Annotated in this window: 52 protein-coding genes and 1 pseudogene (1 of these 53 only partly in view); 24 read left to right on the forward strand and 29 right to left on the reverse strand. The window is 63.9% G+C overall.

Translation table 11 applies throughout. From position 1 onward, the window contains the following. The 3 genes from uvrB to FJ940_RS15740 form a co-directional block, all read right to left on the reverse strand. On the reverse strand, positions 1 to 2,224 hold the 5' portion of the coding sequence (gene uvrB / locus FJ940_RS15730) for an excinuclease ABC subunit UvrB (RefSeq protein WP_140657091.1). Its footprint begins 938 nt before the window's first position; only the first 2,224 of its 3,162 coding nucleotides appear in the window; its start codon is at positions 2,222 to 2,224; its stop codon lies beyond the left edge, outside the window. Positions 2,225 to 2,351: 127 nt separating this feature from the next. Beyond that, entirely contained in the window at positions 2,352 to 4,010 is a 1,659-nt protein-coding gene (locus FJ940_RS15735; RefSeq protein ID WP_140582118.1) for a DUF2778 domain-containing protein, read from the reverse strand. A gap of 618 nt (positions 4,011 to 4,628) precedes the next feature. Further along, on the reverse strand, positions 4,629 to 5,885 hold the full coding sequence (locus FJ940_RS15740) for a hypothetical protein (protein ID WP_140657093.1): 1,257 nt from the start codon (positions 5,883 to 5,885) through the stop codon (positions 4,629 to 4,631). Positions 5,886 to 6,028: 143 nt separating this feature from the next. Between FJ940_RS15740 and FJ940_RS15745 the strand changes: the two genes are divergently transcribed. Continuing rightward, positions 6,029 to 7,057, forward strand: coding sequence for a CapA family protein (locus FJ940_RS15745; protein WP_140657095.1), 1,029 nt, complete (start codon positions 6,029 to 6,031; stop codon positions 7,055 to 7,057). 182 nt (positions 7,058 to 7,239) lie between these two features. Further along, complete coding sequence (locus FJ940_RS15750) at positions 7,240 to 8,190, forward strand: DUF3137 domain-containing protein (protein ID WP_181168553.1); 951 nt, start codon at positions 7,240 to 7,242, stop codon at positions 8,188 to 8,190. Positions 8,191 to 8,206: 16 nt separating this feature from the next. Here the strand turns inward: FJ940_RS15750 and FJ940_RS15755 are convergent, their stop codons facing one another. The 3 genes from FJ940_RS15755 to FJ940_RS15765 form a co-directional block, all read right to left on the reverse strand. Beyond that, positions 8,207 to 8,701 carry a DUF2314 domain-containing protein gene (locus FJ940_RS15755; protein WP_140495986.1) on the reverse strand — a complete coding sequence of 165 codons (495 nt, stop codon included), beginning with the start codon at positions 8,699 to 8,701 and terminating at the stop codon, positions 8,207 to 8,209. Between the two features lie 151 nt (positions 8,702 to 8,852). Next, positions 8,853 to 9,368, reverse strand: coding sequence for a hypothetical protein (locus FJ940_RS15760; protein WP_140495985.1), 516 nt, complete (start codon positions 9,366 to 9,368; stop codon positions 8,853 to 8,855). Positions 9,369 to 9,576: 208 nt separating this feature from the next. Beyond that, positions 9,577 to 10,689 carry a hypothetical protein gene (locus tag FJ940_RS15765; RefSeq protein ID WP_246671079.1) on the reverse strand — a complete coding sequence of 371 codons (1,113 nt, stop codon included), beginning with the start codon at positions 10,687 to 10,689 and terminating at the stop codon, positions 9,577 to 9,579. 814 nt (positions 10,690 to 11,503) lie between these two features. Here FJ940_RS15765 and FJ940_RS15770 point away from each other — a divergent pair. Then, the gene (locus FJ940_RS15770; RefSeq protein ID WP_140560627.1) at positions 11,504 to 12,442 is read left to right on the forward strand and encodes a diacylglycerol kinase family protein; all 939 of its coding nucleotides are present in this window, start codon (positions 11,504 to 11,506) and stop codon (positions 12,440 to 12,442) included. A 90-nt stretch (positions 12,443 to 12,532) separates the two neighbouring features. Here the strand turns inward: FJ940_RS15770 and FJ940_RS15775 are convergent, their stop codons facing one another. The 3 genes from FJ940_RS15775 to FJ940_RS15785 are packed head-to-tail and all read right to left on the reverse strand — an operon-like array spanning position 12,533 to position 16,274. Further along, entirely contained in the window at positions 12,533 to 13,450 is a 918-nt protein-coding gene (locus tag FJ940_RS15775; RefSeq protein WP_140582108.1) for an NAD(P)-dependent oxidoreductase, read from the reverse strand. Continuing rightward, on the reverse strand, positions 13,447 to 14,661 hold the full coding sequence (locus FJ940_RS15780; RefSeq protein WP_140560629.1) for a mandelate racemase/muconate lactonizing enzyme family protein: 1,215 nt from the start codon (positions 14,659 to 14,661) through the stop codon (positions 13,447 to 13,449). The genes FJ940_RS15775 and FJ940_RS15780 overlap by 4 nt, the downstream gene beginning before the upstream one ends. Then, entirely contained in the window at positions 14,658 to 16,274 is a 1,617-nt protein-coding gene (locus tag FJ940_RS15785; RefSeq protein WP_140560630.1) for a GMC family oxidoreductase N-terminal domain-containing protein, read from the reverse strand. The genes FJ940_RS15780 and FJ940_RS15785 overlap by 4 nt, the downstream gene beginning before the upstream one ends. A 206-nt stretch (positions 16,275 to 16,480) precedes the next feature. On the opposite strand from FJ940_RS15785, the gene FJ940_RS15790 reads away from it, so the two are divergent. Together FJ940_RS15790 and FJ940_RS15795 are read left to right on the forward strand one after the other, a co-directional pair. Continuing rightward, complete coding sequence (locus FJ940_RS15790; protein ID WP_140560631.1) at positions 16,481 to 17,422, forward strand: phosphoribosylaminoimidazolesuccinocarboxamide synthase; 942 nt, start codon at positions 16,481 to 16,483, stop codon at positions 17,420 to 17,422. A 128-nt stretch (positions 17,423 to 17,550) separates the two neighbouring features. Further along, positions 17,551 to 17,946 carry an acyl-CoA thioesterase gene (locus tag FJ940_RS15795; protein ID WP_140560632.1) on the forward strand — a complete coding sequence of 132 codons (396 nt, stop codon included), beginning with the start codon at positions 17,551 to 17,553 and terminating at the stop codon, positions 17,944 to 17,946. A gap of 94 nt (positions 17,947 to 18,040) precedes the next feature. On the opposite strand, the gene FJ940_RS15800 is transcribed toward FJ940_RS15795, so the two are convergent. Then, the gene (locus tag FJ940_RS15800; protein WP_181165214.1) at positions 18,041 to 18,409 is read right to left on the reverse strand and encodes a helix-turn-helix domain-containing protein; all 369 of its coding nucleotides are present in this window, start codon (positions 18,407 to 18,409) and stop codon (positions 18,041 to 18,043) included. A 104-nt stretch (positions 18,410 to 18,513) separates the two neighbouring features. On the opposite strand from FJ940_RS15800, the gene FJ940_RS15805 reads away from it, so the two are divergent. Next, positions 18,514 to 19,119, forward strand: a complete 606-nt coding sequence (locus tag FJ940_RS15805) for an NADPH-dependent FMN reductase (protein ID WP_140495977.1) — start codon at positions 18,514 to 18,516, stop codon at positions 19,117 to 19,119. 53 nt (positions 19,120 to 19,172) lie between these two features. On the opposite strand, the gene FJ940_RS15810 is transcribed toward FJ940_RS15805, so the two are convergent. Further along, complete coding sequence (locus tag FJ940_RS15810) at positions 19,173 to 19,574, reverse strand: helix-turn-helix domain-containing protein (protein ID WP_140560633.1); 402 nt, start codon at positions 19,572 to 19,574, stop codon at positions 19,173 to 19,175. A 97-nt stretch (positions 19,575 to 19,671) separates the two neighbouring features. Between FJ940_RS15810 and FJ940_RS15815 the strand changes: the two genes are divergently transcribed. Then, positions 19,672 to 20,649, forward strand: a complete 978-nt coding sequence (locus FJ940_RS15815) for a zinc-binding dehydrogenase (protein WP_140657099.1) — start codon at positions 19,672 to 19,674, stop codon at positions 20,647 to 20,649. A gap of 61 nt (positions 20,650 to 20,710) precedes the next feature. On the opposite strand, the gene FJ940_RS15820 is transcribed toward FJ940_RS15815, so the two are convergent. After that, complete coding sequence (locus FJ940_RS15820; RefSeq protein WP_181167700.1) at positions 20,711 to 21,232, reverse strand: hypothetical protein; 522 nt, start codon at positions 21,230 to 21,232, stop codon at positions 20,711 to 20,713. Positions 21,233 to 21,387: 155 nt separating this feature from the next. Further along, positions 21,388 to 21,780 carry a gamma-glutamylcyclotransferase family protein gene (locus FJ940_RS15825; protein WP_246671078.1) on the reverse strand — a complete coding sequence of 131 codons (393 nt, stop codon included), beginning with the start codon at positions 21,778 to 21,780 and terminating at the stop codon, positions 21,388 to 21,390. A gap of 295 nt (positions 21,781 to 22,075) precedes the next feature. On the opposite strand from FJ940_RS15825, the gene FJ940_RS15830 reads away from it, so the two are divergent. The 4 genes from FJ940_RS15830 (at position 22,076) to FJ940_RS15845 (ending at position 27,894) form a co-directional block, all read left to right on the forward strand. Then, positions 22,076 to 22,954: a DMT family transporter gene (locus FJ940_RS15830; RefSeq protein ID WP_140516990.1), complete on the forward strand. Its 879-nt coding sequence runs from the start codon at positions 22,076 to 22,078 to the stop codon at positions 22,952 to 22,954. Positions 22,955 to 23,361: 407 nt separating this feature from the next. After that, complete coding sequence (locus tag FJ940_RS15835; protein ID WP_140560635.1) at positions 23,362 to 24,786, forward strand: family 16 glycosylhydrolase; 1,425 nt, start codon at positions 23,362 to 23,364, stop codon at positions 24,784 to 24,786. A gap of 42 nt (positions 24,787 to 24,828) precedes the next feature. Then, entirely contained in the window at positions 24,829 to 26,574 is a 1,746-nt protein-coding gene (locus FJ940_RS15840) for a type I secretion system permease/ATPase (RefSeq protein ID WP_140657101.1), read from the forward strand. Next, the gene (locus FJ940_RS15845; RefSeq protein ID WP_246671077.1) at positions 26,575 to 27,894 is read left to right on the forward strand and encodes an HlyD family type I secretion periplasmic adaptor subunit; all 1,320 of its coding nucleotides are present in this window, start codon (positions 26,575 to 26,577) and stop codon (positions 27,892 to 27,894) included. A gap of 64 nt (positions 27,895 to 27,958) precedes the next feature. Here the strand turns inward: FJ940_RS15845 and FJ940_RS15850 are convergent, their stop codons facing one another. Further along, positions 27,959 to 29,269 (reverse strand): hemolysin family protein, encoded by a 1,311-nt coding sequence (locus FJ940_RS15850; protein WP_140516828.1) that lies wholly within the window; start codon positions 29,267 to 29,269, stop codon positions 27,959 to 27,961. Positions 29,270 to 29,350: 81 nt separating this feature from the next. Continuing rightward, positions 29,351 to 30,265 carry a LysR family transcriptional regulator gene (locus FJ940_RS15855; protein WP_140556038.1) on the reverse strand — a complete coding sequence of 305 codons (915 nt, stop codon included), beginning with the start codon at positions 30,263 to 30,265 and terminating at the stop codon, positions 29,351 to 29,353. A gap of 124 nt (positions 30,266 to 30,389) precedes the next feature. Between FJ940_RS15855 and FJ940_RS15860 the strand changes: the two genes are divergently transcribed. Beyond that, entirely contained in the window at positions 30,390 to 31,412 is a 1,023-nt protein-coding gene (locus FJ940_RS15860; RefSeq protein WP_140657103.1) for an NAD(P)-dependent alcohol dehydrogenase, read from the forward strand. A gap of 9 nt (positions 31,413 to 31,421) precedes the next feature. Here FJ940_RS15860 and FJ940_RS15865 read toward each other — a convergent pair whose 3' ends face one another. From FJ940_RS15865 to FJ940_RS15880, 4 genes are all read right to left on the reverse strand, one after another. Next, a complete protein-coding gene (locus tag FJ940_RS15865) occupies positions 31,422 to 32,129 on the reverse strand; it encodes an LssY C-terminal domain-containing protein (protein WP_140567014.1) in 708 nt (235 codons plus the stop codon). 61 nt (positions 32,130 to 32,190) lie between these two features. After that, the gene (locus FJ940_RS15870; RefSeq protein ID WP_140567011.1) at positions 32,191 to 33,006 is read right to left on the reverse strand and encodes an extensin family protein; all 816 of its coding nucleotides are present in this window, start codon (positions 33,004 to 33,006) and stop codon (positions 32,191 to 32,193) included. A 109-nt stretch (positions 33,007 to 33,115) separates the two neighbouring features. Beyond that, complete coding sequence (locus FJ940_RS15875) at positions 33,116 to 34,096, reverse strand: extensin family protein (protein WP_224646967.1); 981 nt, start codon at positions 34,094 to 34,096, stop codon at positions 33,116 to 33,118. A 199-nt stretch (positions 34,097 to 34,295) separates the two neighbouring features. After that, on the reverse strand, positions 34,296 to 34,721 hold the full coding sequence (locus FJ940_RS15880; protein ID WP_140524880.1) for a DUF3775 domain-containing protein: 426 nt from the start codon (positions 34,719 to 34,721) through the stop codon (positions 34,296 to 34,298). 150 nt (positions 34,722 to 34,871) lie between these two features. Between FJ940_RS15880 and FJ940_RS15885 the strand changes: the two genes are divergently transcribed. Both FJ940_RS15885 and greA read left to right on the forward strand, forming a co-directional pair. After that, on the forward strand, positions 34,872 to 35,405 hold the full coding sequence (locus tag FJ940_RS15885; RefSeq protein WP_140495965.1) for a tetratricopeptide repeat protein: 534 nt from the start codon (positions 34,872 to 34,874) through the stop codon (positions 35,403 to 35,405). 267 nt (positions 35,406 to 35,672) lie between these two features. Beyond that, positions 35,673 to 36,146 carry a transcription elongation factor GreA gene (gene greA / locus FJ940_RS15890; protein ID WP_008877613.1) on the forward strand — a complete coding sequence of 158 codons (474 nt, stop codon included), beginning with the start codon at positions 35,673 to 35,675 and terminating at the stop codon, positions 36,144 to 36,146. A 221-nt stretch (positions 36,147 to 36,367) separates the two neighbouring features. Here greA and waaC read toward each other — a convergent pair whose 3' ends face one another. The 3 genes from waaC to rfaD are packed head-to-tail and all read right to left on the reverse strand — an operon-like array spanning position 36,368 to position 39,284. Then, positions 36,368 to 37,357: a lipopolysaccharide heptosyltransferase I gene (gene waaC, locus FJ940_RS15895; protein ID WP_140516818.1), complete on the reverse strand. Its 990-nt coding sequence runs from the start codon at positions 37,355 to 37,357 to the stop codon at positions 36,368 to 36,370. Then, positions 37,354 to 38,361 carry a lipopolysaccharide heptosyltransferase II gene (gene waaF, locus FJ940_RS15900; RefSeq protein ID WP_140516816.1) on the reverse strand — a complete coding sequence of 336 codons (1,008 nt, stop codon included), beginning with the start codon at positions 38,359 to 38,361 and terminating at the stop codon, positions 37,354 to 37,356. The genes waaC and waaF overlap by 4 nt, the downstream gene beginning before the upstream one ends. Beyond that, positions 38,334 to 39,284, reverse strand: coding sequence for an ADP-glyceromanno-heptose 6-epimerase (gene rfaD / locus FJ940_RS15905; RefSeq protein ID WP_140495962.1), 951 nt, complete (start codon positions 39,282 to 39,284; stop codon positions 38,334 to 38,336). Before rfaD ends, waaF begins: the two co-directional genes overlap by 28 nt. A 215-nt stretch (positions 39,285 to 39,499) precedes the next feature. Here rfaD and FJ940_RS15910 point away from each other — a divergent pair, with 215 nt between their 5' ends. The 4 genes from FJ940_RS15910 to FJ940_RS15925 all read left to right on the forward strand — a co-directional run bounded on the left by FJ940_RS15910 (position 39,500) and on the right by FJ940_RS15925 (position 42,971). Beyond that, positions 39,500 to 40,132 (forward strand): LysE family translocator, encoded by a 633-nt coding sequence (locus FJ940_RS15910; RefSeq protein ID WP_140495961.1) that lies wholly within the window; start codon positions 39,500 to 39,502, stop codon positions 40,130 to 40,132. A 122-nt stretch (positions 40,133 to 40,254) separates the two neighbouring features. Next, complete coding sequence (gene rfaE1, locus FJ940_RS15915) at positions 40,255 to 41,748, forward strand: D-glycero-beta-D-manno-heptose-7-phosphate kinase (protein WP_140657105.1); 1,494 nt, start codon at positions 40,255 to 40,257, stop codon at positions 41,746 to 41,748. A 7-nt stretch (positions 41,749 to 41,755) separates the two neighbouring features. Beyond that, entirely contained in the window at positions 41,756 to 42,328 is a 573-nt protein-coding gene (locus tag FJ940_RS15920; RefSeq protein WP_140556028.1) for an SIS domain-containing protein, read from the forward strand. Next, positions 42,321 to 42,971, forward strand: a complete 651-nt coding sequence (locus FJ940_RS15925) for an HAD family hydrolase (RefSeq protein ID WP_140516809.1) — start codon at positions 42,321 to 42,323, stop codon at positions 42,969 to 42,971. Before FJ940_RS15920 ends, FJ940_RS15925 begins: the two co-directional genes overlap by 8 nt. A 15-nt stretch (positions 42,972 to 42,986) precedes the next feature. On the opposite strand, the gene FJ940_RS15930 is transcribed toward FJ940_RS15925, so the two are convergent. Next, on the reverse strand, positions 42,987 to 43,781 hold the full coding sequence (locus FJ940_RS15930; protein ID WP_140495957.1) for a glycosyltransferase family 2 protein: 795 nt from the start codon (positions 43,779 to 43,781) through the stop codon (positions 42,987 to 42,989). A 173-nt stretch (positions 43,782 to 43,954) separates the two neighbouring features. Next, complete coding sequence (locus FJ940_RS15935) at positions 43,955 to 44,434, reverse strand: Lrp/AsnC family transcriptional regulator (RefSeq protein ID WP_140495956.1); 480 nt, start codon at positions 44,432 to 44,434, stop codon at positions 43,955 to 43,957. A 250-nt stretch (positions 44,435 to 44,684) separates the two neighbouring features. Here FJ940_RS15935 and trxB point away from each other — a divergent pair, with 250 nt between their 5' ends. Both trxB and FJ940_RS15945 read left to right on the forward strand, forming a co-directional pair. After that, on the forward strand, positions 44,685 to 45,659 hold the full coding sequence (gene trxB, locus FJ940_RS15940) for a thioredoxin-disulfide reductase (protein WP_140495955.1): 975 nt from the start codon (positions 44,685 to 44,687) through the stop codon (positions 45,657 to 45,659). An 89-nt stretch (positions 45,660 to 45,748) separates the two neighbouring features. Further along, positions 45,749 to 46,645 (forward strand): LysR family transcriptional regulator, encoded by an 897-nt coding sequence (locus FJ940_RS15945; RefSeq protein ID WP_140495954.1) that lies wholly within the window; start codon positions 45,749 to 45,751, stop codon positions 46,643 to 46,645. Positions 46,646 to 46,666: 21 nt separating this feature from the next. Here the strand turns inward: FJ940_RS15945 and FJ940_RS15950 are convergent, their stop codons facing one another. Together FJ940_RS15950 and FJ940_RS15955 are read right to left on the reverse strand one after the other, a co-directional pair. Continuing rightward, the gene (locus FJ940_RS15950) at positions 46,667 to 47,164 is read right to left on the reverse strand and encodes an isoprenylcysteine carboxylmethyltransferase family protein (protein WP_140560643.1); all 498 of its coding nucleotides are present in this window, start codon (positions 47,162 to 47,164) and stop codon (positions 46,667 to 46,669) included. Positions 47,165 to 48,045: 881 nt separating this feature from the next. After that, a complete protein-coding gene (locus FJ940_RS15955) occupies positions 48,046 to 50,097 on the reverse strand; it encodes an elongation factor G (RefSeq protein ID WP_140657107.1) in 2,052 nt (683 codons plus the stop codon). Between the two features lie 325 nt (positions 50,098 to 50,422). Here FJ940_RS15955 and FJ940_RS15960 point away from each other — a divergent pair, with 325 nt between their 5' ends. Continuing rightward, the gene (locus FJ940_RS15960) at positions 50,423 to 50,818 is read left to right on the forward strand and encodes a cupin domain-containing protein (RefSeq protein ID WP_140495951.1); all 396 of its coding nucleotides are present in this window, start codon (positions 50,423 to 50,425) and stop codon (positions 50,816 to 50,818) included. A gap of 56 nt (positions 50,819 to 50,874) precedes the next feature. Here FJ940_RS15960 and FJ940_RS15965 read toward each other — a convergent pair whose 3' ends face one another. After that, positions 50,875 to 52,077, reverse strand: a complete 1,203-nt coding sequence (locus tag FJ940_RS15965; RefSeq protein WP_140657109.1) for a pyridoxal phosphate-dependent aminotransferase — start codon at positions 52,075 to 52,077, stop codon at positions 50,875 to 50,877. A gap of 215 nt (positions 52,078 to 52,292) precedes the next feature. Between FJ940_RS15965 and FJ940_RS15970 the strand changes: the two genes are divergently transcribed. The 3 genes from FJ940_RS15970 to FJ940_RS15980 all read left to right on the forward strand — a co-directional run bounded on the left by FJ940_RS15970 (position 52,293) and on the right by FJ940_RS15980 (position 54,750). Continuing rightward, positions 52,293 to 53,183 (forward strand): EAL domain-containing protein, encoded by an 891-nt coding sequence (locus FJ940_RS15970; protein ID WP_140624090.1) that lies wholly within the window; start codon positions 52,293 to 52,295, stop codon positions 53,181 to 53,183. Next, a complete protein-coding gene (locus FJ940_RS15975; RefSeq protein ID WP_140624089.1) occupies positions 53,180 to 54,028 on the forward strand; it encodes an EAL domain-containing protein in 849 nt (282 codons plus the stop codon). Before FJ940_RS15970 ends, FJ940_RS15975 begins: the two co-directional genes overlap by 4 nt. 113 nt (positions 54,029 to 54,141) lie before the next feature. Next, complete coding sequence (locus tag FJ940_RS15980; RefSeq protein ID WP_140624087.1) at positions 54,142 to 54,750, forward strand: glutathione S-transferase family protein; 609 nt, start codon at positions 54,142 to 54,144, stop codon at positions 54,748 to 54,750. A gap of 101 nt (positions 54,751 to 54,851) precedes the next feature. On the opposite strand, the pseudogene FJ940_RS28780 reads toward FJ940_RS15980, so the two are convergent. Then, a pseudogene (locus tag FJ940_RS28780) lies at positions 54,852 to 55,105 on the reverse strand (hypothetical protein). Beyond that, positions 55,102 to 55,302, reverse strand: coding sequence for an iron-containing alcohol dehydrogenase (locus FJ940_RS15990; RefSeq protein WP_140556015.1), 201 nt, complete (start codon positions 55,300 to 55,302; stop codon positions 55,102 to 55,104). Before FJ940_RS15990 ends, FJ940_RS28780 begins: the two are co-directional and overlap by 4 nt. Positions 55,303 to 55,567 lie beyond the last annotated feature (265 nt).

The raw sequence follows: 55,567 nt of genomic DNA on the forward strand, positions 1-55,567 counted from the left end.
TGGCGCGTTCCATCGATCCGGTGACCTGGTCGGCATAGAGGATGACCTTGCCGTCGACATTGCGAGCGGCGCGGCCGATGGTCTGGATCAGCGACGTCTCCGAGCGCAAAAAGCCTTCCTTGTCAGCGTCGAGAATGGCGACGAAGCCGCATTCGGGAATGTCGAGGCCTTCGCGCAAAAGGTTGATGCCAACCAGCACGTCGAAGGCGCCGAGGCGCAAATCGCGCAGGATTTCGATACGCTCCAGCGTGTCGATATCGGAGTGCATATAACGCACCCGCACGCCTTGCTCGTGCAGATATTCGGTCAGGTCCTCGGCCATGCGCTTGGTCAGCACGGTGACCAGCGTGCGGTAGCCGGCCTTGGTCGTCTCGCGGATCTCGCCGACGACGTCGTCGACCTGGGTCTTGGCCGGGCGCACCTCGACCGGCGGGTCGATGAGGCCGGTCGGTCGGATGACCTGCTCGGCGAACACGCCGCCGGACTGCTCCATCTCCCAGCCGCCGGGGGTTGCCGAGACAGCGACCGAGAGCGGGCGCATGGCGTCCCATTCCTCGAAGCGCAGGGGCCGGTTGTCCATGCAGGAAGGCAGGCGGAAGCCGTATTCGGCAAGCGTCGCCTTGCGCCTGAAGTCGCCGCGATACATGCCGCCGATCTGCGGCACGGTGACGTGGCTTTCGTCGATGAAGACCAGTGCGTTGTCGGGGATATATTCGAACAGTGTCGGCGGCGGATCGCCCGGCTGACGTCCGGTGAGATAGCGCGAATAGTTCTCGATGCCGGCGCAGGAGCCGGTGGCTTCCAGCATTTCCAGGTCGAAGCGGGTGCGCTGCTCCAGCCGCTGCGCCTCCAGCAGGCGGCCGGCGCGCTCGAGCTCGACCAGACGGTGCTTGAGCTCTTCCTTGATCGACTTGATGGCCTGGTTCAGCGTCGGGCGCGGCGTCACATAGTGCGAATTGGCGTAGATCTTGACGCTTTTCAGCTCGCCCGTCTTCTGGCCGGTCAGCGGGTCGAATTCGGTGATCGCCTCGATCTCGTCGCCGAACATGGAGATGCGCCAGGCGCGATCCTCAAGGTGGGCCGGGAAGATCTCGATCGTGTCGCCGCGCACGCGGAACGAGCCGCGCACGAAATTGATGTCCTGGCGCTTGTATTGCTGGGCGACGAGGTCGGCGAGCAGAGCGCGCTGGTCGAGCCGGTCGCCGATCTGCATCTGGAAGGTCATAGCCGTATAGGTCTCGACCGAGCCGATACCGTAGATGCAGGAGACCGAAGCGACGATGATGACGTCGTCGCGTTCGAGCAGCGAGCGCGTCGCCGAGTGGCGCATGCGGTCGATCTGCTCGTTGATGGAGGATTCCTTCTCGATGAAGGTGTCGGTGCGCGGAACGTAGGCTTCCGGCTGGTAATAGTCGTAGTAGGAGACGAAATACTCCACCGCATTGTCCGGGAAGAATTTCTTGAACTCGGAATAAAGCTGCGCCGCCAGCGTCTTGTTCGGCGCCAGGATCAAGGCGGGACGCTGCGTCTCCTCGATCACCTTGGCCATGGTGAAGGTCTTGCCCGAGCCGGTGACGCCGAGCAGCACCTGCGTGCGATCGTTGTTTTGGACGCCCTCGACCAAGTCCTTGATGGCGGTCGGCTGGTCGCCGGCCGGCTCGAAATCCGACACCATCTTGATGGTGATCCCGCCCTCGGACTTTTCCGGCCGGGCCGGCCGGTGCGGCGTCCACAGCACGCCGTCCTTGTGCAGCGGATTGCCGGATTCGATCAATGCCGAGAGAGCCGCCACCGTCGCGGTGACGCCGCTCGACGTCATCGTCTCGGCTTCCTCGAGCGAGACGTCGAGGCCGGCGACGGGATTGAGGCCGGCCGCCGCGCGCTCGCGGGCTGTCGCCGCGCCGCCCATCGAGGTGCCACGCGCCGTGCGCCCGGGCGCCGCGGAGCGCTCGGGGATCTTCTTCGACGGCTTCGGCGACTTGCCGCCGTCCTTGCCGGCCTGGCGCCCTTCGCGTTCGGCTTCCTGCTCGATCTGCTCGGCCCAGTCCGCGACCGAACCGGTGAGCGGTGTGCCGGACAGTTCGGGCTGCGGCATCTCGGCGAAGCCGCCTTTGTGCAGCGGTTCCGAGGCGTCGAGGAAATCGGTCAGCGGGCTGCGCCGCTTAGGCGCGGCGCGGTCGTCATTCGCCGTCGACGGCGTTCTCTTTTCGGTGGATTTGGCCATGGCCGGAATATGGGAGGTCTTGGCGAAAATGGAAAGAGCGCGATCAACCGAGGCGCACCGCCACATGCAGCTCCTGACAGAAGGCTGTCAGGAGGAGGCAAGTGCCGGTGATGTCTGCCTATTGCGGTCAGGCGCCGCGTGCGTTGTCCGCCACGCGTGTCGGCGATCCGTTCAGGCGCGGCACCACGACGAGGCGCTTGATTTTGCCCTTCTTGAAGGCGGCGAGGAAGCGCGCATAGTCCTTGAAGGCGACGCAGCCACTGGACTGTGCGTAGCGGCCCCGAAGCAGGTAGGTGTGGGCCAGCAGGCCGTCACGATTGTATTTATTGCGGCCGTCGACGGGTGTCAGACGCAAAGCCTCGACACCATGAAAGCGCGACTCGCGCAACGACAGATTGTAGGTGTTGGGCGGTGTCGGTCCGCGGTTCTTCTGATCGGCATAGCGCGGCTGGTCCGCCATGGCGCCGATGCCCGAATGCGCTTCGAGCCTCGAACCGTCGGGCATGTAGACGGTCTTGGCGCTGATGTCATAGATGGCGACACCGCTGCCGGCTCCGCTCCTGGAGCCGCCCGGCGCGTTGAACAGGTTCCTGAACGCCTGACCGAGGCCGCCCGAAGGCGTGTCTGGCTTTGCATAGGCCAACGCGTCGCCGCCATCCGCCGGCCGGCCCTGCCGGGCCGGCTTTGCCGGCTGGGCTTGCTGGATCGGCTTTGCCGGCTGGGCTTGCTGGACCGGCTTTGTCTGAGGTGCCGGCTTCTGCTGCACGACCTTGGGCTGTTGAGTCGGCTTTTCCTGCTCCACGGACTTCAACGGCTCCGGCGCGTCGAATTGCGGCCGACGGGTCGGCAGCGGCACGTCATCGGTGAGCGCGTCGGGCAAGGCCGCGGCGTCGCCCGGCTGTTCCTGCTGGGTTTCAACAGGCGAAACCGCGACATCGGCCGAAGACTCCGTCATCGGCAATGGCGAGGCGAATGCCTCGTCCTCGACCGGCAGCGAGCGGGCGAGCGCGAGGGCCAGTTGCGAATTGTCCGGCGTGCCGGTATCCGGCTGGGCAAAATGCATCGGCTGCGGCGCTGTCTGAACAACCACCGAGCCGGTGTCGATCCGGGCGAAGCGCTCCGCCGCGGGTGCCGGCAAGTCTTCAGACAGGCTGGCGATGAGCTTGGCGCCCGGCACCAGCGATGCTTTGGCGACCTGTGGAGCGGAGGTCGAGATGATAGGACGGGCGGGTGCGCCGGCCGTGGCCACGGGCTTGGCCGCGTTGGCGAAGGCGGCGGCGAGCTTGCTTGGCGAGAGAGATGCTTCCATGCGCTCGAAGCGCTCCTGCGAGGTCGTCTTGGCGACCGGGACAGGGTGTGCCGTGGACGCGGCCACGAGGCGCGCCGACTTTTCCGCCCGAGGAGCGAGCGCGGCCAGCCTGAAGCATCCGGAGCCGCATTGCACGGCGTGGTTCTGCAGCGCCTGCGTGCCGCCATCGGCGTTGGCCAGTGCGAATGGCGCAGCGGGCATCAGGAAATGCTGTTTCAGCGGATCGGCAAGAGCGAGCGAGCCCGGCATGGCCAGCCTCTGCGGCAGGACACTCGACGTCGACGACAGCGAAGCGCCGACTGAGCTCAGACCAGCCATTGTCCCGACCAGCCACAGGCCAACGGCAGCGCTGACGCCGGGCACGGCGACCCAGCGGACGATCCGCTTAGAGTTGAAGGATGAGGCACGTGACGCGTTGTCGGCAGCTTCGCCGTCCCAACGCCTGTCCCCGACAATTTTCTTACTCAAGAACGCCATTCAACCAATCTTGCTCCAATCGGCTCCCACGTCCGCGGCTGTGATAGCCGCGACGACCATTCTGTGAGTGATCCCAGGTGGTCCCCGACGCGTTTGCCGCGCCTGTCTTTGGTTGCCGATTGCTTCAAAATATGGACAAAGTTGGTTAACCAATCCCTCTCAAAACCAACCGAGAGACGTGGACTTTGTGCCAAAAAAGGCTCGTCCACGACCATGAACGCGGTATTGCAGCCCTTCCAAGAGTATTTTGCTGCCTGCTTTTAACGGCCGAGTCAAGCAAAACAGCTCTTGCTAATTGAAGCGAATGGCCGCTTCAGCGGGGCCGCGACGGTGGCGCGTGTCATTCCGTACTCCCGAGAAGGCCCAGCGCGTCGCCCCAAAACTGCTATCCGCCCGCAGCAGATAACCGGCCCGTACCGCGGTTTCGCGGCGACCATTGATCGGCCACCGTGTTGGCGCGGCGGTTCGCGCCGGAGGAGGCGGAAGCGGTGCTGTACCAGGGCGCGATTTTCTAGGGTTTGCAATGGAGCTTCTACCTCCCCCTTGTGGGGAGGTCGGAGCGCAGGTCCGGGTGGGGGGCTGGCGCCGACCGCCCAGGAACGCAGCCCTGTTAGGCCGTTAATTGAACCACAGCGCAAACGTCAGGAAACCACCGCCGCCGAATTCGCTCTGGATCTGGTCGAAATCGTCGCTGGTCAGGATTGTGCCGCTTTCGAGATACGGCGCGATGGCCGGGCCGGTGATCGACAGCACCAGGTCGAACGGTTTCGGCTCGTCGAAGAAGCGCTTCATATTAATGCCCTTGCCGGTGATGCGGAAATGCGGCAGCAGCACGCGGCCTTGGAGCAGGTCCTCGGCCATGGTCAAGGTGGCGAGCCAGGCCGCGACCTGCTGCTCTCCGACTTCGAGGCCGGTGAGCGGGTTTTCGCCCTTCTGTTGCGGTCCCGGCAGCCATTCGCGGTCATTGTCGGTCTCGGCGCGGATCGCCTTCCAGTCCTCGCGCGACAGCCGGATCATCTCCAGCAGGTGACGGCGCGCCGCCTGCCGCCGCTCGGGCTCGACCACCGGCCAGTTGACGAGATGCACCAGCGAGATGAAATCGGCGATGCGCCCTTCCGAGGAGAAGATGCTGCTGCCCATGTCGCCAGCCGGCGGAACGAGGATGTCCTGCAACGGCAGTTTTGCGCGCGGGAAGAGCATGTGGAAGGAACCGTCGAACGTGCTCCTGAAATCATGCGCCAGCCAGAAATCGGCCTGCGCCATCAGGAACTCGGCATAGCCCTGCAGCCAATAACCGTCGGCGCGGTCGAAGCGGAAGGTGAGCGCAGGCGCGGCATCGTCGGGAGCCACGCCGCCGCGCGACAGCGAGGCCATTATGGCGGCCATGCTTTCGTCCGGCGCGATCGTGCCGTCCTCGTCGAGGTCGATACCGACCTGGGTGAGGTCGATGACAATGCCGATATCGGCATCGGCAGGCACCGAGCCCAGCGTGGCTGCGGATTTCTCGAGCCGGTTGCGGAAGGCGACCAATATGGCGCGGAACTGTTCGTAGGTCAGCGGTTCGGGGTTCGGGTTTTCCGGCACAGGCAGCCGCATCAGCGGCAGCATGAAGGATCGCGGGCTCTCGAAGCCGTGGCGGTGCAGGCCGCTGGCCAGCAATTCCAGCGCGGTGAAGAATTCGCCGGCGCCGGCGGCATAGGCGGATGCCGGGTCGGTGGATGCGGCTGCCTCCAGCGTCGAGAGCGCCGTGTCGCGCGCGACCACGGTTTTGGCCTCGAACAGAGCGGCCGCGGTTTCGGGCATGGCGGCCTGCGCCGAAGACATCGGCAGAACCAGAGCAAGTGCCAATGCCAGCAGACTTGCCAGTGGTGTCATTTTCCCCCTCCCATGCGCGTCGTGCCGGCAATCATACACGCATTTGCAATGCCGCGTCTGCCGGGCGCTGATGCATGATTGCCATTGGCTGGCTTCAACGCGCCCGGCAGACGGTCTACACAGGGCAAACGATTGGACATCGCGTGTCGAACTATCCGCTCTCCTACAAACTGTCGTGGCTGCCGCGATTCCTGAAACCGTCGCTGTCCGGTGGTGTGCAAGGCTTCGCGCCCGTGGCCGGAACGATGGTGGATCGGGCGCCGAAACGGACGGTGCGGCTCGCCTTCGTCGGCGACATTTCGGCGGTGGCCAACCGCAGCGCGCCCGACTGTGATCCGGTGATCAAAACGCTGCTTGGCGCGGCCGACCTGGTGATCGGCAATTGCGAAAGCCCGATCGTGGACAAGCCAAGCGCCGTGCTCGGCACCAGGCTCGGCACCCATCACGCGATGAGCGAGCGCTTTCTCGGCGACGCGTTGGCGGCAGTCGGCATCTCGCGTGAAAGACTGGTGCTGTCGCTGGCCAACAACCATGTGCTCGACCAGGGCGTCGCCGGTTTCGATGAGACCGTGGCGGCGCTGAAGCGGCTCGGTATCGGCACTATTGGCCTCGCCGGCAACAGCCCGGTGCAGCCTGTCGAAGTCGGGCCGCTGACTGTCGGGTTCGCCGCCTTCACGCTGTGGCGCAATGCGGGCGAGGACCTGTTCGCCGGCCGCGTTTCGATGGCCGGCGATATTGCCTACCTGCGAGGTGACGGGTTCGATCTCCTCTGCGCCGTGCCGCATTGGGATTGGGAGTTCCGCCACTTTCCGCGCGCCGAAACGCGGAGACTGGCGAGGCGCCTGGCAGGGCAGGGCGTCGGGCTGATCGCCGGCCACCACGCCCATGTCGTGCAGCCGGTGGAGTGGATCGGCGATACGATTGTCGCCTATGGACTTGGCGATTTCCTCGGAACCGCCCTTATCCGCCAGCCTTGGCCGGGACGCATTGGCGGGATTCTTGTCGCCGACGTCAGCGCCGATGCGGGAACGCGGGGGTCAGTCATTTCCTACCGGATGCATCCCTTTGTGCGGCTGCGCGCCGGGGATCATGAGCGGCTGGCGCCGGTGGAAGGATTGGAGGGCCGCATGCGTGACAAGGTGGAGAGGCGGTTGAGCGCGGTCTTTCCGTAACTACAGGTGGTGGACATTGGCCAAGATCGCCATGTCGGCGCTTTTCCAAGCGCTGATGATTGGCGAATGGAGAGGCGGCGCAAGCATCTGTTGAAGAGGCGCTACAGTCGATACTTCAGACAAAACCGGCTATCATGAACCGGTCCAGGCAAGCGGGGGTGGCGGTGGAAACAGCGGATTTCATGCCTGGCGACGCCGTGGTTGCCGGCATCCGGAAAAACATCGAGGCTTATGAAGCGGCGCGGGCCTCCGTGGTGCGGCAGGTACGCTGGCGGGTGCCGCTGTTCGTCGGTTTGGTGCTGGCGACGGTGGTGCTGATCGCCTGGCTGTTCAACAAGGTCGCCGATCCCAACGAGCAATGGTTCTCGACGCCGCATGTGTTCCTCTATGTCGTCGGTTTCGCAGCTTCGATCCTGCTTTATTTCCAGGCGATGAAGCCGGCGACGCGGCTGCAGCAATCATTTCGCCAAACACTGCTGCCCATCATCTTCGGCTTCATCCGCGACGTGCGCTACGCGCATGGCGGGCGGCCAAATTCCTTCGACCGGCTGCCGCGCGAGGCGGTCGGGCCGTTCAACCGGCAGTCGTTCGACGATGTCGTTTCCGGCCGCTACGAAGAGTTTCCGTTCGAGTTCTACGAAGCGGAACTGCGGGAAGGGACAGGCAAGGGCTCATCGACGGCCTTCAAAGGCGTGATCGTCGCCTTCGAAGCCATCGAACCGTTTCCGGGAATCCTGGTGGCGACGCGGCGGACCAATGCCGTCGTCGGCTTCTTCCGTGGCATGTTCGCCAGCAAGATGCAGGAACTGTCGTCCGGCGTGCCGGAACTGGATGCCGCCTATGAGTTCCGCACCGACAATGCCGAGGCGGCTCAGCCATTGGTGAGCGGCCGGCTCGCGCAGGCGCTGAAATGGCTGGGCGAAACCTGGCCGGAGGAACCGGCGCGCGTGGCCCTCAACGGCAGCGACGGTTTTCTGCTCCTGCCGCAGGCGAAGAATTTCTTCGAGCTGCCCGCCATTTCGGTGCCACTGGACCACCAAGCCCATGTCGCGCCGATGATATCGGATATGGGCGCGATGCTGGCGACGGCAGCGCTGGTGCGCAAGATCGGGGTGAGGGACGAAGCGGCTTGACCAGCCGGCGTTCCCGTCAGCAGTCGAAGCCGTACTTTTCGCGCATATTGTCCGCCTCTTCTTTCGACATTCGCTTGAACATCACGCAGATCGTGAAGCTGCCGACCTGATGGCCGTCCCGCGTATATCCCCAGTCGGAAATGTCGTCCCTGGTGAATTCTATGTTCTGGCCGAGCACGACGTTGTGCACCGCCTCCGGCTCATTGGCCAATATGCCGACAAACCCTGTCCCGGCACGGCGGAACGGTATCACCCAGAAGTGCTCGGTGACATGCCCATCCCGCACCTTGACCTTCAACTTGAACCTACCTGTGCCGGAGGGAGGCATTTCGGACAGTGCCAGGAATTCATCGAGGCCGGCGAGCGCCTGCGCGGTCGCCGCCGCCATGTCGGGATCGCCCGGAGCGAAGATGATCCCCTTGTCGTCACCCGGATCCACGCCTTGCGCGCCGACCGATCCCGGAGCAAGCGCCAGCATCAAGGCTGCCGCAGTTCGAACCGCTGGTTTCATGGAAGGCCCCCCTTCATCGTTGCGGTCGACACAATGCTGCATCCCCATCCGGTTTGCAACCTTTGCGCGAGTCTTGTCTCTTCAGGTCCAAGGTGGCGGCGACCGTTGATGACAGACCGGGATGGTGACGCCGGTGAAGAAAGTTTCGTCCCTACAGCTTGCTCGGCACCAGGCCAGCCAGCCAGTTGGCTGACCGCTTGGCCATGTCGGCGGTCGCCGATACAGCGCGGCCAAGATCGGTCTTGACGACGGCATAGCCGTTTTTCGTACGATAGAGCACGCCGGTGCCGCCATCGACCACCTGTTCATAGGCGACCGGCCGCGCGGCGGCCGCTTCCATCGCCGTCGTCGGCGAGCCGACCGGGACCGTCGGCCTGTGGCTCAGCTCGGGCGGCAGCGTCGGTTCAACGGCGCGGCTGGCGGGCCTCAGCTCCGGGCGCGAAGCGGTCGCGGCCAGTTGCGAGGAGGACGCGGAACCTTTCGCGCGGCAGATGCCAGAGACGAGCGGATAGTTGAAATTGCGCTCGTGCAGCATCTGGCTCTTCATCGCCGCTTCGCACTCGGCGATGGTCGACCACTTGGCCGGTGTCTCGCCGATATATTCGCAAAGCTTGGCGTCGCAGTCGCAGCCGACGATGGTCATGGCGACAAGGGCGGTCTTGATCACGGTCTCGTCCCCTCGATGTGCCCCTCGGCAGCCCATTCAGGTGCATGTCGCTGTCCAAACCGGTCCCTGAGCGGAGCCCGCGGGCACGCTTTGGGCGACATGCGACAGTCCATCGCGCGCGAACAAGGCGGGATTTGGCCGCGATTGTGAAATGAGCGTGGCGTGGCGCTCGACACGGCCGTTCTCCGCGCAGCGTGGCCGAAAGGCCTCAGTAGTCGTAGACGTGCTCCAGCCTGGCGCCTGACTTGATCAGCGCCGGCAATACCAGATGCAGCCTGGGTACGGCTACGACCATGCCGGTGCGGCGTGTCGATGGATCGGCCGGCAGCGGATAGCTGAACAGGATGCGCATGCCTTCGGGGACGGCGATCGAATCCGTGGAAAGCACGGTGATCATGATCTCGTCGTTGCCGCCGATCTCGACGAATGAGACGCCCTTGTCGATCAGGCGCGGAATCATGTCGGTGAACATCTGGTAGCGCTTGGTGACGAAAACGGTGCCGTCGGGGCCGTAGTCGCGTTCGAGCAAGGTGTCGGCTTCGTTGCGCGTCGCTTCGCCGACCGGTCCCTTGGCCCAGACGTGGATGTCGAGCAAGGCCGGATCGGACGTTGCCGCGAGTGCCTGCCTGATCAGGCTGGCATAGAACTGCTTGATCGTGTCGGCGAGGCCGAAGGCAAGCTTTCGTTCGCTGGAGCGCACGGCGCTGTCGCCCGGCGCCGGCTGGACCGCGAAAAGCCCGGCGCGCTTCTCGGCATAGGGAAACTGGTACCACGGCCCCTGGTCGAGGAAGGCGGCGTATTCGGCCGCCACCTTGCCCTGGTAGATGTCAGTCGCCGTGCGCCTGCCCGCAATCGCCTCGGTGATGCGGCCGATCGTGTTTTCATAAGCCCATTGCAGGGCATGCTCGATCGTGTGGCTGGTGCCGATGACGACCGGCATCTGGTGGTTGGCGTAGTTGAACTTGTAGGCGGAGCTGGCGCGGATCACCATGGCGTAGTCCTGCCAGAAGCGGCCGACATAGGCGAAATAGGGAAAGCCGCTCGGCTGGTCCTTGGCGACGAAGCCGGCATATTCGCGCGCAGCATAGACGATGGCCCATTCCGGGTAGGTGAGGAAGGTCGATTCCTCAGGTCGCTGGTAGCCGGGGATTTCGGCGCGCACCCTGGCGGCGAGCGCCGGCGGCGGTGCACCTTCGGCGATACCCGGCAACGGTGTCTTGTCCAGCGACGGCGTCGTCAGGAAACCGTAGGCCAGCCCGGCGATCGGGATCAGGACAATGATGACGATCAGCCAGAGGATCGTCCTGATGATACACTTCATGAAGCGAAACAGGACCATGGCCGGTCAGGCCAGGGCGGCGGCAAGCTTCTGGATCAATGTCATGAAGTATCCCCCTTCAGCGAACCCGCCTGCGAACGCAAACGGACTCTGACAGGGCGATACTAACCGATTTTGGCGCGCGGTGAAGCGGAGCCCGCAACTTCGCCGGGAAGGCGCTCGAGCGGGAGGGAAAAAGACAGTCGGCGCCGGGATTTCTCCCAGCGCCTCCCTGTCAGACCAGGACACGGTCACGGCAGCAACTCCCCTAAAGTCGTCGCACCAAGCCGGCCTTGATTTTGACGGTCCTGCCAGTCGCCGCCCGAAGGCCGCGCCCGTTCCAGACCACGCCGGTCTCCACCCTTGCGGGCTTTGCCCTGCGGCCATCGAAGGTTTTTGCCGTCCTTCATGGCAGCATCGGTCCGCCGTCGGCGTTGGCACGCTTTCCGCGGCCCCGTAGGTCTCGGCTTCCGTCCCTCGAAGCAGGCGAGCCTGCTCTCGCTTCGGGCCGTACGGGCCTCAGGAAATCCGCCTTTCAGCTTCGCCTTTCGGCTGGGCGATCGGTAGCCGCCTGAGATGGGTTAAACTTACGCCGGCCAAGGATGTTGGGGAATGCCCGCGGGCCTGTGGATAGCGGGATTATCGGGGACCATTGCCAGCAGCCTCGGAATTTCAGGCACCAAGGCCTTAGACAGCCTGCCCTGCTTTTTCGGCACGCGAACCGAGAGCGCCTATTGCTCCGCCAACGGGCGCGGGCTTCAATGCCGGCAAAGGATCGGGCAGTGCGTGCCCGGCGCCTTGCGGGGAGGGATGCGCATTGAAGGTCGGGGTGGTGCTCAATCCGATTGCCGGCGGCGGCTGGCTGAAACGGCACTGGTCCGAGGTCGCCGCCTCGTTGAACAATCACTTCGGCGATTTCGAACTGCGCGAAACGCAGGCCGAAGGCGATGCCGAAAGGCTGGCGCTCGACCTCGCGGCAAACGGGTTCGACCTGGTGATCGCGGCCGGTGGCGACGGCACGGCCAGCGAGGTGGCCGACGGCCTGTTGCAGGCGTCCAAGGAAAACGGCCGCGCGTCCGAACTCGGTCTGCTGCCGTGCGGCACGGGTATCGATTTCGCGCGCGGGCTCGGCCTGCCGAAGGAGGTGGACGCGACGCTGAAGCGGATCGCCGGGGCCAAGGGCAGGGCGGTCGATGCAGGGCGCATCTGCTATATCGACGACCATGGCGCGCTGGCCAGCCGGCACTTCGTCAACATTGCGAGCCTGGGGCTCTCGGGCGCTACCGATCGCGCCGTCAACGCCGACAAGCGCAAGGGCAAGGTTGCGGCCAAGACGTTGTTCCTGTGTCGCACCGTGGTCGAATTCGCCCGCTACCGGTTCCAGGATGTAACGATTTCAGTCGATGACGGCGCGCCGGTCGAGGCGCGCATGGCACTGGTCGCGGTGGCCAATGGCAAATTCTTCGGCGGCGGCATGATGATCGCGCCGGACGCCGAACTGACCGACGGCCAATTCGACATCGTCATCCTGCGCGCGGCCAGCAAGCTGAAGCTGATCTGGGATATCCGCCTGCTCTATGGCGGCAGGCATCGCAACCATCCGGCCATCACCATCCTGCGCGGCAAGAAAGTGGTTGTCGAACCGCTCGGCGACGTGGAAAGGAACGGCGCGCTGGTCGACATCGACGGCGAGTCGCCCGGGCGCATACCAGCGACCTTCGAGATCCTGCCCGGCGCTCTGACGCTCAGATATTGAATCAAGACGTTGCGGCTTTGATTCAGGTCGCTCCGGTCCTGATTCCAGATGAACGCTCAACCTTTTGAAACCGCTTGAAGTTTCCCGGATTCAGATTTCCAGTTTGGACGGAAAACCGGGCGCGCGCAGGTCGGCGCCGACAGCGTCCTCGAGCAATTTGACGATCTGGGTCGACCAGGCGCCGCCGCCGTAAGCCGCCTTGCCCTGCTCGAAAATCGCATTGACGCGCGATGCCAGTTCCACCGGCACACCGAAATCCCGACCCATGCCCAGCGCGAAGCCGAGGTCCTTCAGCGCCAGGTCCATGGTGAAGCCGATGTCGTAGGAGCCGTTCAGGATGAGTTGGCTTTCGGTTTCGTGGACGAAGCTGTTGCCGGAGGAGGCAACGATGGCGTGATAGGCTTGGGCGAGGTCGAGCCCGCCTTGCCTAGCCAGCATCAGCGCCTCACCGGCGGCGACGAGATGGATGAAGGCCAGCATGTTGGTGATGACCTTGATCACCGCCGCCGAGCCGATCGGGCCCATCAGGAACGACTTCGCGCACATCGCATCGATGGCAGGGCGATGACGCCCGTAAAGATCGGCATCGCCACCGACCAGCGCGGTGATTTTCCCAGCCGCCGCCAGATGCACGCCACCGGTGACCGGGCATTCCAAGGTCTCGATTCCCCTGGCCGAGGCGAGGCCCGCGAGGCGCACGATCTCGTCGCGGCCATTGGTCGACATCTCAATCCAGGTGCCGCCGGCGGGGAGGCCGTTGAGCAGTCCATCAGGACCGGCGAGTACCGCCTCACTGACCCTCGGTGACGGCAGGCAAGTTATGGCATTGCCCGCCCGCTCAGCCGCCTCGGCGGGGCTGCCGGCAGCGATAGCGCCGAGCGCCACGAGGCGCTCGATAGCGGCCGGGTCGCGGTCGAACACGGTGACGGCAAAACCATTTCGGACCAGGCTGGCGGCTAGCTTGCCGCCGAGATGACCAAGGCCGATGAAGGCGTAGCCTTCGCTCACGGAATCAACGGCGTTTGCATCATCTGCAAATGCAGGTCCTTGCCGGTGTAGGGATAGGCGTCGCAGACGTCTTCATTCAGTTCGACGCCGAGGCCGGGCTCCTTTGACGGGATGACATTGCCGTCCTGCCACTCGATCTTCTTCTTGAGCAACGTGGCGTGGAAACCGTCCCACTGCTTCAGCGATTCCAGGATCAGGAAGTTGGGCAGCGTCACCGCCAGCTGGATGTTGGCGGCGCCGACGATCGGTCCGCAATAACAATGCGGTGCGATCTGGATGTGGTAGGCCTCGGCCATGGCGGCGATCTTCTTGGTTTCGAGAATGCCGCCGGAGCGGCCGAGGTCCGGCTGCAATATGGTCGCGGCGCGGTTCTCGATGACGCGGGCGAATTCGAACTTGGTCGTCAGCCGTTCGCCGGTGGCGATCGGGATGGAAGTCGCGCGGGCGACCTGCGCCATGACTTCGGGCATATCGGGCGGCACCGGCTCCTCGAACCACAAGGGGTCATAGGGCTCGATGGCACGGGCAAGGCGCAGGGCGCCGGAGGCGGTGAACTGGCCGTGCGTGCCGAACAATATGTCGGCACGCGTGCCGACCGCCTCGCGGATCGCCTTGATCATGCGGGTCGAGACGTCGATGTCGAGCAGGCGCGGCTGGTGGCCGTCAAAGGCGGTGTAGGGACCGGCCGGGTCGAGCTTGACGGCATTGAAGCCCTGCTCGACATATTCGAGCGCGCAGGCCGCCGCCATTTCGGGGTCGTTGTAGACATTCCTGCCGTCCGGGGCGTCCTCGGAATGGACGCTGCCGGTATGCGGATAGAGGTAAGTGTAGGAGCGCAGCGTCTCGTGCACCTGGCCCCCGAGCAGCTTGTAGACGGGTTTGTCCGCTTCCTTGCCAATAATGTCCCAGCAGGCCATTTCCAGCGCCGAGAAGCAGCCCATGCCGGACACGTCTGGCCGCTGCGTGAAGCCGGAGGAATAGGCGCGGCGAAAGAAATTCTCGATGTCGTGCGGATCGCGGCCGACGAGATAGCGCTCGGCCATGTCCTCGACCATTCTGGCCGTGACATGGGCGGAGAAGGTGGCGTTGTAGGCTTCGCCATATCCGACCACGCCGCCATCGGTGACGAGCTTGACGAAGATGAAATACTTGCCGCCGATGCCGGGCGGCGGATTGCCGACAACCCAGGTCTTGACGTCGGTGATCTTCATTCTTGGTCCTCCAGAACCAGTTCGGCGCCTTTCCATCCGGTCAGGATCGAGGCGGCGTTGGTGTTGCCGGTTATGTTGTCGGGAAAGATCGAGGCGTCGATCACGCGCAAGCCTTCTAGCCCATGTACCTTGAGCCGCGGATCGACCACGGCGCGCGCGGGATCGGGTCCCATGCGGCAGGTCGAAACCGGATGATAGACGGTGCCGGAGCGTTTCCTGAAATCCGTGATCAGGTCGGCGTCCGAAGTGATTGATGGGCCTGGCAAAACCTCCTCCGCGATGATCTCGGCCATAGCCGGCATCGAGGCGATCTTGCGCACGAATTTCACCGCCGCCAGCATCTCCTCGACATCGGCATTGGTCGAATAGGCGTTGGCGGCGATCTTGGGATGGTCCAACGGATTGCTGGAGCGGATCATGATCTCGCCGCGGCTCGACGGGCGGCAGTTGGACAAGCCGATGGAGAAGCCAGGCCAAGGGTCCGGCGTCAGGATCGGGCGCTCGCCACTCTTCGGGATGACGGTCGAAAACGCCTGGAAATAGAGCTGCATGTTGGGGCGCGAAAAGGCCGGGTCGGTGCGGAAGAAGCCACCGCCGTGGTTCATCGACAGCGACAGCGGGCCGGAACGCGTCAGGATGTACTGCATGCCGACCATGAGCTTGCCCCACCAGGGACGCAGGATCTGGTTCAGCGTCGGCAACCTGCCCTTGAAGGTGTAGTTGATGCCGACATGGTCCTGCAGATTGGCGCCGACATTCTCGTTGGCGTGAATGACCGGGATGCCCAGCCCGTGGAGCAGCGCCGCCGGACCGACGCCGGAGAGTTGCAGAAGCTGTGGCGAGTTGATCGAGCCGGCGGACAGGATGATTTCGCGGCCCGCGCGGGCCGTTTTCGTCTGGCCGTTCTGTAAATATTCGACCCCGACGGCACGCTTGCCTTCGAACAGGATGCGGCTTGCCAGCGCGTTGGTCTCGACACGGACGTTTGCGCGCTTCATCGCCGGGCGCAGGAAGGCGCGCGCGGCCGACATGCGGCGGCCGTTGCGGGTCGAGATCTGGTAGACGCCGACGCCTTCCTGTGCAGCGCCGTTGAAATCGGGATTGAACGGCAGGCCGGCCTGCTGGCCGGCGGCGAGGTAGCGCCTCGTCAGCGGGTGGACGGCATCAGACGTATCGCTGATGTGCAGCGGGCCACCTCTGCCACGCCATCTGTCGGCCCCGGCTTCATTGTCCTCCAGCGCCTTGAAGGCCGGCAGCAGGTCGTCATAGCCCCAGCCGGGATTGCCCGCGTCGCGCCAGTCGTCGAAATCCTCGCGCGCGCCGCGGATCCACACCATGGCGTTGATCGAGCTGGACCCGCCAAGCAACTTGCCGCGCGGCCAGTGGTCGACATCGCCGCCAAGACCGGTATCCGGCTCGGTCTTGTAGTTCCAGTTGACCGTGGGATCGAAGAAGGTCTTGCCGTAGCCGAGCGGCATCTGCACGTAGAAGCGGCGGTCGCTGCCGCCGGCTTCGAGCACAAGCACCGAAAAGCGGCCCGAGGCCGACAATTTATCGGCGAGCACCGAACCGGCCGAGCCGGAGCCGACGATGATGAAGTCGTAGGTCTGCATGATGGGTATGGCCGGCTCCGGAAATCTGGCCGCAGCCTAGACGGGGCGGGCTTGCCGCGTCGCTGGGCCTTCCGGCATGCGTTGTGAAAAAAGCGACCGCGATGCCGGATCCAGTTGCGGGGAACCCTTAACAATCCCGCTTGATACGCATGGGGTCGACAGCTTATGCGAGGACATCGGCCAATCTGCGCAAGGCAGGAGATCCCATGCGCGTCCTGTCGGATGCTTTCATTCCCGAACTGCCGGGTCACTACAAGGGCAAGGTCCGCGAGAATTACGACCTCCCGGACGGGAGGCGCATCATCATCGCCACAGACCGCCTCAGCGCCTTCGACACCATCCTGACCTCGATCCCGTTCAAGGGCGAGGTCCTGACGCAGACGGCGCGGTACTGGTTCGAGGAAACCGCCGATATCTGCCCGAACCATGTTCTCGAATATCCCGACCCGAATGTCGTCGTCGGCACCAGGCTCGACATCCTGCCGGTCGAGATCGTCGTGCGCGGCTATCTGGCGGGCACCACCAGCACCTCGATCCTGACCCGCTATCGTCGCGGCGAACGGGACATGTATGGCATGCGGCTGCCGGACGGCCTGCGCGACAATGAGAAGCTGGCCGAACCGATCATCACGCCGACCAGCAAGGCCGCGCATGGCGGCCATGACGAGCCGCTGTCCAGGACCGAGATCATCGAACAGGGCCTGCTCACCCAGGCGCAGTGGGACACCGTCTCGGATTACGCCTTGAACCTGTTCGCCCGCGGCCAGGCGCGTGCCGCCGAACGCGGCCTGATCCTCGCCGACACGAAATACGAATTCGGCATCGACCAAAACAGGACGATCATCCTGGCCGACGAAATCCACACGCCCGACAGCAGCCGGTACTGGATCGCCGGGAGTTACGAACAGGCCCTGGCGAACGGCACTCGGCCGGAGAGTTTCGACAAGGATTTCATCCGGTCGTGGGTAACGGCGCGCTGCGATCCCTACAGGGAGCCTATTCCGGAAATCCCGGATGAGATCGTCGAACAGGCCTCCAAAGTCTATGCGCAGGCTTACGAGGCCATCACCGGCAAGACGTTCGTCCCCGACGTTTCCGGGCATACTGTTCTCGATCGCATTCGAGCGAACCTCGAGCGCTATTTATAGAAGGCCGCGAGCCCTTGCGGGGGGACTCGAAATGAAGGTCCGAGCCGTGGATCGCGATCGTCTCGCGTTGACGCGTTGGCGCCTTGACGATACGGGATCAGGGCAGTCAATCTCTGGGGATAACTCGCATGGTGCATTACGCGGACGGGCGGCCGATCGGCGATCTGACGCTGCGCACGCTGGCCATGCCTTCGGACGCCAATGCCGCCGGCGACATTTTCGGCGGCTGGGTGATGGCGCAGATGGACCTGGCCTGCGGCATCCGCGCCGCCGAGCGCGCCAAGGGCCGCGTGGTGACGGCGGCGGTCAAGGAGATGTCCTTCGCCAAGCCGATGAAGATCGGCGACACGCTGTGCATCTACACCCATGTCGAGCGCGTCGGACGCACCTCGATCACGCTCAAGGTCGAGGCCTGGGCGCAGCGCTATCTCTCCGACCTGATGGAAAAGGTCACGCACGCCGATTTCGTCATGGTGGCGCTGGACGGCGAGGGCAAGCCGAAGGCCGTTCCAGCCGAAAACTAAAGCCTGGGACCGCTGTGAAACTGTCTTTCAGCCCTGCGGCGGCGGTGCAGGCACGAAGACAATCAGTCAATGATTGCTGAACGACTGTAGAATTTCAGCCATGCAGGCCATCGAATTTCGCACGCGCGGCCCGCACGCGCGTGGTGTTCCTGCGCGCCCATTCGCCGAGCGCGCTGACGGGGACCAGCAGTTCATGGCCGAGTTCGGTCAGCTCGTAGTCGACGCGCGGCGGAATGGTCGGGAACACGGTGCGGGTGACGAAACCGTCGCGTTCCAGCCCTCGCAAGGTGGTGGTCAGCATCTTCTGCGAGATGCCGCCGACAGCCGCGCGCAGCTCATTGAAGCGCAGCGGTCCGTCGCCGAGCTTGCCGACGACGAGCACGGTCCACTTGTCGCCGACGCGCTGCAGGATTTCCGAAACGGCACGGCAGTCTTCGGTGTTGTGCGGGTTCCTCAGTAACAAAAAGGTGCCTCCTTGCGCATGAAGTTGACAGGAACTCATATAGCCCCGGTATCCAAACGATACCAGTCTTACCTGCCCAGGAATTGCTTACCAGGAGAGCCCCTATGTCCAAACCCAAGATCGCCATCATCGTCGGTTCGACACGCGCCGCGCGCTTCGCCGACGTGCCCACCCAATGGATCGCCAAGATCGCCAAATCGCATGCCGATATCGAGGTCGATGTCGTTGACCTGCGCGATTTCCCGATGCCCTTCTTCGACGAGGTCGCATCCTCCGCCTGGGTGCCATCGACCAACGAGGTGGCGCAGCGCTGGCAGAAGAAGGTCGCCGAATATGACGGCTTCATCTTCACCGCCGCCGAGTACAATCACGGCCCGACGGCCGTGCTGAAGAACGCCATCGACTACGCCGCCAATGAATGGAACAAGAAGCCGGCCGGCTTCGTCGGCTATGGCAGCGTCGGCGGTGCCCGCGCTGTCGAGCAGCTGCGCCTCCACGCGGTCGAATTGCAGATGGCGCCGGTCAAGTCGGCCGTCCATATCGCCTGGGGCGATTTCCTCGCGGTGCGCCAGGGCGAGAAGAAGCTCGAGGAGATCGAGCACCTGAACCAGGCCGCGACCGCGCTCGTCAACGACGTCGCCTGGTGGGCCAAGGCGCTCAAGACCGCGCGCCAGGCCGACGCCATAGACGAGGAAATCAAGGCGGCCTGACCGCCTCGAAATCATCCTCCCAAGGATGTGGGGCGGCGCTTGCGCCGCCCTTTTCAATTGCGGAAGGCTGCTTGCTCGTCCCGCCCTGGCCGTGGCCGGATGACGCAGTCAGCAAGGCGATGCTTTTCGTTCAGTTCGTCGGCGTGGTGCTGGCCCCACTGGCACAGCGCCAGCAGGATGGGCTCGAGGCTGAGGCCGAGCGGCGTGGCGGAATATTCGACGCGCGACGGCACTTCGGCGAAGATTTCGCGGCTGACGAGACCGTGCTCCTCCATTTCGCGGAGCTGCTGGATCAGCACTTTCTGGGTGATGCCCGGCATCAGCGCCTTGAGTGCGGTCAGCCGCCTTGGGCCGTCGAAGAGATGGTAGAGGATGACCGCCTTCCAGCGCCCTGCGATCACTTTCAGGGCACGCTCCGCCGGCAGCAACGGCAGTCTCTTGGTTATTCCGGCCATGGTCACCACCTGGTCAGCAGGGGACAAATAAGTGTGTAGTCGAGGTCTCGCAGATAGTGGCAAACCGCGGCCGATGCCATAGCGATCGGAGTTTGCCATGAAAGCCGCACAATTCAGCCGTTTCGGCGGCCCCCAGGTGCTGGAGATTGTCGACTTGCCGACGCCGGAGCCGCAGGCCGGCGAGGTGCTGATCCGCGTTCATGCCGCCGGCATCAACTTTTTCGAGGTGCTGATGCGCGCGGATGGCTATGCGGTGACGCCGCAATTGCCGATGGTTCCCGGCGTCGAGGCGGCGGGCGTCGTCGAGGCCGTCGGGCAAGGGGTGGACGGTGCGCTGATCGGGACCCGGATCGCCGCGCCCTTGTTTGCCTCGACACGCTCTTTTGGCGGCTATGCCGAGCATGTGACGATCGACGCACGCTTGGCCGTTCCCTTGCCGGATCCGCTTTCGTTCGAGGAGGCGACGGCGTTGATGGTGCAGGGGCTGACCGCCTTTCATCTGTTGCGGCAAAGTCCGCCGGCGAACAGGACGGTTTTGGTTCCCGCCGCCGCGGGCGGGGTCGGTTCGCTGCTCGTCCAGTTGGCGAAGCGCCAAGGCGCGCGCCGGGTCATTGGGCTCGCCGGCGGCAAGGCCAAGCTCGACGTCGCCATGTCGCACGGTGCCGACATCGCCATCGATCGTCATTCCGGAGACTGGGAGGCCGAAACCAGAGACGCCGCGCAGGGTGGTCTCGATACGATCTATGACACCGTCGGCGGAGCGATGACCGGGGACTTCCTCGATATCCTGGCGCCCGGTGGCGAGCTCGTGTTTGCAGCACTTGGCCGCTATGCGCTTGGCGTTGCCCGGCTTGAGGCGATGATCGGCAGGAATCAGTCGTTGAAGGGCTTCGCGCTGCTCCCGCTGTTGTCCCCTGGGGTGCTGAGAGCGAGCCTTTCGGAGCTTTTCGATCTGGCTGCCAGCGGCGACATTGTCGTCACGACTGGCGGGCGCTTTCCGCTCGACCAAGCCGGCGAGGCGCATCGCCTGCTCGAAGAGCACCGCTCGATCGGCAAGGTCGTGCTGATGCCTTAGTGTCGGGCTGCCGGGCAATCCGCTGGGGATGGAAATAGCCTTCGGCCCAAAATCGTGCGTGTCAAACGCCCGCGATCGCGAACAGCCAGGCGAGGATATCGAACAACAAAAGAACCAGCGCGATCTGCAATGCTACCCGAAGCCGCTGGATGATGCGCCAGTTGCTGGCCATGTCGGCCTTGATGCGAAGGGCAAGCGCGCGCTGCATGGCCGATATCTTCAGCGGCCTGTCGCCATCGACATATTGATGGAGCAGCTCTTCCGGATCGAAGCGGAACGTGTATTTGTGATAGGGCCAAAGCAGGAAGACGATCAGTCCGCCGATGCCGAACAGCAGGGCCACTGCGATCCAATCCCAGAGCCCGAGCCCGTCGGAAAGCGCCCTTGCGCCAAGCAACGAGTTTACAAACGCGGTGGCGAAGATGAGGCTGCCCGCGCGCGTGTTCATGTTCTCGACGAGATTCTGCTGATGATTGAGGCCTCGCACCGCCTCCTGATAGATAAATGCCAGGCGAGGATCGTCGTCGGCAGGATCGCTTGCGACTGCCGTGTTGCTGCCTCCGGCGCCGGTACGTTCAGTCATGAGAATGCTCTATGCCGCATCGGTGATGCGTCACCTTAGCTCAAAATCCCTTGGCGCTAAAACGTGCCGGAGCATCAGTGGCGAGGTGAAACCACTTGGCGTCGCAGAAAAGCCGAACCAGGCGGGAAACGCCATGCACGTTTCCTGGAGTTGTTCTAGCCACCCCATGAAAGCGCGAAGCGCCGATCATTGTAGTCTTTGAGATATCGGGAGTGGATCGGCGCGGCGAGATGCCGGCATTTCATGTAGACATATGCCGAGACAGGCGGCCCGCCATCGACAGGCTCTGCTTCGATCAGCACGCGCAAATTTCCGGGCTTGCTAACGGATTCGATCCTGTCGAGGTTTGCCAAGGCGCGATCGTCCACGACGTAGAGTTCGCCGCCGACCTGGAAGCCGACGCCTGGTTCATTGAACATCATCGGAGCGAAGCGAGGTCCAGCGATCAGCATCGGGAAGCGCTCTCGCGTCCTGTAGGCGCCCAGAAATGCGGCTTCGGACAAACCCTCGCCGTGAAGGGGAAAGCCTTTCTTCAAGGTACCAAACACGAAGAGTTTCCGCATCATGCGCGGGGAACGCCGGCCAAGCTTGGGAGTTCATCTGTTTTCATCGGCGTTCGGGGCAGCGGAAATGAGCAAGACAGCGGATTCAGCATCGTATCCGGGCTGAGGCGTGGAGCTGTGAAGGTTGCTTTCGCGCGATGCCGGACCGATACGGGTTGGCCCTCCATATGGGCGGAGCTGCCATCTGGCTCGGCCGTTCTGCCCTGATATATCCGGCCGCGATCCATCACATGAGCAAAGCCCCGTGAAGTCATCCAGCCTGGCAGGCGTCGTTTCCCCCATGATCCCGGTGCTGGTGTGCGCGCTCGGCATCTTCCTTCTGTCGGGGATGGATGCGGCGATGAAGGTTCTGGTCATTGCCGTGGGCGTCTACAACACGGTGCTATGGCGCAGCATGCTGGCAACCGTGGTCGCGGGCGCCGGCTGGTCGGCAGGGTCGCGTTCATTTCCCGCCCTTTCCGTGTTGAGGCTGCATGCGCTGCGTGCCGTTGTTGTCGGCATTGTCTTGCTGTCGTTCTTCTGGGGGCTTGCCAGGCTGCCGCTGGCGGAGGCGATCGGCCTCAGTTTCGTGGCGCCGCTGTTTGCGCTCCTGCTGGCCGCACTGTTGCTGGGCGAACGGATACAGCGACAGGCGATCTGGGCATCGCTGGCCGGCATTGCCGGCGTCGCAATCATAATAGCCGGACAGTTCGGGCATGCGACCTATGCCGAGGATGCCCTGCTCGGCACGGCCGCCGTGCTGGTATCGACGGTGTTCTACGCCTACAATCTGATCCTCGCGCGGCAACAGGCGCTGCTGGCCAAGCCGATCGAAATCATGCTGTTCCAGAACCTTTGCGTTGCCGTCATCCTCGGTCTCGCGGCACCCTGGCTTGCCATTGCGCTGCCAAGCGAGCTCTGGCTTCCTCTCGCCGGGGTGACGGCGCTTTCGCTCGCCGGCCAATTCCTGATGAGCTGGGCCTACGCGCGCGCCGAAGCGCAATATCTGATCCCGACCGAATACTCCGCCTTCATCTGGGCGATTGCGCTTGGGTGGTTCTTCTTCGACGAGGCGGTGACCTGGACCACGCTGGCGGGAGCGGGCCTCATCGTGGCCAGTTGCCTGATCGCCTCGCGCTCGAACCCGAAGCTTTCCGAACCGATCGAAGCCGCGGTTTGACGGTGTTCCCCTGCGACAAATAGCAGGCACTGCGCCGCCGGCCCGAGGCCTGTTCCCTCGCTCGATGCGCCAGCCCTCGAATTCGCCCATCGCTCCAGAGCGGCAATGTTACGGCCCGCCAGAAAGCCGGAATCGCTTTTTTGTGACCTACGCCAGGCGTGGCAGCAAGTATATCGCCGTTTTCTCGGTATAAGCGAAAATTTTATTAAAAGTTTTACTGACTTCATTACGATTTATAGACCATTTCTTGGCCTCTAGTGCTTTCGTTTCGAAAAATGTCACCCAACAGTCGATGTAATGCTGAACTGTGTGGCAAGCTCCTGGAACGACATCGTGCATGGCAACGTTGCTCCGTAAGCGGTTGCCGTTTCGAATGACCTGAACAGGCGCGAGGAAAGGATTTCCTGATGAGCACCGTCGTGAACGCCAAAGGCATCCCTCTCCCCTACACGGGCACGTCCACCCATTGGTTCTCGGCGACCGGATCCGGGCCGGAATTGCACGGCACCTCCGGCAACGACTCCTTCTGGGGGGACGCCAGCGTCAACGTCACCATCTATGGCGGCGCGGGCGACGACTACTATCACCTCTATTCCACCAACAACAAGGTGGTTGAGGATCCCGGGACTGGCATCGACACGATCGACACATGGATGAGCTACAAGCTCCCCGACAATTTCGAGAATCTCGTCGTCACCGGCAACAATCGCTATGCGTTCGGAAATGCGTTGGACAACATCATCAAGGGTGGCTCGGGCCATCAGACGCTGGATGGCGGTCAGGGCAACGACGTGCTGATCGGCGGCAGCGGCGCCGACACTTTCATCATCACCAAGGGCAATGGAAGCGACCTGATCACCGATTTCGGCGCGGACGACACGGTCCGCCTCAATGGCTACGACTTCATGTCTTTCGACGACGTCAAGGCACATATGACCCAGGCAGGATCGAACCTTCTGCTGAACCTCGGATCCGACGAGGTGCTGGTCTTCAACAACACGACGGTGGACAAGCTGGCGCCCAGCCAGTTCGAACTGCCGATCGACAAGTCCGGAATGACGCTGTCCTTTTCCGACGACTTCAACACGCTCAGCCTTTGGAACGGCCATGATGGCACCTGGAATTCCAACTTCTGGTGGGGAGCGCCGAACGGAAGCACGTTGAGCAGCAATGGGGAGCTGCAATGGTACATCGACGCCAATTACGGCCCGACCAGCTCAGTCCACCCGTTCAGCGTGGAAAACGGGGTGCTCACCATCACTGCGGCGCAAGCGCCCGAAGACATCAAGCCACTGATCAACAATTACGAATACACCTCGGGCATCCTGACGACCCACGAAAGCTTCTCGCAGACCTACGGCTATTTCGAAATGCGGGCGGACCTGCCCGAAACGGCCGGAGCCTGGCCGGCCTTCTGGCTGCTGCCGGAAGACGGCTCGTGGCCGCCGGAACTGGACGTCCTGGAAGCGCGCGGGCAGGATCCGAACACGCTCATCATGACGGCGCACACGAACGAGACGGGACAGCACACCAAGGTCTCTTCCTCGGTGAATGTTTCGGACACCGACGGCTTCCATACCTATGGCCTGCTGTGGACACCGGATACGCTCGTCTGGACCTATGACGGCGTAAAGGTCGCCGAAGCCGCGACGCCGTCCGACATGCACACGCCCATGTACATGCTGGCCGATCTAGCCGTCGGCGGTTTTGCCGGCGCGCCTCCCGACCATCTCGCCACGCCGGCGGAGATGAAGATCGACTATATCCGCGCCTATACGCTGGATGACCTGCAGCACCACCCCCTGGACGTCGCGGGCGACCACTCGGTCTGAGCGCCGATGTCTCGGGACATGAACCGCCAAGGGAGCGCGGGAATGATGGGACAGTCAGGTCTGCGGGCGGTGTTGTGGCGCGCCATCGCCGATGTCGGCGTTTTCTCGTTGCTGATCAACGTCCTGCTGCTGGTGATCCCGCTCTATCTGTTGCAGGTTTATGATCGGGTCCTGCCTTCCTCCAACGTCGAGACGCTTGTCTACCTGTCGGTCATCGCGGTTCTCGCGCTGGTCTTTCTGGGCTTTCTGGACGCGGTGCGCTCCATTTACACGCAGCGCGTCGCGGCCAGCATCGACAGCAAGCTCGGGACGGAGACGTTCGCCGCTTCGCTCGCGGCCAACCATGCCTCCGCAGGCCTGTCGCCATTGCGCGATCTCGCCTCGGTATGCGCCTTCATCAGGTCGCGCGGCGTGGCGGTCCTGTTCGACCTGCCGTTTGCTCCGTTCTTCCTCGGACTGCTCTACCTGATCCATCCCGTCCTGTTCTGGCTCACCTTGGCTGGCGTGGCGATGCTGCTTGCACTGGTCATGGCAACCCAGCTTGCCATCGGCAGGAACGACGCCTTGTTTTCACGACGTTCGGCGGTCGCCAGCCAGTCGGAGCAGGCCTTTGCCCGCGACGCCGAGACGCTGCGCGCCATGGGCATGGTCCAGAACGCCGCGCGGGCGTGGGGAAAGCACGTCGCCGAAGCGCTGATCGTTCACGACCGCGCGTCGACGGCTAATGCGATCTTCAGCGGAACGTCGCGGGCGGTGCGGATGATGCTGCAGCTGGCGATACTGGGCGTGGGTGCGTGGCTGGTCCTGCAAGGCAAGATGACGGCCGGGATGATATTCGCGTCTTCCCTGGTATCGTCGCGCGCGCTGCAGCCGCTCGACCAACTGATCGGCTCGTGGCGGCAGATCGTCGACGCCAGACGATCGTGGAAACGGCTGGAGGCAACCCTTTCGGCACGTCCGTCCGCGGTGCAAAAACTGGCCTTGCCTGATCCGTCAGGCGCGATTTCGGCGCAGGATCTGATCTACGTCGCGCCGAATACGCCCGGCGGTCCGCCCATCGTCAAGAGGCTGAATTTCCACATCGGGGCCTGCGAGGCGGTGGCGATCGTCGGCCCGAGCGGAGCCGGCAAATCGACGCTCGCCAGATTGCTTGTCGGTGCGCTCCAACCGGTCAGCGGCTCGGTCAGGATCGACGGTGCCGATCTCAGGACCTGGGACGAAAAGCAGCTTGGAAGGCATATCGGCTATCTCGCGCAGGAGGTGGAACTGTTCCCGGGATCGATCGCGGAGAACGTCGGCCGCTTCGACCCCGACGCGGATGACGCCTCGATCGTCGAGGCGGCAAAGCGTGCCCAGGCCCATGAACTGATTTTGACGCAGCGCGACGGCTACCAGACGATGATCGGTCTCTCTGACAGGGCGCTGTCGGGCGGCGAGCGCCAAAGGATCGGGCTGGCGCGCGCCCTGTACGGCAACCCCAGAATTCTCGTCCTGGACGAGCCCAACGCTCATCTCGACGGCGCCGGCGAGGCGGCGCTCGAAGCGGTGCTCTCGGCTGCGCGCGCGGCAGGGACTACCTTGATCGTGATCACGCACCGCCCTTCGATCGCAGCGGCCTGCGACCGCGTGATGCTGCTGCGCGACGGCGTGATCGAAGCCTTCGGCCCGAGCGGCGATTTGCTGCGACAGCCGCTCGCCGGCAATTCTCCCCAGCAGAATACGGTGGTGACGGGGTCGTTCGCCACGACGATCCGCAGTGCCCCGCAAAAAACCCGCTTTGGATCGTAGATGATGGCAGTGCACAGCCTCGCCGGGGAACGCAGCCCGCGCACCGACACAGGGCGCGTGGCATTGGCCGGCTATGCGGCGATAGCGATATTTGCAGGTTGCTTCGGTTATTGGGCGGCCTATGCCCCCTTGTCCGGTGCGGTGATCACGCAAGGCACGATCTCGGCGATGGGCGGGAACATCCTCATCCAGCACCCCGAGGGCGGCATCGTCCAAGAGTTGCTGGTCCACGAAGGCGATCGCGTGCGGCAGGCGCAGGATCTGATCGTGCTGGATCCAACCGCCGCGCAGGCCGAGCTCAACCGGCTGACGAGGCAGTCGATCGCGCTCAGGGCAAGTGCGGCGCGGCTAGAGGCGGAGCGGGACGGGCTGGACAGGCTGGCGCCGATCACAACAGCGGCGCCGGCGCCGCTTCAGCACGATTTCGAAATGCTGGTTCGCGAACAGCAGAAGGAGTTCGACGCCAGGCTCGCCCGGTTCCGGTCGGAACGATCGATCCTCCAGCAGCGGGTCGTCATGCATCGGCAGTCCGTCGTGGGATTGGACGCCCAGAAACAAGCCATCCAGCAGCAGGTCGAGGTGGTGAAGAAGGAGCTCGGCATCAAGACCAGCCTTTTGGACAAAGGCCTGACCAACCGCACCGAATACTCCCAGCTTCTGCGCAGCGAAGCCGACCTCGTCGGCCAGGCGGGAGCGCTGGAGGCCAGTCTTGCATCGGCCAGCACCCAGATCGTCGAGGCGCAGGAGCAGACCGAGCGCTTGACCACGCAACGGGTGGAGGAGGCGCTGACGAAGCTGGACGAGGTTCGCTCCAACCTGGCCGACGTCGAGGAACAGATCAGGGCGGCCGCGGCGGTGCTGCGGCGCACGACAATCAAGGCGCCGGCAGCGGGCATCGTGGTGTCGTCGACCTACAATTCCAAGGGCAGCGTAATTGCCCCGGGCGAAAAGATCATGGAAATCCTGCCGACGGCATCGGGGTTGGTCGTGGACACGAAGCTGCGGCCGAAGGACATCGATCAGGTACGCGTCGGCCAGCCGGCGAAACTGCGATTGTCCGCCTTGAACGCGCGGCTCACGCCCGAGGTTCCAGCCACCGTGACACAGGTTTCCGCGGATCGGCTGATCGACGAGGCTACGCGTGAACCCTATTTCCGGGCGAAGCTGAAGATCGACGCCCTGCCATCCCGCGTGAAGCCCGAGCAGCTCTATCCCGGGACGCCGGTCGAGGCGTTCATCAGCACCGGCGACCGGACTTTCCTGGAATATCTCGCGCGGCCGATGCTCGATTCGTTCGCCCGCGCCTTCACGGAGCAGTAGGCGCGGACCGGTAGATCGATCGGCCGACGCCCATGGCTCTTGGCCCGAGGCAACGTTGGAACAGTCAGCGCACCACTTCGCGGTGGCCGCTGGGCAGGCGCGTGGCGATCAGCTTGTCGATGCGGCGGCCGTCGAGATCGACCACCTCGAAGCGCCAGCCTTGCGCGTCGACGCATTCGCCGGTCGCCGGCAGATGGTGCATGTGCGACAGCACATAGCCGGCGACGGTCTCGTAGTCGCGGTTTTCCGGCAAGTCGATGCCCAGCACCTCGGCCATCTCGTCGGCCTGCATATAGCCGGCAAGCAGCCATGAGCCGTCGTCACGCTTGACGGCATTCTCTTCCTCGCCGGCTTCGAGGTCCGAACGGAAGACGCCGGTGATGGCCTCCAGAATGTCGGCGGGTGTGACGATGCCTTCGAAATGGCCGTATTCGTCATGCACCAGCGCCATCGGCACGTCGGATTCCTTCAGCGTCTGCAGCACGTCGAGCGCGTCGGCCTGATCGTGCACGATGGGCGCGGTGCGCACGTGCCGACGCGGGTCGAGCGCGCGGCCGCCCAGCAATGCCGCGAGCACGTCGCGCGTCTGGACGACGCCGATCATGGCGTCGACGCCGCCGTCGCCGGCGGGCAGGCGCGAATGCTGCGTGTCCATCAGGAGCTTGCGGATGGTCGCATCGTCGGACTGGAGGTTGATCCAGTCGACCTCGGTGCGCGGCGTCATGACGGCGCGCACGGCGCGGTCGCCAAGCCGCATGACGCCGGCGATCATGCGGCGCTCGTCGGATTCGATGGTGCCGTGATGCTCGGCCTCGGCGACCAGCATCTTGATCTCCTCGTCGGTAACCTTCTCCTCGCTCTCGCCGCGCTGGCCGAGCAGCCAAAGCACGGCGCGGCCCGAAATATCGAGCAGGAAGACCAGCGGCGCCGAGACGGTGGCGAGGACGGTCATGGCCGGGGCGGCGCGCACGGCGACCCGCTCGGGGTCGCGCAGCGCGATCTGCTTGGGCACGAGCTCACCGATGATCAGCGAGGCATAGGTGATGATGGCCACGACGATGCCGACGCCGAGCGGATCGGCGATGTTTTCGCGGATGCCGTTCGAGGCCAGGAACTGCGCCAGCCTTTCGCCGAGCGTGGCGCCGGAAAAGGCGCCGGACAGCACGCCGACCAGGGTGATGCCGATCTGTACCGAGGACAGGAACTTGCCGGGGTTGGAGCCAAGCGCAAGCGCCCGGCCGGCGCCCTTAACCTCGCGATCGATCATTGCCTTGAGGCGGGCCGGCCGCGACGAGACGATGGCAAGCTCGGACATTGCCAGAAGGCCGTTCACGCAGATGAGGACGACCACGGTGGCGATTTCAACATATAGCATCAGGGGTCAATAGCATTGCCGTGCTGGATTGGAAAATAGTCAGCAGCCGTTTTCAGGAAGATGACAGCGCATGCGGCCCCGTCAGGCGGCATCCCAGGGCGGCGCCGAAAAATGCTCGACCAGCGCATCGACTACGACGCGGACCTTCGGCGTCACTGCTCGCGTCACCGGCCAAACGGCGTGGACGGCAATGTTTTCGACGAGGCGGTCCGACAGCACCATTTCGAGCGCACCGCTCCTGAGGCTGTCCGCCGCCAACCATGTCGGCAGGAAGGTGATGCCGCAGCCGGCAAGGGCGGCGTCGAGCATCGGCTCGCCATTGTCGAGGACCAGCCTTGCCCGCGGTGTGAACTTTCCGATTTGGCCGTCGGCGTGCCTTATGGTCCAGGGATGGGCGACGCCGTTACGGGTGTAGCCGATCAGCTTATGAGCGGCGAGCTCCTCGATCGTTCGCGGCCTGCCGTGCTCCTCGAGGTAGGCGGGGGCGGCCAATACGCACGAGCGTTGGACATAGAGCCGCCGCGCCGCGAGCGACAGGCTGTCGTCGAGCTCGCCCATGCGAACTGCCAGGTCGATGCCTTCTTCGATGAGATCGACGCGACGGTCGTTGAAGGAGATCTCCATCGCCAGATCGGGGAAGCGCTTGGAAATGTCGAACAAAACTGGGGCAACGCAGCGCTGGCCGAAGGCCGACGGCAAATCGACCCGAAGCCGGCCCGAGGGCACTTGCCGGTGCGAGGCAAGCAGCGACTGGGCGGCTTCGATTTCGGACAGCGCCCTGACGCAGGCTTCGTAATAGCTGAGGCCTTCGCTTGTCGGGCTCAGGCTGCGGGTGGTGCGATTGAGCAGACGCACGCCAAGCCGATGCTCCAGCTGTGCGATCGATTTGCCGACCGCCGATTTCGTCACGCGCAGCCGTTCTCCCGCACTGGTGAAGCTGCCGGCTTCGATCGTTTGAACGAAGGCGACAATGCCCTGCAGATCGGCGGATTCCATGGCTGTGCCCCTATTGTAGAATAATGATCTTCAATTCGTTTCCAATTATGCCACATAGAAGCACTTTTTTCCATAGTGGAATGACGTAAAGATCTCGCCAGCAACTCAATCCGGAGCAGACGAGATGAACAGAGACATCAACAGATCCTGGCAAATGACCGGTTTTGGCCTGTCCAAGCTGCAAGCGGCGCAGGGAAAGATACCCGCACCCGGGCCTAATGAGCTGCTGGTGCGGATCAAGGCCATATCGCTGAATTACAAGGATCGAATGATCCTAGACGGGGTGCTGATCCCGGACCTCGTCTTTCCCTTCGTGCCGACATCGGATGCGGTGGGCGAGGTCGTGGCGGTCGGCGGCGGCGTCAGCCGCTTCCAGGCCGGGCAACGCGTGCTGGGCCAAGTGATCGCCGACTGGCCTGACGGCGATGCGCCGCCGGTGCTTCACCAGCACACGCTGGGATTGTCACTGCCCGGCACCTTGTCCGACTACGTGCTGCTTCACGAGGATGCCGTCGTGCTGGCGCCGCCTTCGCTCAGCGACGCCGAGGCCTCGACGCTGCCGATCGCGGCGCTGACGGCGTGGTTTGCGTTGGCGGAGGCGACGAAGCCGGTGCCCGGCCAGACCGTTCTCATCCAGGGCACCGGCGGCGTGTCGCTGTTTGCACTGCAATTCGCGGCTGCTTTCGGCCTGCGCGCCATCGTCACCTCGAGCAGCGACGACAAGCTCGAACGGGCCAGGAAACTCGGCGCCTGGCAAGTGATCAACTACCGCACCCAGCCGGCATGGGACGAAGCCGCGCGTGACCTGACGGGTGGAACCGGCGTCAACCATATCCTGGAGATGGTCGGCGGCGACAATGCGCGGCGATCGCTCGATGCCCTGGCCGCCGACGGCCGCCTGTCGGTCATCGGCCTGCTGGGCTCGATGGAACTCAGCTTTCCGGTCGTGCCGTTCCTGCGCAATCGCATCGTCGTGCAAGGGATATCGATCGGTCATCGCCGCGCCTTCGAGCGGATGAACCAGGCGATCGAGGTGCTCGGCATCCGGCCGGTGGTCGACAAGGTCTTCGGCTTCGAGGAGGTGGAGCAGGCCTTCCAGCATCTGGAGAAGGGACCGTTCGGCAAGGTCGTGGTCGCCACGAGCTGACTTCAGGCATCACGGCAGTTGCTTCAGCACGCCGAGCACGGCCTTGCCGTCGGTGAAATAGGGGTCGCCGCCGCCATTGCGCCCGTGCGTGGTGGCGCCGATGCCTTCCAGGTCGCTGGTTGAGATCAGCATTCCGGCGGCGGTCAAATCCTGGATAAGAAAGTCGCGTTCGGCGTCGATGTCGGGGCCGATATGATGGGTGATGGCGCCGGTGTCGTGGCTCAGGCCCACGCCACGGTCGAAACTGGCCGAGCCCAGCCATAGCGGACGGCCGTCGTCGCCGGTGGCATCAGTCTGCCAGAAGCGCACATGGTGACGGCGGTCGGCGCTGCCACCTACCGGCTTCTCGAAGGCAAGATCCTGAGCGCGGCCTTCGAACAGCAGCCGGCTCACCGGCGCGTCCGGATAGGGGCGCGAAAACAAGACGCTTTCGCCAATATCGATCGCGGTTCTCAGCGTCACGGCGTCGGCCGTGTCCCAGCCAGCGACGGCGAAGGCATGGACAACCTCCTTTTGCGTGCCGATCAGGCCGACATTGATCGGGTCGCCCGGAATGCCTTGCGGGGTGTGCGTCACCATCTCGAAGCTTTGGCTGCGAAAGCCGCGATCGCGAAACGTCCAGAATTCCGGCGCGGCGACATAGGCGAGCCCCAGATAGGTCGCCATGAGCAACACCAGCCAGGTCGCAGCGCGTCGTCGGAAGCTTCGTTGGCTCATCGATGCCGCTCGAGTTCTACGACGTCACTGTACGCGGCGAAGCCGCCGCCAGGCAAAGGGATCAGCGGCAGGCGCGATAGCCGCTCTTGCGGTTCTTGATGTCGAAGTGGAAATGGTTGCGGTGGTCGTAGTTGTAGCCGGGGCCGAGCACGGTGGTGAAATACTGGCAGCCGTCGGCGCGCACATTGTTGAGGAAGCCGCGGGTGCGGAAGGCGAACAGGCCGGGCTTGCGCACGTCGATGTCGTCGCCATTGTTGAGTTCGATGCTCATCACGTCGAGCGCGTTGCCCTTGCCGTGTTCCGACAGCACGCCTTCGCCGGCGATATTGCGGCAGGAATAGCTGGAACCCTGGTGGATGGTCCTGACGCCGGAAAAGTAGCGCCAGCGGGCGGAAGGAACGAGCTCGTTCTTCGTCCACGCGGCGAAGCTGGCGGCCATGTCGCAGGTCAGCGTCGCTGCGGGCTTCATCTCGACGCTGCCGATGGCAGTGACCTTGACCGGATAGTCAATGCCGCACTGGCCTTCATGGATCGGCGCCAGGTCGGTGAAGGTGACGCCGAGGCGCCTCAGCTGCTGACGGCAGTCGGTCTCGCTGGCCGGCATCTGCTCGACCGGCGACATCGGCTCGTCCATGCGTGGATAGGCGGCCTGCGTCATGTAGGGATTGGAAGGAACCAGCCGCTGCATGCCTGAATATTGCGGCACGGCCGCGGTCTGCGCGCCGACATCGACGGCTGGCTCCAGTGCCAGCACGTTGCCGGTGTTGCAGGCCGACACCGCGGCCAGCGCAAGCAGGGCGGCCAGCCCGCCGGCCGCGGCGCGCGCGCGTTTCGATTGCCGCGCAAGCGCCAGCGCGGCACGAAATATCCCGTCCATCGGCAGTCCCTTTCCCGATAGGCGGGATTTTAACGATCAACGGTAAAGGAAAAATCAGCGCCGGCGTTCATGCCTGCGGCCGAATTGCGGCATCGCTTCTGAGCCGGCCCTACTGGCAGAAGGTACCGCCGTGGCGGCGCGGCTCGAGGTCGAGGTGCAAATGCAGCGAATGATCGGCATCGCTGCCCGGGCCCAGCACGGTCTTGAACGGCCCGCAGGCGGCCTTGCGCACCGCGTCGAGGAATTTGGCGTCCTTGTCCGGTGGCGCCGGGCCGACCTCGATCGTCCTGCCGTCCGCAAGTGTGAAGCTGGCAATATCGAGCGCATTGCCGAAGGCATGTTCGGACAGTTTGCGCGTGCCGTTGCGTGGCCGGCACACAAAGGCCGATGCCTGGCCGATCGATTTCAGGTCGGTGCCGAATTCGGCTTTCGCCGCCGGCTGGATGACGTTGCCGGCAAAGCGTGCCGCCGCCTCGGCCATTGCGCAATTGAGCTCGGCGCCCGGGGCAATGGCGATCGACTTGCCAAGGCTCTTCAGCACCAGGGGATAGGGGATCGAACAGCCGATATCGCGATCGCTTTCAGCCTTGTGCTCCTCGAATTCGACACCGAGACCCCTCAGCCGCTCGCGGCAGGCGACTTCCTCGGCAGGCATTTTCGCGTCTGGCAGGTCAGCCGAACGCGGATCGGGAAGCATCTCCTTTTTGTCCGCGTCCGCCGGCTTTGGCGGCGGTGGCGGGGCGAGGGCCGGCGGCTCAACCTCCGGTTCCGCAGTCTCAGGCCTTTGTGTCGGCGTCGGCGCCACGGCTGGCGGCTCCGGTTCGCCTTTCGCATCGGCTGGCGGCTCGGGCCGGGCTTGTTGCTTCCGAGGGGATCCTTCCTCCTGAAACCGGTCGGATGTTGCGGCTGGATTTTGCGTGTTCGGTTCTGTCGCCTCTGGCGCGTCAGCGGGGCGCGGTTCAGGCACTGGGACATCCGCACGTACCGGCTTCGGATTTTGCGTCCTCTGCCGTGCCGGCTTCGGCTTGCGATGCCTTTCGCCGCGCGGCTTCAGCGGCCGGTCAACCCGCGGCGTCAGTGGCTGTTCCACCCGTGGTGAAAGCGGCTCGTGATGCCTGTGACGATGCCTGGCATCGGCCGGCGTCACCAGCAGTGCTGTCACGACCATGACCAATGCAATCCTGTATTTTCGGGAAAAGCTCAGTGTTGCCATCGCCTCGAAACGGTGCCGGGATGCTCGAAGTTGCCTGGAAGGCGCTTAGGCCCGATCACAATCGATTACCGGCGCGTTACGCACCGATCGCTTCCAGCCCTTCCTCCAGCCAATCGGCGAGCAACGGCAAGCCGAGCAGGTATTTGGCCGTGTGCTTGTTGGCGCGCTCGCGCGCGGCGGCGACGGCGTCGGCCCATTCCGAAGCATCGTAGTCGCCACGGCCGACCCAAGCGAGCGCGACGAGCTCGGCCGCCTCGTCGACATTGAGGTCGTTGATCAGCTCGCGCAGTTCCTCTTCGGTCAGGTTTTCCGAGCTTTCCTCGGCGAGTCCGTCATGATGATGATTGTCACGGGTGTTTCCATCGAACTCGATTTCGTGTTCGGCGCCGTCGGCATAGTCTTCATTGATCGCGGCGCTCAACGCCTTGCATTTGAGGATGAACAGCCGCACGGTGTCGGGCCCGATCGTCAAATCCCAGTTCTTTTCAAGCCGTCGCTGCACTGGCGGTCTCCGCTGGCTCAGCTTTCATCGCCGCCGATGATAGCGGATTTCGAGCATCCGTCACCTCATGTTAGCCCCTTGCTTTTTTCCGGGATGAAACCGCCGACACGCTGCGTTAGTGTTGCATTCTCACCCCTCCAGGAGGCTCCGATGCATAAAAGAGTGCTGATCCAGGCGGCGAGCGCGCTTCTCGCTCTGCAGTTCCTTGCCGTTCCGGTGTTTGCCGCAGGCAGCGGTGACGACACCAGTACGACCACCAAATGCAAGAAAGGCATGGTCTGGGACAAGAAGAAGAACAAGTGCGTCGCACCCCAGGAAGGCATGCTGGACGACGACAGCATCTATGATGCCGGGCATGACCTGGCGATGGCCGGCCGCTATGACGAGGCGATCGCCGTGCTCAGCCTCGCCGCCAACAAGCAGGACCCGCGCATCCTCAACTATCTCGGCTATTCGCACCGCCATTCCGGCCGCGTCGCCGTTGGCCTCGGCTATTACGAGGAAGCGCTGCGCATCGATCCCAACTACACGCTGGTGCGCGAATATCTCGGCGAAGCCCATCTCCAGATCGGCGACCTGGCCGGCGCCCAGCAACAGCTGATGGAGATCGAAAAGCGAACCGGCAAGGGTTCACGCGAATACGGCATGCTGGCCGAACAGATCGACCATTTCATGAGGAGCTGACCCCCTCAATGCCTTTTCGAACCGGCCGCGAGCAATCACGGCCGGTTTTTTGTTGCCATGCCGGCTCCTGCGACGGCGCGCGCGAAAACGGTGATGATTTCTTCAGAAACCGATTTTTGGGCGTGAAAAGCCCGCAAAGATTGCTATATTCAGGGAAATTGCGGTGAACGGTTCCGTTAGCCCGAGGCTGCCGGACCGTTTTCTTTTTGCACCATCGATAAGGCTTTCCCCGAAATGCGGGGGTGGCGGCAGGAAAGGTCAGGTATCATGAACAAGGTCCCGATGACAGGCGAGGGGTTCGCGTCATTGAAGGAAGAACTGCGCTGGCGCCAGCAGGAGGAGCGGCCGCGCATCATCGAGGCGATCTCCGAAGCGCGCTCGCACGGCGACCTATCCGAAAATGCCGAATACCATGCCGCCAAAGAGGCGCAGAGCCTCAATGAGGGCCGTGTCAACGAGCTCGAGGATCTCATCGCCCGGGCCGAAGTCATCGATGTCACCAAGCTCAGCGGCGACAAGGTCAAGTTCGGCGCCACCGTGGTGCTGGTCGACGAGGACACCGAGGAGAAGAAGACCTACCAGATCGTCGGCGATCAGGAGGCGGACGTGAAGTCCGGCCGCATCTCGATCTCCTCGCCGATCGCGCGGGCGCTCATCGGCAAGGAAGTCGGCGACGCCATCGAGGTCAACGCGCCGGGTGGTGCAAGGGGATACGAGATCGTCCAGGTGCAGTTTATCTAAGGGGTTCGAGGGGCGCTGATCTGCGCGTTTTTAGCCAAGGTTGGCGCCGCCCCTCATCCGCCTGCCGGCACCTTCTCCCCGTATAGTGACGGGGAGAAGACGGCTGAACGCGAAGTCGGCGTCTATTCTGCAAACGCTTAAAATTGGCGCAGTCATCGGTGAAGGTGTCCTTCTCCCCGGCAGGGCGATGAGGGGCAGCGCCAGCTTTCCGATTGAATAGATCAGTTCTTGCCAGCGCCGGCCTGACCATGCGTCTGGTGCTCCAGCAGCCTCTCAGCCTCAGCCACCACCCTCGCGGGCGACACTCGCTCACCGGGCGCGGCCTGCAGCGTCGATGCATAGGGGCCGCGCGGACCGGTCAAACCCGGCTCCGTGGCCAAAAACACCGCGACCGTCGGCAGGCCGAAGGCGCTGGCGAGATGCGTGAGCCCCGTATCGGCGCCGATTACCAGCCTCGAGCTGCCCAGGATCGCCGCGATGTCGGCCAATGGTGATTTTGGCACGATGCTCGTCGATGGAACTGCCCGGGCGATCGCTTCAGCCACCGCCTGTTCGCGCTCGTCCGACCAGGTCGTGACCGGCGTCATGCCGCGCTCAACCAGCAGGCGGCCGGTTTCGATCCAGTCTTCAACAGGCCACTTCTTGTCCTCGCGGCTGGTGCCGTGCAGCAGGAAGGCCGTGTTGCCGGCTATGCCGGTCAGATTGCCGGGCGGCGGCACAATGCCCGAATCCAGCATCGAAAGATCGGGCCGGTAGCCCAATGCCAGCCCGAAAAGCCGCCGCGTCCGTTCGATGGCGTGGAGGTTGCGAGGGACGGCGTGGCCGACGTCGTAAAGCAGCGTTGCCGAAGGCTCGCGCGCGCTTGAGCGGTCGAAGCCGGCGATCGGCGCTTTCGCCTGCCTGGCCACCAGCGCCGACTTCAACAGGCCTTGCGCATCGATGACCAGATCATAGCGGCACGCACGCAAGGCGCGTCGCAAGGCGGTCGCCTCGCGCCAGGTGGCCTTGTCGAAGAGATGTTTTCGCCAACGCCGGATGGCGACCGTGTGGATGGTTCCGACTGCGGGGTGCAGCGCGACGATGCCGGCGAAAGCCTCCTCGACGCACCAGTCGAAAGCAATATCGGGCCGTGCGCGGCGCGCATCCTGGAGCGCCGGAAAGGTGTGGACGACGTCGCCCATCGACGATGTCTTGACGATCAGCACCCTCATGCGCCGGCCGGGATGTCCAGCAGCCGGTCCGCCGCCGCCATGACCCGTGCGACCTCGAGCGTCTTCAGGCAATTGAGGTGGCCGAGCGGACAGATCTTGCGGTGGCAGGGCGAGCAGGACAGGCCGAGCCAGACCAGTTCGCGCCGTTCGGCCAGCGGCGGCGTGTTCTGTGGCGAGGTCGAACCATAGACGGCGACAACCGGCGTGCCGACCGCCGCCGCAACATGCATCAGCCCGCTGTCGTTGGAGACCGCCAGCCGCGCGGCCGCGATCAGGTCGATGGCGTCCTCCAGCCGCGTCTGGCCGGCCAAGTCGACCACGCCAGGAGCGAGGGCTGCGATCTCCGCTGTCACCTCGCGGTCGTTCTTCGACCCGAACAGCGCGACCTTGAACCTTCTGGCCATGAACTCCCGGGCAAGGCCGGCATAGTGTTCGCTCGGCCAGCGCTTGGCCGGGCCGAACTCAGCACCCGGCATCAGCGCCACGAATTTCTGCGGCCCCAGGCCGAAACGGTCGAGCAGGGTGGCCTGGTTTTTGGCGTCCACCGTCAGATGAGGCGCCCGAAAATCGCCACCCCGTGCAAGGCCGAAATAGGCCTGCGCGGTGCGCCGTTTCACGGCCTCCGGCAGCGGAACGATATCGGTCAACAGGCCGTAGCGCATTTCCCTGAGATGGCCGAAACGGCGTGGAATGCGGGCAAAGAACGGGATCAGCGCCGACTTCCAACTGCCCGGCAGGATATAGGCGCTGTCGTAACGGCCGCGCAGCAGGCGGCCGAAGCGGCGGCGGTGTGCAAATTCGAGCGCGCCGGGTTTCAGCGGGAAATCGATCTGCTGGCGGACCTCAGGCATACGCTTGACCAAAGGGGCCGCCCAGGCTGGCGCCAGCACGTCGATCGCCGCATTTGGATGAAGCTCCTTCAGCGCCGAGAACAGGCACTGCGCCATCACCATATCGCCCACCCAGCGTGGGCCGATCACGAGGATCGCTGGGCTTTCAGCCATTCGACATAGTCTCTGACGCCGGTTTCGACGCTGCGGAATTGCCCGTTGTAACCGGCCGCGCGCAGACGCGACATATCAGCTTGCGTGAAGCTCTGGTAGCTGCCCTTGAGGTGGTCGGGAAAGGGGATGTACTCGATCTCGCCCTTGCCCAGCGTGTCGATGACGGTTTCGGCAATGGCGCGGAAGGGTTGCGCCCGGCCGGTGCCGCAGTTGAAGATGCCGCTCGCGCCGCGCTTCCACAGCCACAGATTGACATCGGCGACATCGCCGACATGAATGAAGTCGCGGCTTTGCTCGCCGGGGCCAAAGCCGTCATGGGCGCCGAACAGCTTTGGATTCTCGCCACGCCCGACCTGGTTGAACAGATGAAAGGCGACCGAGGCCATGGCGTCCTTGTGCGCCTCGCGCGGCCCATAGACGTTGAAGTAGCGCAGGCCCGCGACCTGCGAATGATCGGTATCGAAGACATTGCGCCTGACATAGTCATCGAACAGCTTTTTTGAATAGGCGTAGACGTTGAGCGGCCGCTCAAGCTCCGCGTCCTCGCGGAACTCGGAGCCGCCGCCATAGACCGATGCCGAGGAGGCGTAGAGGAAGGGCACGCGCAGCGCCAGGCAGGCATGCAGCAGCCGCTTCGAATAGGCGTAGTTCACCTCCATCATGAACTTGCCGTTCCATTCGGTGGTGGTCGAGCAGGCGCCCTGATGGAAGACGGCCTCGATGCGGCCGAGCCCGCCGTCCTCGAGGCGGGCCAGGAAATCGTCCTTGTCGAGATAATCGGCGATCCGCAAGTCAGCAAGGTTGGCGATCTTGTGGCCATCGCTCAGGTCGTCGACGACCAAAATGTCGTCGTGGCCCTCCGAATTGAGCGCGGCGACGATGTTGGAGCCGATCATGCCGGCGCCGCCCGTGACGATGATCATGAACGCCTCTGGTTGCTTGCGATTCCGGCCCTTATAAGGGAGGCTTGCGAAGCTGTCGACAAAGCAGCGTTGCCGGGCGGCACTGGGATCCGCAAGAACAATCGAGGGGTGGACCCGCCCGCGATTGTCCTGCACGGCACAGCGCGCCACAGTGGCGCCGCAAAGCTGACGCTTCAGTCGGCTCGCGCCGCCGGACGCGATCATGAGGGCCAGGAATGCCATCGACAGAGCTGCTCGTCGCGTTTTTCGCCACCACCGCGATCTTCGCCTATATTCCAGGCCCGGCCATGCTCTATGCCGCCGCGCAGACGATGGCGCGCGGCCGCTGGTCCGGCCTGACGGCGGCGCTCGGCATTCATCTGGGCGGCTATGTTCACGTCTTTGCCGCCGCCGCCGGCCTGTCCGTGCTTTTCCACGCCGTGCCGCCGCTCTACATGGCGGTCAAGCTCGTCGGCGCGCTCTACCTGATCTGGCTCGGTGTGGCGCTGTTCCGCAAGCGCGCGGAAGGCGACATGGCACTGCCGGCGATCGAGCGGAAATCGGCTTACCGCGCCTTTTTCGAGAGCATCGCCGTCGAGGTGCTCAATCCGAAGACCGCGATCTTCTTCATGGCCTTCCTGCCCCAGTTCATCGATGCCTCTGCCGCATTCCCGGTCTGGCTGCAATTCGTCGTGCTGGGCACGACAGTCAACCTGATGTTCTCCTCGGCCGATATCGTCTGCGTGTTCCTGGCTGGTGCCGTGATCGGCAGGCTGCGCCGCTCCAGCAGCGCCCAGCGCATGATGCAGCGAGCCGGCGGCGCGGTGCTGGTCGGGCTTGGCGTCCATGTCGCCTTGCAGAAGAGTTGACGAGGCCAGCCGGCGTTGCGCTGGCTCGAATTGCGGTATATCGGCATCGCCATGAACGACCGATCCCGGCCAATTTGTCCTCCATGCATCTTCAAAACCGGTTTTTGCGCGTTGCCAGTGACATGACCAAGCACGACCCACTTTCCCCCGAGCCCTTGCACCGCGCCATCGCGCACTTCGGCCAGGCCACCGTGCTGGTGGTCGGCGATCTCATCCTTGACCGGTTCGTCAACGGCATCATCGAGCGGATTTCGCCTGAAGCGCCGATCCCGGTGCTCCATGGGCGCGGCGAGAGCCTGGCGATGGGCGGCGCCGGCAATGTCGTGGCCAACATCATCTCGCTCGGCTCCGCCGCCATTCCGGTCTCGGTGATCGGCTCTGATACGGCAGGCGACAGCCTGGTGCGCATGCTCGGCGAGCTTGGCGCCGACACGACAGGCCTGGCGCGGGAGCGCGGCCGCATGACGTCGTCCAAGAGCCGCTTCAGCGCGCTCAACCAGCAGGTGCTGCGCTTCGACGAGGAAGAGATCAAGCCGCTCGGCGCGGCGGAGCGCGCGGCGCTGGTCCGGCATTTCCGCGCCGCGCTGGCGCACGCCGACATCGTCATCCTGTCGGATTACGGCAAGGGCATCCTGCTCGACGGCGTCGCCGGCGAATTGATCGCGATCTGCCGCGAGGCGGGAAAGCCGGTGCTGGTCGATCCGAAGGGCCGGGATTATGCACGCTATGCCGGCGCGACCGCCATCACGCCCAACCGCAAGGAACTCGGCGAAGCGGTCGAACGGCCGGTGTTCAGCGATGACGAGATCGTGGCCGCGGCGCGCGAGCTGCTTGCGGCGCATGGCTTCGACTTCGTCGTCGCCACGCGCAGCGAAAAGGGCATGAGCGTCGTCGGTCCGACGGAGGCGCGCCACATCGCCACGCAGGCGCGCGAAGTGTTCGATGTGTCGGGCGCCGGCGATACGGTGATCGCGACCTTCGCGCTGGCGCTTGCCGCCGGCGCCGATCCGGCCGCGGCCGCCTCGATCGCCAATGCAGCCGGCGGCGTTGTGGTGGGCAAGCGAGGCACGGCGCGGCTGACGGTCGAGGAACTCAACGGCGCGCTGTTTCGATCGCACGGTCCGAGCGTCCACAGGGATGCCATCCTCGACGCCAAATCGGCCGCACGGCTGGTGTCGGCGTGGAAGGAGGAGGGCCTCAGCGTCGGCTTCACCAATGGCTGTTTCGACATCCTGCATGCCGGCCATGTCAGCCTGCTGCACGCGGCGCGCAGCCAGTGCGACCGGCTGGTGCTCGGCCTCAACAGCGACGCTTCGGTGCGCCGGCTGAAGGGGCCGGAACGGCCTGTCAACGACCAGCATGACCGCGCCTGCGTGTTGGCGGCACTCGCGTCTGTCGACGCGGTGGTGGTCTTCGACGAGGACACGCCGCTGGCGCTGATCGAGGCGCTTCTGCCCGACATACTGGTCAAGGGCGCCGACTACACTGTCGACACCGTGGTCGGCGCGGACGTGGTGCAGAAAGCCGGCGGGCGCGTGGTCCTGGTCGATCTCGTCGCCGGCAAGAGCACGACCGGCACCATCGGCAGGCTGCGCTCGGCCGGTAATAAGAATTGAGGGTTTCATGTCCGAACTGAACGATTACCTGGTCCGCTCGGCGGCCGCGATCACGGCGCTGGTCGAGCGCGATCTCACAGGCGCGATGGAACGTGCGGCGAGCGCGATCGTCGCCGCCCTTTCGTCGGGCAAGGCGCTGCTGATCTGCGGCAATGGGGGTTCGGCCAGCGACGCCATTCACATCGCCGGCGAACTGGTCGGCCGCTTTCTCAAGGAGCGCAAGGGCTACAATGTCATCGCGCTGCCGGCCAATGCCGCGGTGCTGACCGCCTGGGGTAATGATTACGGCTTCGACACCGTTTTTTCGCGCCAGGTCGAGGCGCATGGCGCGGCCGGCGGCGTGCTTCTGGCGATCTCGACCAGCGGCAATTCGCCGAGCATCCTGGCGGCCGCCGAACAGGCACGGACCATGGGCATGACGGTGATCAGCCTGACAGGCGACACAGGCGGCAAGCTCGCGCCGCTCACCGACATCCTGCTCAACGTGCCCTCGACCTCGACGCCGATCATCCAGCAAGGGCATCTGTGCCTCTACCATCACCTGTGCGAGGTGGTGGAAGCGCGCCTCAGCAATGGCTGACAAGGCGCCGCACCCGTTGGCCGAGCCGGGCCTGTGGGTGGAGCGGATCGGCGGCAGGGTTTTTCCCGCCGGCCAGCCGGCGCTGTTCCTCGATCGCGACGGCACCATCAATGTCGATACCGACTATCCCAGCGATCCGGCCGAGATCGAGCTCCGGCCGCAGATGTTGCCGGCGATCGCCGCCGCCAACAATGCCGGCATCCCGGTCGTGGTGGTGACCAACCAGTCCGGCATCGCGCGCGGCTATTTCGGTTGGAGTGCCTTCGCCGATGTGAACCGCCGCGTGCTCGACCTGTTGCGCGATCAGGGCGTTGTCGTGGACATGGTGCTGGCCTGCGCCTACCACGAGGCTGGCGTGGGGCCGCTGGGCATATCGGATCACCCGATGCGCAAACCCAATCCCGGCATGCTCTTCGAGGCGGCGAGACGCCTCGATCTCGATCTCCGGCGGTCCGTGATCGTCGGCGACAAGCTGGCCGACATGGAGGCAGGCCTGGGCGCCGGCCTGCCGCAGGGCTGGCTCGTCGGCGGCGAGGCGCAGCTTCGCTCCGGCTTCGTCATCAGGCCCTTGCGGGACAGCAGCGACCTCGACGGTCTCATCGCCGCCATAGGGCGGCTCGATGGCCGGGATAAGCGGTCTTGATCCGGACCTGACCGCTCACGCCGGTTCGCTGCCTTGCGAGGCCTCATACAGTTTGGCCTCGGTGGCGAAGGAATAGATCATCACCGACATCGAATAGACGAAGCCGTGCCGGCCGCACAGGAAGTAGCGCTTGGCCAGATAGAATTTCAGGAAGTTGCCGAGCGGCGAAAGCACCAGCCGCACCAGGCCCGGCTTCTTGCCTTTCTCGACCAGGGTGGCCGCCTTGAGGCTGGAATAGGCATTTGCCCGGGCCAGATCCTCCTCGACCGATATTTCGCGGCGATGCAGCAGCACGCCGTTTTCGATCGTGCTGGTCTCGCCGGAAACGCCGAAGGATTCATGGACCCGCGCGGTCACGTCCATGGTCGCACCTTCCCGGCGGAAAAGCCGCAACAGCCTGTTGTGCAGCACCCAGCGATGGGCATAGCCGTAGCCCTTCAGCCAGTCGCGGCGGCGGATGTACCATCCGCTGATGCCGGCATTCGCCGTCTCGACCGCCGCCACGATCGACTGCCGCAGCCGGTCGTCGACGCGTTCGTCCGGGTCGATCGAAAGACACCAGGGCTGCGTGGCGTGGTCGAGCGCGAATTGCCGCTGATGCGGAAAACCCGGCCAGCCATTGTGCAGCAGCTTTATCGGATAGCCCTCAGCGACAAACTGCCGAACGATGTCCAACGTGGCGTCGGTGGAGCCTGAATCGACGATGACGATCTCGGCGCAAAAATCGATGCTTTCGAGGCACGGGCCGATCATATCGGCCTCGTTCATGCAGATGATGAGCGCCGAAATCGGGCTTGCAAACCTGGTCATGGTCCCTTCCACGGCGGATTGTCCTTGGAACTTACGCTGCTTGGGCAAGGAAACCAATCAGGCGCCAAATCGCACAGGACGATCCGGCTGCCTGCGCCTGTCCGTTATCAACGCGGCGGCGATGTGGCGAAATTCCGGAATTCGCTTTGGCCGGGCGCCGCAATCGATCGGCGTCACGGCCGCTCGAACGAGACCAACCCTTCATCCTTGACCCGGCGGATGGTGAGGGCTGTGCGCACCGTGTCGACGTTCGGCGTGGAGGTCAGTTCCTCGATGACAAAGGTCTGGAAGGCGCCGAGGTCGCTTGCCACGCAGTGCAGGAGGAAATCGGATTCGCCCGACACCATCCAGGCATCGCGTACGACCGGCCAGCCGCGCGTGCGCTCAGCGAAGATGCGAAGCTCGGCATCGGCCTGATGGTGCAGGCCGACCAGGCAGAAGGCGACCACGTCGAGACCGAGCGCCGGCGCGTTGAGCAGCGCCCGATAGCCGCGAATGATGCCGGCTTCCTCCAGTCGCTTGACGCGGCGCAGGCAAGGCGGTGCCGAAATGCCGACGCGGTTCGACAGTTCGACATTGGTCATGCGCCCATCTGCCTGCAATTCGCGAAGGATCTTCCAGTCGATTGCGTCGAGGTCGGCCTTGAGCGGCATTTCGGGGCTTTCGATGATTACGAGTGGCGCAAGAATCTTGCGGGATTTTGTAATTAAACGACTTTGCTGTCCACGCCATCCCCTACGAAGAAATCCGCGTCGTACCGGAGCGGTTCGCCCGGTGCGACAAAGCTTTCCGGGGACGAACGCCAACCTGCCTTGCTGGCGTCGTGGGCAACACTTACATTACGCGCGACATCGACGAGTTTTCCATGCCGCAAACGCCGGCAGCCCTCCGCAGAGGCTTTTCATGACCACCAAGCACGCGCCTGTCCTCATCATCGGTTCCGGCCCGGCCGGTTATACCGCGGCGATCTATGCCGCCCGCGCCATGCTGAAGCCGATGCTGGTCGCCGGCCTGCAGCAGGGGGGCCAGCTGATGATCACCACCGACGTCGAGAACTATCCCGGTTTCGGCGAACCTATCCAGGGTCCATGGCTGATGAGCGAGATGCTCAGGCAGGCCGAGCATGTCGGCACCGACATCATCGCCGACATCATCACCGAGGTCGATCTCAACGTGCGGCCGTTCCGCGCAACGGGCGATTCCGGTACCGTCTACACAGCCGATGCCCTGATCATCGCCACCGGCGCGCAGGCCAAATGGCTTGGCATTCCGACCGAACAGACGTTCATGGGCTTCGGCGTATCGGCTTGCGCCACATGCGACGGCTTCTTCTACCGCGGCAAGGATGTCGCGGTGGTCGGCGGCGGCAATTCGGCAGTGGAAGAAGCACTCTATCTGTCGAACCTCGCCAAGAGCGTGACGGTCATCCACAGGCGCTCGGACTTCCGCGCCGAACGCATCCTGCGCGAGCGGCTCTTGAAGAAGGACAATGTCCGCGTCATCTGGGACACGGTTGTCGACGAGATCACCGGCCGTCCGGGCAAGACGCCACTGCCGCCTTCGGTCGAAGGGTTGAAGCTGCGCAACGTGGTGACGGGTGTCGAGACGCAGCTCGAGGTCGACGGCGTGTTCGTCGCGATCGGCCATGCGCCGGCGGTCGAGCTGTTCGTCGGCAAGCTGAAGCAGAAGCCGAACGGCTATCTGTGGACGGCGCCGGATTCGACCCGCACCGACGTGCCCGGCGTGTTCGCCGCCGGCGACGTGACCGACGATATCTATCGCCAGGCGGTGACTGCGGCGGGGCTGGGCTGCATGGCGGCGCTCGAGGCGGAGAAGTACCTGGCCGGCATCGAGGTGCATCGCGAGGCGGCCGAATAGCGGTTCGCAAACTGTTGAAAGAACGGCTTAGAAACGCCGTGTAAAAGCCTGATTTTTCATTCAGACGCCAAACAGGAACGAGGGGAATCATGGCGTTGGACTGGGACAAGCTACGCGTGTTTCACGCTGCGGCGGAAGCAGGGTCGTTTACACATGCGGCCGAGACGCTGCACCTGTCGCAATCGGCGATTTCGCGCCAGGTCAGCGCGCTCGAGCATGATGTCGGCGTGCCGCTGTTCAACCGCCACGCCCGCGGCCTGGTGCTGACCGAACAGGGCGAGATGCTGTTCCGCACGGCGCATGACGTGCTGATGAAGCTCGAGACCATCAAATCGCGGCTGACCGAGACCAAGGACCGCCCCTCCGGCGTGCTCAGGGTCACGACCACGGTCGGGCTCGGCGCCGGCTGGCTGACCGAACGCGTGCAGGAGTTCATCGAGCTCTATCCTGAAATCAGCCTGCAGCTGATCCTCGCCAACGAGGAGCTCGACCTGACCATGCGCCAGGCCGATTGCGCCATCCGGCTGCGCCAGCCGCAGCAGCCGGACCTTATCCAGCGCCGCCTGTTCACGGTGCATTTCCACCTCTATGCGTCGCCAGGCTATATCGCCAAGCATGGCAGGCCGGCTTCGGTGGCCGAGCTCAAGGCGCACCGCATCGTCACTTTCGGCGTGCCGGTGCCGGCGCATCTGTCGGAGCTGAACTGGCTGGAGACGGTCGGCGATTTCGAGGGCGGCCAGCGCGTGCCGACGCTGCAGATCAACGATATATTGTCGATCAAGCGCGCGGTGCAGGGCGGCGCCGGCATCGCCATGCTGCCCGACTATGTCATCTCCAAGGATTCCGGCCTGGTGCAGCTCCTGCCGGAAACGGAGGTGCCTTCCTTCGACACCTATTTCGCCTACCCCGACGCGATGAAGAACCAGGCGAAGCTGCACGTGTTTCGCGACTTCATCATCGCCAAGGCGCGGAGCTGGTCGTATTGACCCCGGAGATCGCGCAGACTCTCACCCCCGCCAGCGCGTCAGGCGGGGCAGCCAGGCGGGCACGTTGCGGCGGTAGGTTTCGTATTCATCGCCATAGCGGCGTGCGAGCGTCGGCTCCTCGTACAGCTTGACGAAGGTGGCCATGGCCGCGGCTGCCATGGCGGCGTAGGCGACAAGCGTCCAGCTTGAAAACAGCAGTGCCTGGCCGATGATGATCGACAGCACCGCCACATACATCGGATTGCGGACATGGCGGTAGAGCCCGCCGACCACCAGTCTCTCGGTCGGAGCGACCGGAGCAGGCGTGCCGAGGCCTTCAAGCGCAAAGCAGGCGAATGCATGCAGCAGCGCCGCCACGGCGACCGCGATGAGGATCCAGCCGAGCGGGGCAAGACCCGGCAGGCTCGACCATGGCCGGTCCCAGCGATCCGTCAGCAGCCACGGCACGAGGCCGGCGACGATACAGGGTGCCGCGATGAAGAACGCAGCACTGCCGGCGATCGCCGAAAAGGTCCGCATTGCTTGTCTCCCGCCTGAAGCATGTCACGCCCAAACCGATTCCCGCGACGCGCGCAAGTCTTTGTTGTTCACGTCGCTGCCGAACCGAGGACACTTTGCGCGACATGCATTAGTTGCCTCGGAAATAAACGCCTGCTGCCTCATTCCACGCCATTGCGCATTTTTGACATTTCGGGATGAAAACCGAGCGTGATTCGCGATTCCGCCGTGACAATTGTCTCATTGCGGGTTCCGCTTCGGTGATTCTGCTGGTCCTATTGGGTCCAGAAATGGCTTAGACCACAGCCTGCGTCTTTTTGCATGCGTGTGTTGCAAAATAGATGCTTGTTTCTTGGGCATGATGAGCACATATATAGTTCATCTCCTGGGCGCGTTCTCCTCCCATTAGCGCCCTCGAGTGTTCCCCTCTGGAGGTTAGCCTTAACAGGCACTTCCAATCAAACTCAGCCGGATCTTCATTGATCCGGCTTTTTTGTTGCCCGGACGCTGCCGGAAGGGCGGGAAAATCCACCGAAATAGCCACGTAACAGTGACATGTAACCTCTGGTAACATGTCAAAGGCGCTCGGCTCCTGCTAAGCAGATCATAGGACGCGGTGTGGTCGGACGGGAGATGGGGGCATCACTCGGACGATCCGGGCTCAGGCGGCTACCGCGTCCGAACCTTCTTCCGCCGAAGCGGCGACTTCAAGATGCGGCGGACCTGCCGTTTCTCCTCCCAAGAAAACGGTCCGCAAACAAAACGGCGTCCGGCCCCCCCCGGGCGTCGTTTTTTGTTTTTGTTTGCGCCCTCTCGAACAAGGTTCGAGAGGGCACTCACCCAAATCTTTGTGGATGTCGATGTCCCAAAGCCGAGATCACTTTAGACGACATGCATCAGTATCAGGCTGCCTTGCCGTTGGCATTCATCGCTTCGTCGGCGAGCCGGCCGGTGAGTTCGGCCATGTGGTCGAAGACGGCGCGGTAGCTGGCGACGCCCGAGGTGGCCGAGCGCAGCTCGATGATCAGATCGCCGATCTCGGATTGCGGCATGGTCGCCTCGACGACATCCCATCCTGGCCAGCCGGGCCGCGCGTCGTAGCCGAGGATCTGGCCGCGCCGCTGCGGGATCAGCGCGATGATCTTCGAGGTCGCATCGGAGGGCGTCACGATCTCGACCTTCATCACTGGCTCCAGGAGCACGGGCGAACAGCCCGCCATGCCTTCCTTCATGGCAAGCTTGGCCGCCATCTGGAAGGCCATGTCGGAGGAATCGACCGCGTGGTAGGAGCCGTCCGACAGGTTGACGGCGACGTCGACGACGGGAAAGCCGAGCGGGCCCGACTTCAGGTAATCGCGTATACCGCTTTCGACCGACTGGATGTAGGTCTTGGGCACCACGCCGCCGGTGATGGTATCGGTGAACTGGAAACCTGCGCCGCGCGGCAGCGGCTTTATCTCGATCACCACATCGCCGAACTGGCCGTGGCCGCCGGACTGCTTCTTGTGGCGGCCGCGTTGCTGCGCCGATTTGCGGATAGTCTCGCGGTAGGGCACCGCCGGCGGATGGCCTTCGACCGGAATCTGGTTCTTGCCCTCGAGCCGTTCGCGTACGACGCGCAGGTGCATTTCTCCATGGCCCGACAGCACGGTCTCGGCCGAGTCCTGGTTATGATGCAGGCTGAGCGAGGGATCTTCTTCGGCCAGCCGTTGGATGGCGGCCGACATCTTCACCTCGTCCTTGCGCTCCTTCGGCCGCAAGGCGAAAGCGAAGACAGGCTGCGCCGGCTCGAACTGGAGCAGCGGCTTCATGCCGCCCTTGGCCGAGGTCAGCGTCTGGCCGGTCTTGACCGCGTCCAGCTTGCCGAGCGCGACCGTGTCGCCGGTCTTCGCCGCGGTGAGCTTCGACTGGTCCTTGCCAAGCATCCTGTAGATGCCGGACACCTTTGCCATGTCGCCGCCGGGCAGCCAGAGCTCGGAGCCATCGGCGACCTGTCCCGAAAGGATGCGCGACACCGACAATTTGCCTCCATGCGGTGTATGGATGGTCTTCATCACCTGAACCACGGTCGCGTTGCCTTCGGGGGCGCCGAGCCGTTTGCGGGTCGCGTCGATGTCGGGCGCATCATGGCGGATCGCCTTCAGGAGACGCAGCACGCCATTGCCTTTCTCTGCGGTGCCGATCAGCACCGGCGTGACGGCGCCGTCGCGCAGATCCGCGGCAAGATCGTCGAAGACCGCGTCCTTGGGCGGCTCGATCTCCTCGAGCAGCTGTTCCATCAACTGGTCGTCATGGTCGGCCAGCCGTTCCAGCATCGAAAAACGGGCTTCCAGCTCACGCGCCTTTTCGTCGCCGGGTATCTGGGCCACCTCGCTCTCGGCATATTCGCGGTAGATGTAGGCGCGTTCCAGCGCCAGGTCGATCGAGCCAATGACGACGCCGTCCTTGCGCAGCGGTATCTGGCGCAGAAGCAACGGCACCGCACTTGCCGGCTGCAGCATCTTCAACGTGTCGCGCACGCCGGCAATCGCCTTGTCGACCTTGTTGAGAAACAGGATGCGCGGCACGCCGAGATCGTCGAGCTTGCGCATGATGAGCTGGAGGGCGGGGATCTTCTTCTCGTCGGCCTCGGCGACGACCACCGCGAGGTCGCAGGCGGCCAGCACCGGTTCGGCCTCGAAGGAGAATTCGATCGATCCGGGACAGTCGACGAAAGTGAACTGCTCGCCCATGAATTCCGTGGTGGCGAAGGTCGCCTCGACGCTCATGGCGTGCGCGCGCGCCTCGGGCGAATGATCTGAAACGGTGTTTCCCGAGGAAACCGGGTTCTGGCGGGGAATGGTGCCCGTGCGGGCCAATATGGCTTCGAGAAGTGTCGTCTTACCGCTTGCGAAGGGACCGACTATGGCAATGCATTTCGGTCCCGTGCGTCGTCCTCCGGCGCGATTACCCATGACTGACCTCCACTCAGGCGTTTCCCTGGAGACCGACTGGCATTCATGGTTCAGGCCAAGGTCAGTCGGTCCTGAGCGGCGGCCGGCCTGTTCGACCGTCGCGGGCGGGCTTGTCTTCAACCGGCCCAAAGGTATCGTCCCACTTGTTTGCCGGCAGGGCAAGGAAAATAGGTAGCCTCAAGGGCCGAGCGCGCGGTGCGGTTGCCGCTGATTTGCAAGCCGAACAGACCGGTTGCGTCGACGGCCATATCGGCCGAAACTAGGGTCTCGAAAGAAGAGCGGCGTCGCCGCCGCCCGCATCGCCACCAGTTCCAGGGATCGAACGATGAAGATTATTGCTTGCGGCAGCACGCCGACCGTCATCGCGCCGGAAAAGTACTTCACCGGCCGGGTGCTGCAGACGCCGATCATCGAGAAGGAGGCTCCGGCACGGCTGCGGGCGACATTGGTCAGCTTCGAGCCGGGCGCGCGGACTCACTGGCACACGCATCCGCTTGGCCAGACGCTGTACGTCACGTCGGGCGCCGGCCTCGCCCAGACCTGGGGCGGTCTCATCCAGGAGATCAGGGCAGGGGACGTCATCTCGTTCGCGCCAGGCGAAAAGCACTGGCATGGCGCCGGGCCGAAAACGGCCATGACGCATATAGCCATGCAGGAAGCGCTCGAGGGCGTGCATGCCGACTGGCTGGAAGCGGTGACGCCGGCCCAATATGGCGGCTGAGTACCGTGTCGAGCCGATCTAAAAACCCGGCGTTTGGCCGGGTTTTGTTTTCACGATCAGGTCAGTGATGCCGTAAAGCGCTGGATGCGCGTGCACGCCTCCTCCAGCAGCGTCTCCGACGTGGCGTAGGAGATGCGGAAGTTCGGACCGAGGCCGAAGGCCGAACCGAATACCACCGCCACGCCCTCGGCCTCGAGCAGCTCCGAGCAGAAGGCCTCGTCAGTGTCGATCACCTTGCCGGCCTTGGTCTTCTTGCCGATCAGCTGGGCGCAGGACGGATAGACGTAGAAGGCGCCTTCCGGCGACGGACAAGAGATGCCGCGCGCCTGGTTGAGCATCGAGACGACGAGATCGCGGCGCCCCTGGAAGATCGCCTTGTTCTTGGCGATGAAGTCCTGCGGGCCGTTCAGCGCTTCGACCGAGGCCCATTGCGCGATGGTGCAGGCGCCCGACGTCTGCTGGCCCTGGATCATGTCCATCGCCTTGATCAGCTGGATGGGACCCGCGGCGTAGCCAATGCGCCAGCCGGTCATGGCATAGGCTTTTGACACGCCGTTCATGGTCAGCGTGCGCTCATAGAGCTTCGGCTCGACCTCGGCGATGGTCTTGAAGATGAAGTCGCCGTAGGTCAGATGCTCGTACATGTCGTCGGTCAGCGTCCAAACATGCGGATGCCTGAGCAGCACGTCGGCGAGCGACCGAAGCTCGGCCTCGGTGTAGGCGGCGCCCGACGGGTTCGACGGCGAGTTCATCAGCAGCCACTTTGTGCGCGGCGTGATGGCCTTTTCCAGCACAGCGGCAGTGAGCTTGAAGCCATTGTCGATCGAAGTGTCGGCGAACACCGAGGTGCCGCCGCAGATCGCCACCATCTCGGGATAGCTGACCCAATAGGGGCGTGGGATGATGACCTCGTCGCCGGGATTCAGCGTCGCCATGAAGGCGTTGAACAGGATCTGCTTGCCGCCAGTACCGACGATTGTCTGTTCGGGCTTGTAGTCGAGATTGTTCTCGCGCTTGAATTTCTTCGCGATCGCTTCGCGCAGCGGTGCGATGCCAGACACCGGCGGATATTTGGTCTCACCACGGCGGATGGCCTCGATCGCCGCATTCTTGATGTTGTCGGGCGTATCGAAATCCGGTTCGCCTGCACCCAGGCCGATGACGTCGCGGCCGGCATTTTTCAGCTCGCGGGCTTTCTGCGTCACCGCGATGGTGGCGGAAGGCTTCACGCGTGAAAGGGTGTCGGCAAGGAAGGCCATGACCTTTTTCTCTCCAGAAAGGATCAGCGCGGCCAGGAGCGGCCGCGGCGCTTCTCATGTCGCATCATTCCCGTGAGTGCAAGCATTGTCGGCTGGGCCAGTGCCGCAAGGAGGTCAATGAGCCGTGATCGACAACAGAAAGTTCATTAACGGGCGGTAGAGGCTTGCGTGGCAGGATCGCAACCCAATTGCGCCAGTTCGCGGAGCGAGGAACCTTGTCGCGCAGCATCGGGCTTGCCCATATCATCCGTCATGATGACGGCACCTCGTCAGGTGTCTGGGGCATTTATACGCTGCAAAGCGCCTTCCAGCCGATCTTCGCCTTCAGGGAAGGCAAGCTGTCGGTTGCCGCCTTCGAGGGCTTGATCCGGCCGTTCCGCGACGGCGAGCCGCAATCGCCAATGAGCTTCTTCAGCACCTGCCCGGCCGCCGACCGGCTCCATGTCGAGGCGCTGACCAGGACGCTGCATCTGCTGAATGCCGGCGCCTGCCTGCCGCAGGAAGCGTCGATCTTCGTCAATTTCGATCCGTCGGTGTTCACCGAGCGCGCCGTTGCCGACAATGCCTTGCGCGAAATGCGCCTGGTGCTGCACGAGGCCGGCATCGATCCGGGCCGTGTCGTGTGCGAGGTGACCGAGCAGCGTCCAGCCTCGCAGGAGACCCTGCACGGTTTCGTCGCGGCGTTGAAGGGCAACGGCTTTCGCATTGCCGTCGATGACTATGGCGCCGACGATTCCGACATCAACCGCATCAAGGAGTTGAAACCCGACATCGTCAAGTTCGATGCCCACTGGATCACGCAGTTGATGGAGTCCGGCGCCGGCTTTGCGCTGCTGACGTCCATGGTGAAAAGCTTTGAGGCGCAAGGCATCCGCACCGTGTTCGAGGGCATCGAGGAAGGCTGGCAGTTGGAGCTGGCCGAGAAATCCGGGGCTTCGATGGTCCAGGGTTTCGTGCTGGCGCGGCCGGAGCTGGCGCCGACCAGCTTCCGCGTCTTCGGCAAGGACGGGCCGTCGCCTGCCGCCGACAATGCCTCTTCCGTCCCGGCCGCCGCGCCGCATACCGCGCGGGCGGTGAAAGTCTTTGGGCGCAGGAGCACACGATGAGGCCCGAACGGCGGCGAGATGTCGGCGATGCGATCTTCATGGACGAGGTCGGTATCGAATATGGCGTTTATGGCGACTTTCGCCTGCGCAGCGCCTACCAGCCGATCTTCGCGCCGCGCGGCCGCTTCCTGCACGCAATCGCCGTCGAGGGCTTGATCGAGCCGCATCGCGCCGGCCGGCCGGGCGCCGCACGGGCGTTCTTCGAAGGCGTCGCGGCCCAGGACCGGCTGTTCGTCGAAACCATGTGCCGGGTGCTGCATCTCAGGAATTTCCGCAACATCGGCGTCGATGGGCTCGATCTGTTCTTCAACTACAATCCATTGGTCAACGCCCATCGGGGCCGGGCCTTGGCCGAAATCCGGCTGATGAGCAGGCATCTCGGCGAGCTCGGCCTGGCCCCCGGCATGCTGGTCTGCGAAATCACCGAACAGGCGGCCGACGACACGCTGCTGGCCAGGCTGGTGCGCGAGATGCGCCGCGACGGCATCCGCATCGCCATCGACGATTTCGGCACCGGCCACTCGACCGAGGAGCGGGTCAGCCTGCTCAAGCCCGATATCGTCAAGATCGACGGTGGCTGGTTCGCGCAATTCTGCCGCCACGCCGCCGCCGAACGGTTCTTCCGCCCGCTGGTCTCCAGCCTGCACGACCGCGGCGCCAAGGTCCTGGTCGAGGGCATCGAACAGCCCACCCATCTGCGCGTCGCGCTCGATGGCGGCGTCGACCTGCTGCAAGGTTTTCTACTCGCCCGGCCGGCGCTGGCCGGGGTGATCTTCGACGAGCGACCGCTCGCCATCGACGCGCTGCTGGGCAGGGACAGCAAGGTGGTGCCGCTGTTCGGGTAGCGCCGTGTGCTACACATCAGCGGCGCTGATCGTCGCGCCAAAACTAATCATTGGTGAGGACGGCGCGGCTACGATAATCGCGTCTGCACATGGCAGCGCTCGGGGGACCAGCGATGATACTTTACAGCATGATCGACAGCGGCAACTGCTACAAGCCGCGCCTGCTGATGGCCAAGCTCGGCCTCCCTTTCACCACTGTCGAGGTGAGTTCGCACACGGGCGATACGCGAAAAGCGGATTTCGTCGCCAAGAATCCGAACGCCATGGTGCCGCTGCTGGAGCTCGACGACGGAAGGCGGATCGCTGAATCCAACGCCATCCTGCTCTACCTCGCGGAGGGCACGCGCTTCCTGCCCGCGGACAAGTATGAGCGCGGGCTCGCCTATCAATGGCTGTTCTTCGAACAGTACAGCCACGAGCCCTATATCGCCGTGCGCAAGGCGCTGCTGACCTTTCCCGAAAGGGCCAAGGACGCGACGCCGGAGCGGCTGGCGGTGACACTGGAGCGCGGCAACAAGGCGCTCGGTGTCATGAATAAATACCTGGAGAACAACGCGTTCTTCGCCGGAAACGCCTACAGCGTCGCCGACATCGCGCTCTACGCTTATACGCATACGGCGGAGCAGGGCGGCTTCCAGCTCGACGCCTATCCGGCGGTGGCTGCGTGGCTTGACCGCATGGTGGCGGATCCGGGGCACGTCTCTATGGAGTGGGTAGGGTAATTTTATCCTCAACCTCGCCACCGCCCCGCGGCTCTTTTGGGCGAGGCGCGCCAAACAGGCGCGAGGCCCGGCCACCCATCGTCCGAGAAGCTGCGCGGGAGCTATTTCAACAAATGGTCGTAGTAGGCATGGGTGCCGATCCAGAACCAGATCACATCTTCATTGTTGCGTATGGCAACAGCCCGGTAGTTTCGTCGACCCGCGCCGACCAATAGCAACCGACCTGCTTGAAATGTAAGGAGGGATGAAAAGGATCGGAACGCAGTATGACAAAACGCCTGTCCGCCTTTGCTTTGATCGACGACGACAGTTTTTCATAAGCCTTCCAGAATGATGGAGAGGCGACGTTGTTCACAGAGGCCGAGTCCGGCCGGCGCGATGGTCAGCCAATGCCTGTTCGGCAAGCTTGTCCAATCGCCCCGCCCTCACGTCGGTCTCGATCTGCCGATCCCACAGGTCCGCCTGGAGCGCCTCGAACCATGCGGCAAACGCCTTCAGCTCCTCGGGGCTCAGTTCGGTGATGGACTTTTCGATTTGCTCAAGCTTGGTCATGGCCGGATAATACCACTCTAATGGTACCACAGGTGGGACTCCAGGTTCGGCTTTACATGCCTGGAATCCAGGCAAATAAAAAGGCGGGACAATGCCCGCCTTCCCATTTCGGTAGCCTGATCGGGAGCGTCCGGTCCGGGCTGGCAGCTATCTGCTGATCCGGCTTGTCGGGTCTTTCCGCTCCGGCGCGCTTCTCGCGCGACCGTCAGTACATCCGTGACTTGCCGCGCGCCCCGGGCTGTCGCCCGGCGCGCGCCATTTTCAA

The sequence above is a fragment of the Mesorhizobium sp. B2-3-7 genome (genome assembly GCF_006442695.1).
GTDB lineage: Bacteria > Pseudomonadota > Alphaproteobacteria > Rhizobiales > Rhizobiaceae > Mesorhizobium.

Excerpts from the sequence above, each read along its gene's own strand:
- waaF (WP_140516816.1), bottom strand. The coding sequence starts at position 38,361 with ATGGCTGAAAGCCCAGCGATCCTCGTGATCGGCCCACGCTGGGTGGGC.
- FJ940_RS15925 (WP_140516809.1), top strand. The coding sequence starts at position 42,321 with ATGGCTGACAAGGCGCCGCACCCGTTGGCCGAGCCGGGCCTGTGGGTG.
- rfaD (WP_140495962.1), bottom strand. The coding sequence starts at position 39,284 with ATGATCATCGTCACGGGCGGCGCCGGCATGATCGGCTCCAACATCGTC.
- FJ940_RS15960 (WP_140495951.1), top strand. The coding sequence starts at position 50,423 with ATGAAGATTATTGCTTGCGGCAGCACGCCGACCGTCATCGCGCCGGAA.
- FJ940_RS15865 (WP_140567014.1), bottom strand. The coding sequence starts at position 32,129 with ATGAGCCAACGAAGCTTCCGACGACGCGCTGCGACCTGGCTGGTGTTG.
- FJ940_RS15750 (WP_181168553.1), top strand. The coding sequence starts at position 7,240 with ATGCCTGGCGACGCCGTGGTTGCCGGCATCCGGAAAAACATCGAGGCT.
- FJ940_RS15950 (WP_140560643.1), bottom strand. The coding sequence starts at position 47,164 with ATGCGGACCTTTTCGGCGATCGCCGGCAGTGCTGCGTTCTTCATCGCG.
- FJ940_RS15835 (WP_140560635.1), top strand. The coding sequence starts at position 23,362 with ATGAGCACCGTCGTGAACGCCAAAGGCATCCCTCTCCCCTACACGGGC.
- FJ940_RS15860 (WP_140657103.1), top strand. The coding sequence starts at position 30,390 with ATGAACAGAGACATCAACAGATCCTGGCAAATGACCGGTTTTGGCCTG.
- FJ940_RS15755 (WP_140495986.1), bottom strand. The coding sequence starts at position 8,701 with ATGAAACCAGCGGTTCGAACTGCGGCAGCCTTGATGCTGGCGCTTGCT.
- FJ940_RS15815 (WP_140657099.1), top strand. The coding sequence starts at position 19,672 with ATGAAAGCCGCACAATTCAGCCGTTTCGGCGGCCCCCAGGTGCTGGAG.
- FJ940_RS15920 (WP_140556028.1), top strand. The coding sequence starts at position 41,756 with ATGTCCGAACTGAACGATTACCTGGTCCGCTCGGCGGCCGCGATCACG.
- FJ940_RS15740 (WP_140657093.1), bottom strand. The coding sequence starts at position 5,885 with ATGACACCACTGGCAAGTCTGCTGGCATTGGCACTTGCTCTGGTTCTG.
- FJ940_RS15990 (WP_140556015.1), bottom strand. The coding sequence starts at position 55,302 with ATGACCAAGCTTGAGCAAATCGAAAAGTCCATCACCGAACTGAGCCCC.
- waaC (WP_140516818.1), bottom strand. The coding sequence starts at position 37,357 with ATGAGGGTGCTGATCGTCAAGACATCGTCGATGGGCGACGTCGTCCAC.
- greA (WP_008877613.1), top strand. The coding sequence starts at position 35,673 with ATGAACAAGGTCCCGATGACAGGCGAGGGGTTCGCGTCATTGAAGGAA.
- FJ940_RS15885 (WP_140495965.1), top strand. The coding sequence starts at position 34,872 with ATGCATAAAAGAGTGCTGATCCAGGCGGCGAGCGCGCTTCTCGCTCTG.
- FJ940_RS15850 (WP_140516828.1), bottom strand. The coding sequence starts at position 29,269 with ATGCTATATGTTGAAATCGCCACCGTGGTCGTCCTCATCTGCGTGAAC.
- FJ940_RS15910 (WP_140495961.1), top strand. The coding sequence starts at position 39,500 with ATGCCATCGACAGAGCTGCTCGTCGCGTTTTTCGCCACCACCGCGATC.
- FJ940_RS15810 (WP_140560633.1), bottom strand. The coding sequence starts at position 19,574 with ATGGCCGGAATAACCAAGAGACTGCCGTTGCTGCCGGCGGAGCGTGCC.
- FJ940_RS15945 (WP_140495954.1), top strand. The coding sequence starts at position 45,749 with ATGGCGTTGGACTGGGACAAGCTACGCGTGTTTCACGCTGCGGCGGAA.
- rfaE1 (WP_140657105.1), top strand. The coding sequence starts at position 40,255 with ATGACCAAGCACGACCCACTTTCCCCCGAGCCCTTGCACCGCGCCATC.
- FJ940_RS15955 (WP_140657107.1), bottom strand. The coding sequence starts at position 50,097 with ATGGGTAATCGCGCCGGAGGACGACGCACGGGACCGAAATGCATTGCC.
- FJ940_RS15980 (WP_140624087.1), top strand. The coding sequence starts at position 54,142 with ATGATACTTTACAGCATGATCGACAGCGGCAACTGCTACAAGCCGCGC.
- FJ940_RS15820 (WP_181167700.1), bottom strand. The coding sequence starts at position 21,232 with ATGACTGAACGTACCGGCGCCGGAGGCAGCAACACGGCAGTCGCAAGC.
- FJ940_RS15805 (WP_140495977.1), top strand. The coding sequence starts at position 18,514 with ATGTCCAAACCCAAGATCGCCATCATCGTCGGTTCGACACGCGCCGCG.
- FJ940_RS15735 (WP_140582118.1), bottom strand. The coding sequence starts at position 4,010 with ATGGCGTTCTTGAGTAAGAAAATTGTCGGGGACAGGCGTTGGGACGGC.
- FJ940_RS15780 (WP_140560629.1), bottom strand. The coding sequence starts at position 14,661 with ATGAAGATCACCGACGTCAAGACCTGGGTTGTCGGCAATCCGCCGCCC.
- FJ940_RS15975 (WP_140624089.1), top strand. The coding sequence starts at position 53,180 with ATGAGGCCCGAACGGCGGCGAGATGTCGGCGATGCGATCTTCATGGAC.
- FJ940_RS15935 (WP_140495956.1), bottom strand. The coding sequence starts at position 44,434 with ATGCCGCTCAAGGCCGACCTCGACGCAATCGACTGGAAGATCCTTCGC.
- FJ940_RS15855 (WP_140556038.1), bottom strand. The coding sequence starts at position 30,265 with ATGGAATCCGCCGATCTGCAGGGCATTGTCGCCTTCGTTCAAACGATC.
- FJ940_RS15790 (WP_140560631.1), top strand. The coding sequence starts at position 16,481 with ATGCGCGTCCTGTCGGATGCTTTCATTCCCGAACTGCCGGGTCACTAC.
- trxB (WP_140495955.1), top strand. The coding sequence starts at position 44,685 with ATGACCACCAAGCACGCGCCTGTCCTCATCATCGGTTCCGGCCCGGCC.
- FJ940_RS15785 (WP_140560630.1), bottom strand. The coding sequence starts at position 16,274 with ATGCAGACCTACGACTTCATCATCGTCGGCTCCGGCTCGGCCGGTTCG.
- FJ940_RS15830 (WP_140516990.1), top strand. The coding sequence starts at position 22,076 with ATGATCCCGGTGCTGGTGTGCGCGCTCGGCATCTTCCTTCTGTCGGGG.
- FJ940_RS15845 (WP_246671077.1), top strand. The coding sequence starts at position 26,575 with ATGATGGCAGTGCACAGCCTCGCCGGGGAACGCAGCCCGCGCACCGAC.
- FJ940_RS15870 (WP_140567011.1), bottom strand. The coding sequence starts at position 33,006 with ATGGACGGGATATTTCGTGCCGCGCTGGCGCTTGCGCGGCAATCGAAA.
- FJ940_RS15965 (WP_140657109.1), bottom strand. The coding sequence starts at position 52,077 with ATGGCCTTCCTTGCCGACACCCTTTCACGCGTGAAGCCTTCCGCCACC.
- FJ940_RS15765 (WP_246671079.1), bottom strand. The coding sequence starts at position 10,689 with ATGAAGTGTATCATCAGGACGATCCTCTGGCTGATCGTCATCATTGTC.
- FJ940_RS15840 (WP_140657101.1), top strand. The coding sequence starts at position 24,829 with ATGATGGGACAGTCAGGTCTGCGGGCGGTGTTGTGGCGCGCCATCGCC.
- FJ940_RS15795 (WP_140560632.1), top strand. The coding sequence starts at position 17,551 with ATGGTGCATTACGCGGACGGGCGGCCGATCGGCGATCTGACGCTGCGC.
- FJ940_RS15930 (WP_140495957.1), bottom strand. The coding sequence starts at position 43,781 with ATGACCAGGTTTGCAAGCCCGATTTCGGCGCTCATCATCTGCATGAAC.